Below are 57,671 nucleotides of genomic sequence, written 5' to 3' on the forward strand. Positions count from 1 at the left end.
AATAAAATATGTTATCCCGTAGAATTGGTTGATAAATTATCGAACGGAAAAGACAATGTCATTTTAGATTTTGCCATTTCAAAAGCGAGAGATACTTCCTGGGCCACGGCAGTTATTGCATCGAACACTCCCAACTTCATGAGAGAATCTGTCATTAATATTGTAGATTATGCTACTGCAAAAGTCGCTTCTCAAATTTTAAATCCGAAAATACTAACGCCTTCTTTAACTAAAGAATTAAAAAAATGTGAAAGCAGTGATGTGGTAAAAAATATAGAGATTTTAGCTTCAACGAAAAATGCTTAATCAACTATTTAGGTTAAATTTGGTAAGATGCTTCGACAAGCTCAGCATGACATTTCTAATACCAACTGGTCTATTAGACGTCATATTTGTAGCGATGTCATGCTGAGCTTGTCGAAGCATCTCAAAACTTATAAGTCAATTTTTAACGATAAAAAACTATTTCCAATGGAAAATTCTACGGTTTCCCATAAAGAAAATCAGGTTTTCTTTTTGTAATTTTGAAAAATGGAGATGACATATTTAATTATCGGACTTATTGCCGGGGGAATTCTTGGAGCGGTTATTTTGTATTTCGCATTGAAATCGTCTATGGTTTCAAGGAATTCTTATGATGAACTTAATAATTTACACATTAAAAACAATTCTAATTTAGAAAATTCAAATCTTAAAATTCAGGAGCTCAACCAGAATATCAATAAAGAAAAAGAACTGAATATTCAACAGACCGATCTTTTAAATGATCTGAAAAATGAGTTTGCAAAAATTTCTGCCGAACACGCATCTTTACATTCTCAATTTTTAGAATTAAAGCAAGTTAATTCTAAGCAAACAATTCAAATAGAAAATCTTTTAACAGAAAAACAGAATATTTTCGCGAAAAATTCTGAGCTTTCTGCCATTAACGAAAGTTTGCAAAAATCTCTTTCAACGCAAAAAGAAGAAATTACTAAAATTCAAGATGAATCAAAGCTTCAGTTTGAAAATTTAGCCAATAAAATTTTAGAGGAAAAAAGCGTAAAATTTACTACTTTAAATCAAAGTAACTTAAAAACCATCCTGGAACCGTTTCAGGAAAAAATCAATGATTTAAAAAACCGGGTGAATGAAGCTTACGAAAAAGAAAATAAAGAACGTTTCTCTTTGGCGGAAAAAGTAAAGGAGCTGGCAGAATTAAACCAGCAAATTTCCGAAGACGCCAAAAAATTAACCCGGGCTTTAAAAGGGGAAAGCAAAACGCAGGGAAATTGGGGTGAAATGATCCTGGAAAGCATTCTTGAAAAATCCGGTCTGGTAAAAGGAAGAGAATATTTTCTTGAACACGAGCTTCGTGATGAAGATAATAAAGCTTTATTTTCAGAATTTTCAGGTAAAAAAATGCGTCCCGATGCTGTTATAAAATATCCGGACGAAAGAAATGTCATCATCGATTCTAAAGTTTCGTTGACCGCGTTCACGGAATTGGTTGATGAAACCGATCAGGACGTTTATTTAATTAAGCTGAATCAGCATTTATCTTCCATTAAAAACCACATTACTCAATTAAGTCAGAAAGCTTATGATGATTACGGGAAATCTCTGGATTTTGTAATGATGTTTATTCCGAGCGAGCCGGCTTATATAGCGGCAATGCAAGCCGATCAAAACCTTTGGAATTATGCTTATGAAAGACGTGTTTTATTGTTAAATCCAAGCAATCTGATTACCTCTTTAAAACTAATTGCTGACCTTTGGAAGAGAGAATATCAAAACCGGAATTCTATGGAAATTGCGGAAAGAGGCGCAAAATTGTACGATAAATTTGTAGGATTTGTAGATAATTTAGATAAAGTCGGAAAGAATTTAGATCAGGCAAAAAACGTTTACAATGAAGCATACAAGCAGCTTTCTACAGGAAATGACAACTTAGTTATTCAAACTCAGAAATTAAAATCTTTAGGAATTAAGAATAAAAAAGACCTTCCGCCAAGCTTGATCGATAATTCCCAAATCACTCTGGAAACCACAGAAGAATAAAATTTACAGCCTCAGATCATTTCTGAGGTTTTTTATTTAAAGATAAATTTTCCATAATTTTGCGGAATGCTAATAGAAAGTTTTCAAAACGATAAAATAAAAAACATTACCAAACTTATTACAGACAACCGGTTCAGAAAAAAATCAGGTGTTTTTGTCGTTGAAGGTCAACAGGAAAATGAGCGGGCCCAGAAATATGATTTTGAACCTGTAGAGTTTTTTATTTGCGAAAAAATCTTTAAGGGTGAAATACCAGGAATAAAAACTCATTATGTAAATGATAAAGTTTATGAAAAAATAGCGTACAGAGGAAGTTCTGAAGGGATTATCGGCATTTATAAAACCAAAGAAGCGGAACTTACTTCTTTTAAGCCAAAAGAAAATTCCACCATAATTATTGTTGAAGGGGTAGAAAAACCGGGAAATTTAGGTGCCATTTTGAGAAGTTGTGAAGCTTTCGGAGTTGATTCTCTGATCATTACCGACACTAAAGCCGATTTTTACAACCCTAATGTTATTCGCTCAAGTGTTGGCTGTCTTTTCGGAATGGATGTTTTTCAGGCTGAAAATGAAGAAGTCTTAAATTTTTTAAAGGAAAACAATTTCAATATCTACACAACCATCATGGATGAAAGCGCCGAAGATCTTTATAAAAGAGATTTCACAAAAAGATCTGCAGTTCTCTTTGGAACCGAACATTCGGGATTAAGTGATTTTTGGTCAGGTAAAGGAAAAAATACACTGATTCCTATGACAGGAAGCATTGATTCTTTAAATCTCAGCAATGCAGTAGCCATTACATGTTACGAAGCGTTAAGACAAAAGAAAAATTAAATTAGTTTGATTAAAAGGCATAAAAAAACCGCTTCACAAGGTAAAACGGTTCTTTTATTTTTTAGCTTACGCTAAGATTATTTCTTAGCAGCGTCTTTAGTTGCATCTTTAGCAGCATCAGCAGCACCTTTAGCAGCATCAGCAGCACCTTTAGCAGCGTCAGCAGCACCAGCAGCAGCTCCTTTAGCAGCATCAGCACCAGCAGCAGTAGTTGCAGCAGCAGCATCTTTAGTAGCGTCTACAGTAGCAGAAGCAGCAGAATCAACAACAGTAGCAGCAGAATCAGCTACAACAGCAGCAGAATCAGTAGCAGCAACAGCAGCAGAATCAGCACCTCCTTCAGTAGAAGTAGCTTCAGTTTTTTTACAAGCAACTAGAGAGATTGCAGCGATAGCAGCTACGAATAATGACTTTTTCATAATAAATTAAATTTAATTTTGTTAATATTGTTTTCTAAAATTATTTCTTTGTTCTGTTATTTGAACAAGACAAAGGTATATCAGATTGAAAACTTGTTTATGAAAAATAATTGTAATACCTTTGTAAAATAGTTTTACAAATAAATACTATTGAATATCAATAAATTAACCAATTTTTGAAAAATTGACAGATTTAGACTTATTACACTTTGAGCAACTAAAAAAGGATGTGCAGGCTCAATATTTAAAAGAATACACTCCTTCCTATGATGATATTTCAAAATGGAAAGGGATAGATATTATTTATTTCCAGGAAGACCTTCGTAAAAAGGCTAAAGGAAACATCAGCGAAAAATCTTTTTATACTTATTTTAAAAATTCGCCTGTAACAAAGTTACCACGTATTGACATGCTCAATTTGTTGAGTATTTATGCGGGATACGACTCATGGTACGAATTCAAAAAACAGCATCTTTTTGCGGGAGAATTATTGCAGGATGAGGAAGATGTAAGCCAAGAAGAAATCCAACAGCTTGAAAAAAATATTGAAAATTCTCCTGAAATCCCAAAAACTGAAATTCAGGCTAAAAATAGCATCCGAAATGAGCCTCAAAACTTTGATTTACAAAAATCAAATACTGAAAATCAATCAGTTAATAAAAATAGTGAGATTCAAAAAAATTCTGAAACTGAAGTCATTAAACCTAAGAAAAATTTCCTTAAAAAGAATGCCTGGGCAGTAGTGACTTCCATATTAATTGTTATTACCGGATTTTTAGGTTTTAAAGATGAAATTTTCTTAAAAGAATATACATATTGCTTCACCGATGCCGACAGAGGAACTGCTGTTATCAATACACTGGAAATACAAGTTATTAAAGAAAACGAATCTCCGATCGTATATAGAATAAAACCGGGTGAATGTTTTAAATATTCAACAAAGGATAAGATCTTGAAAATGCAGATCAGAGCACCTTTTTATGAATATATTGAAGTCAACAGAAGCCTGGAGAACGCTCCTGAAGAAGAGACCATAGAGCTGAAGCCCGACGATTACAAAATGGCGGTGAATTATTTCTCAGTAAAAGACGTTAAAGGCGGAAATCAGGAAGAACAGATCGCATTGATTAAGCAAAAAAGGAAGCAATTAGAAAATTTAATCAGCAATAATGCAATTATTTATCAGGTATATGACAATGCCACCTATGGTATAGAAACGCTTGATAAACAGAAATATATCACTTTAGTAACGACTCCTACCACATCTTTGAAAAACCTGAGTGTTATCGAGATGAAAAAAGACAATAAGGGGAAAATAATATCCATCAAATTTAAAATTGCTAGTACTGATGAAAAGAATAAATAACTTTTTGATTTTTACCCTCCTGATGCTGGCTTTTGTTGCCTGCAACAATAAAAAAACCGAGCCCAGTGACCTGGATAAGCTGAGAAACAGCAACAACACAAATAAAACCTATCCTGCGGTACAAATGGATAGCGCCCAGGCAATTAACTTCATTACAAAGCAAAAAGTTCAGGAGCTTCTGGACCTGTCAACATTATATTTATCGGGTAACAGAAATACGGAAATTGATACGGTAATCTATTCTCAAATGAAAGGGTATTTCCATAAGCCGGACAGCACAACGTTTAAAAACCTCTTTAAGGAATTGGATAGCCTGAAAGTAAAAGCCGTAAAAGTGAATAATCTTGAAGTTTATAAGGATTATTACCAGAAAGACACCTTAGATTTCGCGAAATTTAATGTTGAATATTTTGATGGGAAGAATAAATCTTTGGGAGTTTTTGAAAAAAATGCGCAATATATTCTAGTTTCGGCACCGATAAAGTTTAAAAAAGAGTTTAAATTTTACTTCCTTAATTTTTATTCCCCGCCTTTAAAGAAAGACAGCACATCAGTTGGCGTTACCAAATAGTCGAGCGGAATATCATTTTCCCAGACATCATCGATATTTTCATCGGGGTTAAAATAATTAATTCCGATTTTTTTTGCTTCAGAAGAAAGATTTTCAAAAAAACCATCATAAAAACCTTTGCCATAGCCTACTCTATTGCCTTTATCATCACAATATAAAAGTGGAGTAATCACATAATTAAAATCACTCTCCCCGGAATCTTTATTAGAAACAGGTTCTGAGATATTCCAATTATTAATTTCAAATTTTGTATCCTTAAAAATTTCTACAGAAATCAGCTTAGCATCAACGATTTTAGGAACAAAAACATGAATATTCCGGCTTAAAAAATAATTAATGAAGGTTTGAGTATCAATTTCTTTAAATTTTTCAATTGAAATAAAAATATGCACTTTATCTCCCGAAACAGGTTGAAAATAATTGATAAAATTTTCAAAAATCTTTTCTGATATCAAGAAAGCCTCATCAGTTGACAAGGCTTTTCTTTTTTGCATATATTTTTTCCTAAGCTCGGCTTTTAACATCGTTATTATGCGTTTTCAGCTTGTAAAATTTTATATAATTTATCAGACAAACGAACCCTGAACGGAAGTTCAAAAGTAATTTGATCGCCAATTTTTGCGGTTTCACAAGGACCTCCATTGGCGAAAATGTCGGTAATAGTAACTTCCTGTTCACCCGTTGTCGGACCAGAAATTAAGACTTTATCTCCAACTGAAAGTTCTTTATTTTCAATTAAAAACTGTGCAATTTTTGATTTTGTATAATAATGTTCTGCCCTTCCGATCAACACTTTTTTGATTTTTATTTTCTTACGGATATCTTTGGTTTCAACTGCTGCAGCTTTTGCCAAAGCTTGAGTTGACAGCTCGCCGGAATTTTTAAATTTCAGAGCATCAGATTTGCCTTTTCTGAAAACCTTATTTCCAACCTGCAGGCCTTTTCTTAATGCAACCTGCTGTTCCCAAGGCAAATGAATGGTTTCAAGACATTCCGTAGAACAAGTGTTTTCCATAGCTTCCTTACACTCATCACATTGAATAAACAATAAATGACAGGCATCATTGGCACAATTGGTATGGTTATCGCAAGGTTTTCCGCACTGGTGGCATTGCGCAATAATATCGTCTGTAATTCTTTCCCCCAAACGGTGGTCAAAAACAAAGTTTTTACCGATAAATTTACTTTCTATCCCTTCTTCTTTTATCTGGCGGGTGTATTCAATAATTCCACCTTCTAGCTGAAAAACATTTTTAAAACCCTGATGCTTGAAGTAAGCGCTGGCTTTTTCACAACGGATTCCTCCCGTACAATACATCAGCAGGTTTTTATCTTCTTTAAAATCCTGTAATTGCTCATTGATGATGGGCAAACTTTCTCTGAAATTTTCTACATCAGGAGTAATAGCGCCTTCAAAATGACCGACTTCACTTTCATAATGATTTCTAAAATCGACTACAATTGTATTCGGATCTTCCAGTAAATCATTAAATTCGCGAGCTTTTAAGTGAATTCCTTTGTTGGTAACATCAAAAGTTTCATCATTCAAGCCATCGGCAACAATTTTATGTCTGACTTTTATGGTTAACTTTAAAAATGAATGATCATCGTGCTCAACTGCTACATTTAGACGGATTCCTTTCAGAAAATCGTAAGCTTCCAATGTCTCACGAAATGCTTCAAACTGATCCGCAGGAACACTCATCTGAGCATTAATTCCTTCATGAGCAACATAAATACGGCCAAGCGCATCGAGTGCATTCCAGGCTATAAATAATTCATCGCGAAATTTTTTGGGATCTTCAATTTTGGCATACGCATAGAAAGACAACGTAAGGCGTTCCTTACCGGCTTCATCAATAAGTTGAGCTCTTTCTTCTGCGCTTAAGGTGTTATACAGTTGCATGCTATAAACGTTTTAAGTGAGAAAAATATTTTTGCAAAGATAAGAATTTTTCAATTAAATATATTCTGTGGCACGAGTCACACTAATGGGTGGTAATTTTGACAAATTATCGTAAATTATGAGTTTAAATTGATAGATTTATGGTACAGTTTGTCATATTGTCTTTAATATATTTTTAATTTTTGTTAATTGGCATTTTAACAATTATGACATAATGTATAAATTATTGCTATTCCTGTTAAATTTTAGTTAAAATTGAAACATTACATACTAAACACATACCTATTTAGCATTAAATTTGTTTACACTAAAACGAAAAATTATAACATAATTAAATAAAGAAGATATACAATGAAGAGTACTTTAAAAAAACTATTACCATTTGCAGTAGTAGGCATTATGTCGGGAGCTACTACCGTTGGAGCATTACAATATTTTAATCATGACTCTAATAATGGAGATCAGTCTTTTTTCACCAAATCATCAAACGTTTCTTTTGCAGGAATGAATTCCGGGGCAGTGGGCGATGATTTCGTAAAAGCAGCAAAAACTACGGTTCCGGCAGTAGTTACTATTAAAAATTATCAGAACAGAACATCAAGTAACAGAGCTTCTGAGCAGGATTTATTTGATTTCTTTTTCGGTGATCCGTTTGGTGGTGGTGGCAATCAAAGAGGCCAGCAAAGACAAAAGCAGCAACAGGCTCCGGATAATATGCCTTCAGGAATGGGCTCCGGGGTAATTATCTCGCCGGACGGATATATTATTTCAAATAACCACGTTGTGGCGGGTGCCAGCAAGCTTGAAGTGGTTTTAAGCAATAAAAAATCTTATATCGCAACCTTAATAGGAACAGATCCAAATACAGATATTTCATTATTAAAAATCGAAGAAAAAGGATTGCCTTATTTAAATTTTGCCAACTCGGATAATATTGATGTAGGACAATGGGTACTTGCAGTAGGAAACCCGCTTGGATTAAATTCTACGGTTACAGCAGGTATTGTTTCTGCTAAAGGAAGAGGGATCGGAATTCTGGGAGGACAAGGTAAAGCGGCTAACCCGATTGAAAGCTTTATCCAGACCGATGCGGCGATTAACCCTGGAAACTCAGGAGGCGCTCTGGTTAATACAAACGGAGATCTTATTGGTATTAACTCTGCAATTCAATCTACGACAGGTTATTATCAGGGTTACGGATTTGCAGTTCCTGCTAATTTAGCAAGAAAAATCGTTGAAGACATCAAGAAATTTGGTATCGTACAGAGAGGTTTCCTTGGCGTACAGTCTTTAGATTTATCTGATGATCAACAGGTTGCATTGTACAACAGAGATAAAAAAGCAAACATCAAGGCCGGCTCGGGAGTTTACGTTACAACGGTAACTGACGATAGCGGAGCGCAGGATGCAGGAATAAAAATAGGCGATATCATCACAAAAATAGATGGAATGGCTATTACAGATTTTGCTGATCTTTCAGTGGCTGTAGGCAGCAAACGTCCTGGTGATAAAGTTCAGGTAACTTACATAAGAAACGGCAAAGAAAACACAGCCAACGTTACTTTAAAAGATCAAAAAGGCGGAACTTCCACAAGAACCAAAGCCGATTTAAGCGTAACCGAAAAAATAGGAGCTGAATTTGAACCGTTAAGCGATAGATTTAAAACAGATTATGGCTTAAACAGCGGTGTCGTTGCTAAAAACGTGACAGAAGGAAGCGAAGTTGCCAAAATTGGGATTGTGGACAATTATATCGTGATCGAGATCAATGGTAAGCCTGTAAATTCACAGAAAGATGTTGAGAAAATCCTTGATAAATATTCAGGAAATGTATCCGTGAAATTTGTGGATGCTTACGGCCAGATTTACACGAGAGGCTTTAAAATGCCTTAATAGATTTAGATTAAACTAAATTTCATATCAACAAAAAAACCGCTGCAAAAAGTACAGCGGTTTTTTTTATTATTGTTACAAGCGATAAGATTTACTTATTTGTTACATATATTAGAATAATATGTAGATTTATTTCTTCTGCAAAATAATTGTCCAGCATATTAAATTTTCTAAAAAATATACCCAACGGAAATACCTAAATTGGAATTATAGATTTTAGGAGCTTCCTGCATTATGATTGAGTTTTGCAGATAAACCTCAGTATTTTTATAGACTTTTGTCATTCCAAAATAATACCCAACTGAAGCCAGATAATGTTTTGAGAATATATATTGTGCTTTTATCTTTAATCCAGCATCAAATTGCTGTACATTTTTAGGATTACTTGTGGTTGATCCATTAATAACCTTATCATACTCTAATTTATTTTTTAATAAAATTCCAATTTCAGGACCTAATGCAATGGAAAATTCTTCTGTCGCGTGATAATCAAAAAGGACAGGAAACCTTATATAATCATTCTTTACTTTTCCAGTAAGGGCAAATGTAGTATTATCTATAGTTGGGGCAGAGATTTCAAACTTAGCACCCATTTGAGCATAGTACAGCTCTGCATCTATGGAGATTTTATCAGACAGATAATTCCATAAAAATCCTCCAGCATGGATTCCTGTTTTAGAAGAAAATCCGTCTGGTTTATCTGAACCTGAAAAGCTACTCATGTTCAATCCAGCAGAAAGTCCATATTTAGGCTTAATCTGAGCCGAGATTGAGGTTGTTAATGCTAAAAAGCTTATTAAAATTGTTTTTTTCATAGTTTAATTTTAAAATTATTTGTTTACATATTTATCCAGAATGTTTATTCCTATTGAGAAACGAAATCCTTTTGTCTGAAAATGAGAATGTTCTTTAAAATTAAAATTATATCCAGCCTCTATTGAAAGAAAGTGATAACATACTATTCCTAATTTTAGTGAAACAAAGTTTGGAGATATTCCTCCTGAAGCATAAATCCCTGTAACTATAGTTCTATGGGCTTCCATTGGATAAGAGGTAATTTTTCTAATATATTCCAACTCAGGAATAATAAAAAACTTTCTGCTACTTTCATCCCACCAATTAAAATGACCACGGACACCTACATAATTCCACTCATCAATAGGGATTTTTGTTCCTAGTGAAAGGAATGCCTTATCTCTCAAGCCAGTTAACTCAATTCTTGTTAATAAAGCAGTTTGTGCCAGTTTGTTTGGCTGGGAATTATTAAAAACATTCTGCATAATCTGCCCTTTTGAAAGACAAACAATAAAAAGAACGCCATAAATGATTTTCTTTATGATAATGGAAAAGGATTTATATTTCATCTCCAAAATTTTTCAGTATTCTCTCTCATATAACTAGATACTGTCTTTACATACTCAACCTTTTGGATCATATCTCCCAACTCAGGAGACCAGATAAGGTTGGCTTTGTCCTTTGTAGGATTGGGATAAATTTTAACCTGATAAATTTGAGGAGGAAATTCCTCTTTAGTAGTCAAACCGTCTTTTAAGGCCGTCTTATTGTATGACAAACAGATTGCGCAATATTGCCTAATTACTTGATTTCCGCCATCCTCATATTCAAAAGTCAATGTCTGTGATTTAAATCCTCTTATTGATATCAATAAGAAGAAAATAAATAATAATTTTTTTTCCATATATGCTTTTTAATCTGCTACAAAAGTGAACAAAATGGGTAATTTATAAAAGGACAATACATCTTAAGCAACAATAAAAAACAGACAAGTTATCTAAAAATACCTGGGTATTTATTTTTTTTAGATATTTTTGCAGTGAAACACAACTCATGAAAAATTATCAGAAAAAATTATTTGATATACTACTAAAAGAATCTGAAGGGAGGAAAAAGCTAGTAGATATTATGATTGATAAACTAGCTTTATCAAATGACACGGCATATAGAAGAATTAGTGGAAAAAGCTATATAACTTTAAATGAAGGGATTTCTCTTGCCTCACATTTTGGGATTTCTTTAGATTCAATTCATGACTCTAACATCAATAATGCCGTTGTAAGCAAAGTCCATGATATTTATAATATAGATGATTTAGAAAAATACTTTGAATCTTCTATTTATAATTTACAAAAGGTAAAAAACACCTCAGATGTTGAGTTTATATATGCAGCAAAAGACATTCCTCTTTTTTACTTTATGAAATTTGAAAACTTGCAGAAGTTCAAGATTTATACATGGTTGAAGCTAATGGATACTGAGTTCTTTTCACGAAGAATAAGTTTTGAAGAGTTTGAACTACCTGAAAAGATTAAACGAAAAGGGCAGCTACTCTCCGAAGTCTATCATGATGTGAGTTCTACAGAAATATGGAGCAATGTAACTATCCATGCATTAATTGAACAAATCATATATTTTTATCAGCTAGAAATGATAAGTATTGATAGTGTATTGAAGATTTGTGATGAAATTATGTGTATGTTAGAATTTATAGAAAAAGAAACTACTAACGAGAAAAAAAATAATAAAAACACTTATTTTAAATTATACCAAAATGATCTATTAATAATGAATAACAGTGTATTTATTAAGTTTTCAGATCAAAAAATGCTCTTTTTGCCTTATAATATTTTAAGCTATTACTATACTCTCGATGAAAGAGTTTGTAATAATTACGAAAAAAGTCTTGAACTAATTTTAAAAAACTCTGAATTACTTTCCGCAAATAACAAAGCCAGAAATATTTTTTTTAATAAAATGTATAAAAGAGTTGAAGAACTAAAAAGATTTATAGAAATAAAGCTATAATATAAAAATTAACCAGACAACCTATCAACAAAAAACCGCTGCAAAAATGTACAGCGGTTTTTTTATTTATTTGTTTTGATTCATTTTTTCTGCGATTCTCCGTTTCTTTTTTCGTTCATAAATAATTGAAACGATCTTCCCTCCGATCCAGGAAAAAGGAAAGAAAGTAAGGAAGATAGAAATTTTATAAAAGGTAGGATGATAAGGAAAAACGATAACATCCAGCATTGCTATAAAAAGCATAATGAAACCAATAAGAATAGCATAAGCCACTTTAGCGTATTTTACGATCATTGCCGTCACCACACCACCCACGGTAGTCCCAAGCCCGGAAATAAACAGTAAAAAGCCAAAGAAAGCCTTGTCGTCCTGCATAGTTTCAAGAAATTTTTGCCAATGCTCAAACGGCGCAAAAGCTTCAAAAGTGATCCATTGCGGAAATATTCTTATCCCGAGAGTGATAATAAGCCCTGCGATCACAAGACCTATAATTACCGCAAAAGTATTTCTTAGAAAATTCATTAATCCTGATGTGCGATCATAGAAATTTCGATATCAACATTTTTAGGCAGACAAGAAACCTGTACGGTTTCACGAGCCGGAAAGCTTTCAGCATCCAGATAAGATGCATAAATATCATTCATTACAGCAAAATCATCCATGCTTTTAAGGAAGATCGAAGCTTTTACCACGTTTTTAAAAGTCATTCCTGCTTCTGTAAGGATGGCCTCAAGGTTTTTCATTACCTGATGCGTTTCCTTTTCAATGCCTTCTACCAATTTACCAGTTGCCGGGTCTACAGGAATCTGACCGGAGATGTATAAAACCCCGTTGGCAAGGTTTGCCTGAGAGTAAGGCCCGATAGCTGCAGGAGCATTAACTGTGTTGATTATTTTTTTCATTAGAATTTATTTTGGGTGCAAATATAAAATTATATTCTCAAATATCAATTTGATCTTAAAAAGGTGCATTTGGCTGGGTGAAGCTTCTGTCTTTATATTTAAGAGCGTCACTCAGAATATTAGCTTTTATTCCGATAAAGAAGTCATACACTTTATACTGTCCGAAAGGGACCCAGTTAAAATTAATCGTAAAACTTCGCTGATCTCTTGAGAAACCAATTCTTGTATAAGCTAATTCTTTGGTTACCAAATCATAATGCGTACTTCCGTTAATATTCCAATAAGGCGTAAGCTTGATGCTGCCGTCTAAACCTACAGAAGCAATTTTATTGCCAGTACGGGTTGCACCTCTTGAAAAAGCATAATTTGCATTCACATTCAATGTCCAGGCCTGATCGAAATGGGCATAATTATCATCATCAAAATAATAATTTTCATTTCTGATTTCTCCTTTCTGCGAATATTTTTTAGCATAATCCGTTTTTTCACCAAAAAGCTCACTGCTTAAAGGATAAGACAGCTGAACGTTGAACCCCTGAACACTGAAATGCCCGAAATCTTCCGTTCTCACCCCGGCATCCTGCCCCGGAAGATAGACAATTCTATACGGATCAAGCGATAAACTTGTATTAACGCTTAATTTATTATTAAAAAAAGATGACTGACCATTAATTGAAATAATCGACCAAGGGTGATCTTTTGCTGCGAAATTATAGCTTCCGGAAAGGTTTAATGATTCAAAAATCTTCACTTTTTTCACGCCTGTAGAGTCGCTTTTAGACTTCACTTTCATCTCAATATTATTCCCGATATTAAACCCTAAAGCACCGACCATACCGCTTGAAGGGCTTCCTACGATTCCACCTTCAAAAATTGAATACGGCGTCAAAGCACCGTTTGCATCATAATAACTTTTATAATATCCGAATCCTGAACCTCCGAAATCCGGCGAATACGTAAATCCGATACTTGGCGTCATCATATGCCTGATCGCTTCAATGGCAGAGCCCTTTTTAAATTTAAGCATTCCGTAAAGGGTTGTCTGGATACTTGCTGTCGTTGAAAAAGTAGAATATCCTGAAATCCCTTTATCCATTTCATTAACCACCACATTTTTTACAGGATCATAAGATCTGTCAAGCGTTTTTGTCGTTAAAGCATTATCGATATTAGCTCCCAAACTGAACGTGAAATATTTAGCAACCGTAGTATTTGTTCCTAAAGCGATATTATTTTTAAGTCCGGTTTGTAATTTATCCCACATTTCCTTTTTGAAAAGCTCGCCCTCATCGGTCTGAACATAATTTGTTAAATTGAAACCGGTATTTACCGTAATATTTTCCAATAAGCCGGATCTTACCCCTGTTTTAGATTTAAACAAATAAAACTGATTGATCGCCACATTCATCTGAGGCAAACGCAAATCTGAATTTCCCGTCGCAAAGTTCTGAGAATAGGAAGCCGTTCCCGTGATGGTCATCGGCAGCTTCAAAAATCTCTTTGTAATGGTAACCGTTGAGTTTTGTTGTGTGTTTAATACGTTTTGATTTAAAATATAATTATTGTTCAGCGTATTATTATAAAATTTTGTACTTACAATATCTACCGATGCCGAAAAAGTAAGGAAAGGATTTGCCTTTGTATCCTGCGTATGTCTCCACGCAATTCTGTAGGTGCTGTTTTTGTTATAATCATCCAAGCCTTTGATTCCTCGTACCATCGTTCCGACATCCGCGGAAAAATTACCTGAGTAGCGGTATTTTTTGGCATAATTCATCTCGGGCCTTAAATTCCAGCTCCCTTTTGTGTAAATATCGGCAAGAACTTTAAGGTCAAAATGCTCCCCGATCGGCTGATAATAGCCTATTCCGTTTAAAAAGAAACCTACGTCCTGCCTCTCTCCAAAACTCGGAATCAGAATCCCGGCGGATCTTTTATCTGAAAAGGGCAAGATCGCAAAAGGCATAATTAAAGGGGTCGGAACCTGCTCAATATACAACTGAATCGGCCCTGTAATGATCTGAGACTTATTTTTACCTTTCACCAGCTTAATATTGGAAGCCAGCATATGATAATCGGCTGCAGTATCTTTTTTCTTCAGAAAATATTCATCGGTGGTATACAATGCATGTCTCATCGCAAAGACGGAATCATTGTATTTTTTTGTTTTATTGGCAACGATTACGCCCTCGCTTTCTTCCGTTCTTGCGTTGTAAGCAATGGCCTGTCTTGTTTTATAATTGTATTGAAACTGGTCTGTTTCATAATTTTTCCCTGCCTGCGAGGTTAAAACAGGTTCGATGATCTTTTTACCTAAAGAATCCTGTTTTCCACGGGCATAGATCACATTTTTAGTCTCATCAATAGAGATATAATCTGCATCGATCTGCATATCCTGATACTTTACCTGCGCTTTTTGGTTCAGATAAATCATTTTTTTCGGGAAATCTCTCCTGATATTGTCTGCTTTTGTCTGAAGAACATCATCTAATGCTTCTTTTTGAGCGACAATGGTATCCTTTTTGGGAATAGTATCATTAACCGCATTTTTAGGTAATTTTTCAGGCGTTTGTTGTGCTAAAAAATTGTTAAAAATTAGGATAATTAAAATTTGTAATATATTTTTGAAGACGGTTTTGACCAATTTTTTTTGTATATATTTATTGTATATAATTCAGGCTCAAAATTAATATAATTTTTAAAACTGTAAGATGCACAAACAAAATTTTAAAATAATTTTATCATTTCTCCTAATACTGGTCAGTAATTTTATTTTTTCACAGAAGAAATTCACCATTGTTTTAGATGCCGGACACGGCGGGAGTGACCATGGAGCCAATAGAAACTACGCCGACATCGGAAGAGTAGCGGAAAAAGATGTCACCTTGGCCGTTGTGTTAAAAATTGGTAATATGCTGGAGAAAAATAAGGACTTTAAGGTAATTTACACCCGTAAATTTGATGAATACCCTTCTTTATCGGACAGAACCAACCTAGCAAACAGGAGCAAAGCAGATCTTTTTGTGTCGGTGCACTGTAATTCTGCACAAAGATCCGGAGCTTACGGAACGGAAACTTATGTTCAGGGACCCGATCAGAATGATACGAACCTTGAAGTGGCAAAAAGAGAGAATGATGTGATCTTTCTTGATGAAAAAGATAAACAGACGTTTGGTTCCTACGATGCAAGCTCTCCCGAATCATTAATTGCCTTAAAACTTCAGCAAAGCAAATATCTTGAATCAAGTCTTCTTCTGGGAGGTCTGGTGGAAGATAATTTCGTTAATAAAGATAAAAGATTCTCAAGAGGCGTTTTCCAGAAAAACTTACACGTTCTTCGTATGAATGCGATGCCTTCGGTGCTTATAGAGACCGGATTTATCAATCATCCCGAAGAAAGTCATTATCTTGCGTCAGAAAAAGGCCAGGACGAAATTGCCATGAGCATCTACAATGCGATTATTGATTATAAAAAAGCGGTAGACAGAAAATCCGGCGGAGCTTTCACTACAACAAAAAAGCCTGAGCCCGAAAAACCGGTGGAAGTTGCCTTAAAAAATGATTTCAGAATTTTATTAATGAGCTCTCCTACCAAATACAATGATAATGATCCGGCTTTAAAAGGATTAAATTACATTCTTCCTATCAAGGAAAACGGCCAGTATAAATATTATTATGGCGTCACCAATATGGCTTCCGTGAAAGATATTAATCTTAAAACTGCTAAAGATGCAGGATTCAGGAATGCATTTGCGGTAGGATTTATGCCTAATCAGAAATTAAACAGCGGATATTATACGATAGAATTATATGTAGGTGACAAGCTGAATGGCAATTCTTTTATTCTACAAACCCTAAAAGATGTAGAAAGAAATAAAGAAAACGGAACATTCTATTATACCTACGGAAAACTTTACACTTTGGAAGATGCCGTAAAACTGCAAAAAGACCTTGAAAGCAAGGGAATTAAGAATACCATCATTCAAAAAGTTTATAAATAACGTAAAAAATAATTTTGAAGTTTAAAAGTTAATTCTTACTTTTGCAACCTCAAAATTTGGTCTATTCGTCTAGTGGTTAGGACTCAAGGTTTTCATCCTTGCAACAGGAGTTCGATTCTCCTATAGACTACCAAATTTGAATTTGAATATCATGCCGGATTTAAAAATACAAGAAGCTACATTGCTTTTTAAGAAAATCCACTCGAACCCAAAAAGTTACGATTTAAAAATCAATGAAGACGGGATTACAGGCAGGGATGATAAAATAAGTTTCAGGCTTTACAGGAACGGAGAAAGGGTAGCCTTTGAAGTAACGATTGACGGACTCACCTTCACCAATACCACTGGAGAATGGAACAACGCGATGATTATGCTTACAAGCACAATCAGAAAAATAGATAAAGAACAAGAAAATTTAAAAATAGAACAGGCGATCGATAAACTGCGGAAATATTTATCAGAAGAAAATTAATTTTTTTTTAAATATAAATTTGGTAGATAATAAAAAAGTTTATACTTTTGCACTCACATTTGAACGATATGGCAAATCATAAATCAGCATTAAAAAGAATCAGACAAAACGAGGTTAGAAAAGCTCGTAACAGATACTACCACAAGACTGCTAGAACAGCTCTAAAGGTACTAAGAAATGAAGAAGACAAAGCTGCTGCTTCTGAGCAGTTGCCAAAAGTTATCTCTTTGTTGGATAAATTAGCTAAGAAAAACATTATCCACAAAAACAAAGCGGCTAACTTAAAAAGCAAATTAACTAAGCACGTTAATAAACTAGCTTAATACGTATAGTAGGCCCGTTCGTCTATCGGTTAGGACCTCAGATTTTCATTCTGGTAAGAGGGGTTCGACTCCCCTACGGGCTACAAATTTAACTACTACTAACCGAGTAGTTTATTTTAAGAGTTGTAAACTTATAAAAACAAAAAACTAACCCGTTATTATAACGTGATGGTAGATGGCCCGTTCGTCTATCGGTTAGGACCTCAGATTTTCATTCTGGTAAGAGGGGTTCGACTCCCCTACGGGCTACTTAAAAAGAGATTCTATATTTTTTAGAATCTCTTTTTTATTTCTCCTAATGGTGATTTAATTATCGATCATCTTATATATTTTTATTTTCTTTTAATTAAAATATTACACTCAATAAGATTGAGAGCATAATAATTCTACAAAATTTACTGATTATATATTTTATAAAGTAAAAAATCATACCTTTGCAATTCATCAGATGATAAGATCATTTTAAGATGCAGATTCAAAGAAAAACATTAGCTCAGGAAGTAGCAGAAAGATTAATCGAAGGAATAACCAATGACAAGTACGCCATTGGTGAAAAGCTGCCGATTGAACCCGAACTCATGAAAATCTATGGTGTCGGGCGGTCAAGCATTCGCGAAGCTATAAAAATACTTTCCATTAAAGGAATATTGAGCGTGCAACAAGGCGTGGGAACATTCGTCGTTTCAAAAAATGTGGAAGAATCTTTAGAATCTCAAATGAACAAAGCGCAAATAGAAGAAGTACAGGAAGTGCGGTCTCTTCTGGATTCAAAAATTGCAGCAAAAGCAGCTATACATCGAAGCGAAAAAGATTTAAAAAAAATCAAGATGTATCTGGATCTAAGAGATAAATTTGCTAAAGAAAACCAAGCACCGGAATGTTATCAGGCAGATATCAATTTTCATGTTGCCATCGCCGAAGCTTGTGGTAACGCATTATTAAAAGAGATTTATAAAATAGCAAGCCAACATATTCTAAGAGCTTTTGAAAGCAGCCATAACAACACAGATTCTTTCAAAGTCTCACAAAAAATACACACCGAACTTTACAATTCTATTGAAGATAAAAAGCCGGACAGCGCGGCATTTATTGCCCAACAGATTGTTGAAAAAATTTACTAACAAAAATTTTAACAAAATTCATCAGATGACATGATGAATTAAGATAATTATTTATGGAAAATCTACAGACAAAAGCAATTGACACAACCAAAATTGTTTACCATATCCTATTTATGATCAGTTTTTCACACTTTTTGAATGATTTGATCCAATCCACAATTCCTTCGTTGTATCCGATTTTAAAGGGCGAGTTTAGATTATCATTTGCTCAAATTGGTATCATTACATTAGTATTTCAGCTGACAGCCTCCATTTTACAGCCATTTGTCGGCATTTATACCGATAAAAAACCAAATCCGAGATCTTTGGCTATAGGAATGGGACTGTCAATGGCTGGCTTACTACTTTTGGCAGCAGCGCATCAATATTATGTAATTTTAATTGCTGTTGGTTTGATCGGAATGGGTTCTTCAGTTTTTCATCCGGAAGCTTCAAGAGTGGCACAAATGGCGTCAGGCGGGCAAAAAGGATTGGCACAATCTATTTTTCAGGTAGGCGGAAACTCCGGAAGTCCGATTGGGCCTTTGTTGGTTGCTTTGATCGTTCTGCCGTTAGGTCAGGGTTATGTAGGGCTTTTTGCGATTGCTGCTTTTATCGGAATTATCTTATTATGGAGAATCGGAAACTGGTATGCCGAAAGATTATCGTTGAAAAAATCAACCAAGCATTCAGACAATATGATCAACATACAATTGTCGCGTAAAAAGGTTATATTTTCCATTACAATTCTATTGGCTTTAGTATTTTCAAAATATATTTATCTGGCATCGATGACCAATTATTTTACCTTCTTTTTGATTGATAAATTCCATATTTCGGTGAAGGATTCTCAGCTTTATTTATTCATATTTTTGGCAGCAGTGGCAGTCGGAACCATTTTAGGAGGAAAATTGGGTGATAAATATGGCAGAAAGAAAATTATTTGGATTTCGATTCTGGGAGCGGCACCATTTACCCTTTGCCTTCCTTATCTCCCTTTATTCTGGACGATTATATTTGCCGTTTTAATAGGATTAATCATTGCTTCAGCATTTTCTGCGATCCTGGTTTATGCTACAGATCTTATGCCTAATAAAATTGGTCTTGTAGCTGGATTATTCTTTGGATTTATGTTTGGAATGGGCGGTATCGGTTCTGCCGTGCTGGGTGCTGTTGCTGATGATACGAGCATCGGATTTGTCTTTAAAATCTGTGCATTTTTACCTTTAATGGGAATCATCACTGCTTTTTTACCCAATATCAAAGGACATAAAAAATAGCCTCCACAAAGTGAAGGCTAAAACAAAAAAATGAATATACTAATTCGAGATATTAGTCCTTGATTAATTTTTAATTAATTTTTGCTGATATACAGCTTTGTCAGTGCTTGCTCTCAGGATGTACATTCCTTTTGGAAGCCCACTCACATTGATTTGTCCGTTGTTGAACTGAGTATTAATCAACTTACCTGAAACATCATAAATAGAAACCTGTAAGACTTTTTCCTGAGTTTTAATATATAAAATATCTGTCACAGGATTTGGATAGATACTGAATTCAAGTTTTTTCACCTCAGCAGTCGCTAACGTAGAATTTGTAGCATTAATAACTAAAGTTTTTTCTACAATTTTACCATTTGAATTAAAACTGATAACTATACTCACCGTTCCAGTTGCCAGGGGTGTTAAAACCAATTCATCATTAGCATTAATTTCCGCAATAAGAACTGAAGGGTTGCTGTTCGATTTTATAGATTTAACAATCGCTGCTGACAAATTATCACCGTCAGAAACAACATTTTTAAGATCAATTGAAGTCATTCCGTTGGCATTGGCCTGTGACGGAAATGTTGTGCTTACGCTTGGAAGCGTGTTATCCGGAAATACCGTCATTGCAGGGAACCAGTAATAATCATTTAGTTTTTTAGTATTTATTAAAGTCCCGCTGTTATTGAAAGTATGTATCCAATTATTTTGAAAATGTGCTCCGTAACCGCTTTCTGTTGTATTTAAAATCAATTCATCGGTAACTGGATTTACTCTTAAAGCTGCTCCATAAGGAATTTGTTTATAAGTTCCTGTTTGTCCCGGAATTGCAGCAAAATTTTCATTAAATGTCTTATTTGTAACATCAAATTTCACAATCTGCGTTCCAGAGCTGAAACTGTTGATAGAATTAATCCAATATAAAGCATTTTGCTGGCTGCTTGCCGTGAAGCTTCCTGCATTCCAGGCGCCCCAGGCTCCGATGTATTTTGTAGTCGGGATTGCATATTCTGTTTTTGCAAAAGTTGTAGGATTAATATTAACTACTTTCTGATCCTGAACCGCCCAGATACTTCCATCTTTAGCCTGAACAATTGAATGGAATGCACCTGCGATAGTCGCAACAACTGTATCCGTGTTTGGATTAATTACCAAAATTCCCGTAGATTGCTTCACTGCAAAAACGTATTGAGAAGTTCTGATCATATTTCCGATCTGCCCGGAATATTGACTTCCGCCGCCCGTTGTCGGAATTAAACTTCCTACCTGCAAATTATCAATATCAAAAGTATAAATCCCGTTGGAAGCTCCGATATAACCTTTATGTTCATTAACACCTACGAAAGATCTTCCGTCTCCCCCGCCGATATTGTTAAATCCTGCAATTTTCTGCATCGTGTGAGCATTGGCAACAACTAATTTTCCTCCCGGCGTGTATTGCGTATCTCCTCCGTCTGCAGCTTGTTTTGAAATAAAATAAAACTTATCCCCATAAATCGTTCCGTACTGAGTCGTTGCTCCAAAAGCCTGATTGTTATTAACATTACTGTACACTCTGTAATTTACATTTCCGTTGCTGTCAATAAAATTTACCGAACCGTTTGTATGACCAAACCATTCTTCATTCACCAAGAAATAACCGTTTGTAAAATCTGTAGCAGAAACGTAAGGAGAAACCGGCGTCATTGTTGAAGAAATCGGGAAATCACTAAAGTTAGGATTGTAGTTCCAAACATCCCAAGAACCGTTTTGTAAAACACGGCTCGTCGCTCCAGCTCCTGAATACCCAAAATCAGGATCTGTAGGATCTTTTATCCAATACGACCAATATCCGTTGGTAGTCCAACCTGAAGACCAATGATCTGCCACATCCGCTGCCGTGAAAGCATCAAAATCGTAGGCAGAAGTGTTTACAATCCCGTCAACAGGATAATAAGGATAGGTAACATTTCCGTTTTTGTAAAGAGCATTTGTATTGACACCATTCAGATCAAAGCCAAATCCGCCAATCGCCGTTCCGAACTGCGTTCCCTGATACAATAAAGTGAAAAACCTGTGGTCCGCTTTTGCAATCGCTTTCATCATATCTTCACCGGTCGCCGTTCCGTTCCATCTGAAACCCCAAACCAAAGCATCGGGATTTTTGCTGTCATTCCATTGTACAGCGAAGGCCGCTTCATTGGTTCCTGTTCCTACCCAATACTGGATGTCAGAAAAATTAACGATCGTTGTCGTCGTTGTTTTTGCCTGACTCTGTGTAGAACTAGGTTTAATATCATTTCGGGGCACACCCTGTACTTTTATCTGAGCATTTGTAAAAAATGCAAACAGAAAAAGCATCGTTAATAGGTAAAACTTTTTCATTTCTAATTAATTTTAAAAATATTATATCGTTGAATTTTAATTAAGATGTAAATCATAAGCTCCGGCGATTTCCGTAGAAACCTCGCCTAGCCAGCCCGCCTCCTGATTGGTTCCGGTGTAAACTTTCACAAAATCTACCCCCGGAAGCTTCACATAATTCCCGTTTTTGTCTACCGCCCAGGAAATATCGATATTTGAGGCTTCATCATTATTCGGAGCATTATCTGCATATCCGAAATCATAGGATTTCCCAACCCAATAAGCGCCCGTTCCGCTTTGATCATAAAAATTGCTCTGAAGCTTTGTTCCGGTAAAACCGTAAGAAGCATCCGAAAGCCACAAAGGATAATAGCTTTGTACATGGAAGGTGTTTTTTGTTTTAAATCCTAAATTCCCCAGATTGTCTTCCCATTTCAGATACTCTACATCAGTCTGCCAAAACTCGTTTCCGGGAACGGGCGGCTTATTTTCGTTGGGTTTGAAGTATGTTATGCTGTAATTTTTTACGGTTGTATTTTTGAAATATTCGCTTCCTGCGATCTCGTACCATTCCTCTTCATCGGGTTTTCCGTTTTTGTTTTTGTCGTAGGCAACCATGATAATTCCCGGTTCGCAAGATCCGACACGTGCCTGACCCGCATCATTTCCCCAAAAAGCATTTCCAAGGATTTTAAAATCTCCTCCATTCATATTGGGGATCGTATGGTCAAAACCGAAAGACACATAGCCGCCGTAACCGCCAAGAGTAATCATGGTAGAATTTCCTCCGACTAAAGATTCTTTTGCCTTCTGAAGCATCTGGCTAAAAGTATTTCCGTTTACATATTCAGGAATTTCGTTAATAAATTGCCCTGGCGCGGGACGAAAATCGAAAACATTAGAAATATATCTGCTATAATTTCCGGCTTCGTGATTGACAATGATTTTCGAGTTGTAGGTTTTTACAATTCCGTTGCTTGTGATCTTTAAGGTCAAAGGATAGGTTTTCACGGCAGGACTGATAAAATCCAGTTCAGAATTTTCAGAAATAATAGAATCATTGATGCTCCATGTAAAAGTTCCCGGTACTTTGGGATTAATATTCAAGACTTTAAAACGGTCGATCGTATAAGATTCATCAAGACCAGTAAAGCTTACATTTTCCTCCTCATCTCTGTCGCTTTTACAACCGATCACAGTGATCAGCACAAAAGACAGAAAAGTGATTTTTAACAATTTAAACATATTTTTTTCCATTTTTCAATTCAATTTATTTGTATAAAAAGGTGAAGTGTGCGGGGATATTTCCACCTTCGGTTTTCCATTTGAAGTGTCCGTCTTTATCGAAACAATAGACAAATCCGGTGGAGACGTAATTTCTTGCATCGGTTATGTAAATATCTTCCGTGATCGGATTTACGGCGATTCCGTAAGGCGTTTTGATTGCGTCTACATATTCCTGATCGATGATTTTATTAGAAATAATTTCTTCGGTTTTCACATCAATGATTCCGAAAGATTTTTTGTACGAATGCGTGTTATAATTAAATTCATTCCCGTAATAGTAAAGCTTATCATTAACAATGGTCATTTCGCTTACAGAAATATGGAAATCTTTTTTTACCATTCCTGTTGCTGCATCAATTAAAAATAAGCTTGATGGAATTGTATAATAATCCCCTCTCGAACTCACGTACAAATCACCATAATTATCTTTTTTAATTCTGTGAAGATTAATAGCAACGTCTATTTTTTTGATTTCTGTGAAAGAATTTAAATCAACTACAGAAACGGTTCTGTCGTAATTCGGGAATTTATATCCTCCGGAATTGGCTACGAAAAGCTGGTTTCCTACCACTTCAATTTCTTCCGGCTGGTACCCGACCGTCACCTGCCTTTGAATCGACAAAGAAGTGGTATCAATTTCTACTACCTTTCCAAGCGGTGCATTGGGATCGAGAACTACGGGACCGGCATAGCTTGTCGCGTACGCTTTTCCGTTTTTAAAAGTGATATATCTACAGTTTTCAAGGTTAATGGTTTTAATTCTTTTCGCCGTTTTTGCATCCAAAACCTCAATTTTATTGGAAACATTAATAACAGCGTACAGCTTATTTCCATAAATCTGAATGTCATTTCCGACATCACCAAGCTCTTTGATCACATTCGGATTAATTTCAGCATAAATATTTCGGTGGTAAGTTCCTGTCGTATAATCAAAGAAATCGAGAGTAGCTTTATTGCTTCCCATATTTCCTTCGTTCAACAAATAAAATCCTTTGATCGCAGTATTTTCTGGCGCTGCCAATCCTGATTCTGTTTCTTCACGTGTAATATATTCGTCAGTTCTGCAAGAAACCAGAAAAGCAAATACAAAAACAAAAAGGCAAAAATTGAATTTTTTCATAAGGTAAAGCTTACAATGAGTTTAAAATTTCTTCCCGGCATCGGATAATTCAGAACCACATCATAGTATTGGTTGAAAACATTATTGACCTCAAAACTGGCTTTAATCTGATGCGAATTCCAATTAAATCTTTTCTGAACCGATAAATCATGAGTATACCAAGGCTGGATGTAGTTGTATTGGATATTATTCTGATTAACATCGTAACGCTCGCCCACATAAACATAACTGTAATTGAAACTCCAGTCTTTGTAGTCGGACATCAACGAAAAAGTTCCGCTGTGCCACGGGGTGTAAGGAATCTGATGCCCAAAATAAGATTCTTCCCTATCCGAAAAATCTCTTGCTCTTTGGAAGGTATAGCTTAATAGAGGTCTTATTTTAACGTTTCCAACTTTTACATCAGCCTGAATATTAACATCGGTTCCTATAATTTCTACATTTCCGAGATTTAACATCGTCCATCTGAACATACTTCCGTTTGGAGCGGCAATGATTTTGTCTTCAACTTTATTGAAATACCCGTCAACTTTAGCATAAATTCTCTGGAAAACTTCGCTTTTAAATCTTTTTTGATACGTAAATCCGAAATTATATTGATTGGTAAATTCAGGTTTTAAAGCAACATTTCCGATCATTGTATAATACAGATCATTGAAAGTCGGCATCCTGAAAATCCTTTTGTAGAAGGCTCTTATCGTAAAATCGTGAGCATTGAAAGGCTTATAACTAAGGAAAGCTGCGGGCGTCCATTCTGTTCTGTCAGGAGATTTTGAATTTTTTTCGACATCTTCTGAAACGAAAGTTCCTAAAACGCTTCCTAAAAAATTCACTTTATTCCATTCATAAGTTGTCGCAAAAGCAGCTAATGTCGTGTATCGCGTCGGAAAAGAAAAATTAACCAAGTCTGCATCCAGATTATTATATTGAAAATCTACACTCGCACTTACATCCCAATTCGGAGTGATGGAATACAAATTAGAGGAAGACACGTACAGTTCTCTTTGTATATATTGATTCTGTATTTTTATGGACGAGACTGTATCAACATAATGGGTATAATCATAAGCAAACTTGGCTTTAAACTGAGTTTCTAGTTTTGGGAATATTTTCTTCTTAAAAGTTCCTTGTACGAAATAATTTTCATCGACCTGTCTTTGACCTCTTCCGTCAAAACGGTTGTTCACGATTGCTGAAGGAATTCCACGATTTGATAAATATCCATATCCTCTGATGTTCCAGCTACCGTTGCTGATCGTTCCGTTTAAGCTTGTTTCAAAACGTTTTGCATGAATATCAGAATCAAATCTTTTGGCAATCGTATCATAGGCAACTTCGCCGTCAGGATATTTTTTCTTGTAGCGGTATTTGTAAACCCCATCACTTTGAATAAATTCTGAACTAAAACTTGCTGAAATATTTTCCGAAATTTTCTGCTCTAAACGAAAAGACGGATTAAATAAATCGATCGAACTGTTTTTAAATCTTACAACAAGATTGGTCTTTCTGCTTCCTTTAAAAATCGGAACTTTTGGCTGTAAATAAATAGATCCCGACGAACCAAAATCTTTTGCAGGTTGAAAAATTTCACTTTTTTGCCCATTATAGAGAGAAATTTCCTCTAAATCATCAAGAGAATATCTTCCTAAATCTACTACTCCATTCTGAGCGTTCCCGATTTGGATTCCATCATAAAAAACACCGACGTGCTGGCTTCCCATACTTCGGATATTGATCGTTTTCAACCCACCGATTCCGCCATAATCTTTAATCTGAACGCCCGAAAAATACCTCAACGCATCAGCAACCGACTGACTGTTGAGTCTTTCCAGCTCATCGCCTGACAAAACCTGAGCAGGAAGAATTTCTTTAAAATTTTTCTTCTGAATATTGACAGGAATGATCGTATGCTCCTTAAGACTGTCTTTAGATTGTGAAAATACAACCTGAGCTGCTAACACAAAAACTGTGAAAGCAACTTTCTGAAGTTGAGATGTAAAAAATTTTGTCACCATTAGCTCATTTAGAATAATGATGACGCTAATGGATATAAGAATACAACGACAAAGCACAGTCATAAACTGCACAGAATCACTGATGTCCTAAGCTTTATTCCACGAAAGCGTCAAACGTTTAAATATTCTGGCAGGTCTTCTGACTTACTCCGTTTTTGAAATCCTTCCCATTAAAAACAGTGGATATAATCTTCAAAAACTTTTTTGTGGAGCTTACAGCAGCGGGTCTGTTCCGGATTTTCACCGGATTCCCTTTTAAGCGCTTTTTATGGCTCACCAGATTTCGGCAAAGATAGAAAATAATTAATATCTATTGCATAAAAATATTATTTACTGATTTACAATCAAATAAATAAAAAAGCAATCTCATCAAAGAGATTGCCTTTACAAATATTAGTTATTTTAATAATTTTTTGATGTCTTCAATTAATATTTCCCGGTCGGGATGATACTTCCCGGTGAGTTTTGGATTCTTTCCTTCCGGATCTTCATAATTCAATCCAGAATAGTACAAAATCGGCATATTGTCTTTATTGTATCTGCAACGGATGTTTCCTTCTTTGTCTACAAGAGCGATCATTCCGCTATGGTTGAGATTTTCTCCTTCGTCTTCTTTATCTCCGACATAAATGTTGAACTGATCCGCGACTTTCCCGATATAATCTCTGTTTCCGGTCAGAAAATGCCAGTTTGGAGATTTAACACCGATTCTTTTGGCGTGCTGCTTCAAAGTTTCGGGGGTATCATTTTCAGGATCTATGCTTATGGAAATAATTCCGAAATCCGGATGATTAATTTTGTCTTCAATTGCCCTCATGTTGGTATTCATCACAGGACAGATCGTTGGACATCTGCTGAAAAAAAACTCAACCAGATAGACTTTTCCAAGCATATCTTTATTGGTGATTTTCTTGTTATTCTGATCGGTAAGTTCAAAATCGGGAACTTTCATTACCGTGTACAGGTTCTTTTTAAAATAACCCATTCCGACTCCGATTCCTAAAAAAAGCAATGCAATAACCGCAATTGGAATGATTACTTTACTCTTTGTCTTATTTGGTTTATTATTTTTGGACATATTTCTCAGGATTTTTTTTGAATTCGTCTTTACAGTAGCTGCTGCAAAAACCGTATGTTTTATTTTTATAGACGGTGGTATCTTTCATATCATCTTCCGTTTTCATGTGGCAGATCGGATCTTCCGCATTAGCAAATTTCACCTTTTTTGTATTTGATTTTGAAGATATCGAACTCTTTTTATGCTTCACTTTAGGGGTTTCCTGGGCGCAAGACATCAATGATATAGACAGAAATGCTGTCAAAATGATTTTAGATTTCATTTTTAGTTTAAATTGAAATTAATGATTGTATTGAATAAAAATTGATTGATTTTTAATCTAATTTAATATTGAAATCATTTTAAACGCAAGGTTCGCAAAGTTTTTTTGAAAACTTCATGTTTATACGTTCGCAAGGGCGTTAACACTCAGTAATTGATAGCTAAGATTATTCCAATATTAAATTCAACTAAAAATTTAGTTTAAAATAAAATTCAAGCTAAAGGAGGATGGAATATTCGGGAAGAATATTCTGAAAGATGAAAATTAAGATCGTCTGACTTTGGAGTTTTAATGATAAAACCGGATTCACTTTTATCTGAAAATGAAAGAATTTGGGTTGAAACAAAGACATCCAGACCGGAAATCTTAATCGTCTGAGAATTGTTGGATTGTTTTTCTGTTTTTGCTAATTCTTTTTCGACGTAGCATTTTCCTTTACATGTTGACTGTGGAATATTTCTGTTTTCACAAAGATTTTTTACAATGTATTCGTAATTAATTGCATAATTGATCAATGGCAACACCGGTCGTATTGCAATCGTGAAAATAATAAATATGGAAATGAAAAACTTCAATTGTAATTCTGTGGTACAAATATACTACTGAAATTTGTCTTTATGATTGATTTATGATGAAAGTCATTGATTTTTAATTTCCAATTTTTAAAGTAATATGTGCAATCATCTTTGTAAATCCGTATCATCTGAGAGAGATAAATTAAGCTTTGGCTAAAGCCAATAGATTAGTTTTAATAAAAAAACGGGCTAAAGCCCGTTCCTATTGATGATTTAAACCTTTATAATAGAATAATACTTAAACGTCGGAATGTAAATGTCCAGCATTCATCTTTCGACCTCATCAAAACTTCATTTTCTGAATTCTGACAGCATTTAAAATGGCCAATAAGGCAACTCCGACATCCGCAAAAACAGCTTCCCACATGGTTGCCAAACCTCCTGCTCCGAGAATTAAAACAACAGCTTTTACCGCAAATGCAAGAGTGATATTTTGCCAGACTATTTTCTTAGTCTGCTTTCCGATATTGATCGCCATTGGGATTTTGCTCGGCATATCATCCTGAATGACCACGTCTGCCGTTTCAATGGTTGCATCACTTCCCAATCCGCCCATTGCAATTCCGACATCGCTTAATGCAACAACCGGCGCATCATTTACTCCATCTCCTACAAAGGCAACGGTTTGATTTTTGGCTTTAATTTCTTTGACTTTATTCACTTTATCTTCAGGAAGTAAATCACCGTAAGCATTTTGAATTCCCAATTGATCGGCAACATATTTTACAACGGAAGTTTTATCACCACTCAACATTGTGGTTTGCACATGTAATGCTTTTAGTTTATTGATGGTTAATTGAGCATCAGCTTTAATTGAATCTGCAATCGTGAGATATCCGACGAATTTTTTATCATATGCAACAGCTATCAAAGTGTAAACTATATTTTCAGGTTTGATATCATACTTAATGTTGAATTTATCCATTAATTTAAAATTCCCGACCAATAATTCTTTTCCATTGATCATTGATTTTAAGCCATGCCCGGCAATTTCCTCCACATTTTTCAGCTGGATCGACTGATCGATTTCTCCTACATAATGATGGATAGCTGTTGCAACAGGATGTGTACTTTGACCTTCGAGGGCATTGACCAGCTTAAGGATTTCGTCTTTATTAAATTCATTTTTAAAAGCCACTTCCTGAACTTTGAAAACTCCTTCAGTCATGGTACCGGTTTTATCCATCACCACATTTTGAACCTTCGCCAGAACATCTAAAAAATTGCTTCCTTTAAATAAAATCCCATGTCGGCTTCCTGCACCGATTCCTCCAAAATACCCTAACGGAATTGAGATCACCAAAGCACACGGACAAGAAATTACCAGAAAGATTAACGCTCTGTACAACCAATCTCTAAAATGATAATCTTCAACGAAAAAATACGGTAAAAGAGTAATTCCAATTGCTAAAAATACAACGATTGGTGTATAAATTTTCGCAAATTTCCTGATAAAAAGCTCTGTCGGAGCCTTTTGAGCCGTCGCATTCTGAACCATTTCTAAAATTTTGCTCAGCTTACTGTCTTTATAGGCAGTCGTTACTTTTACCTGACTTACCGTATTCAAATTGATCATTCCTGCTAAAACCGTTTCGCCTTTTATTTTCGTATCCGGTTTACTTTCTCCCGTCAACGCGGCTGTATTGAATGAAGCCTTATCTGAAAGTAATTCACCATCCAAGCCCAATTTTTCTCCGGATTTTAACTGAATAATTTCACCGATGTTTACTTTTTCTGCTTTTACAGTTTGTGGCTGCCCGTCTTTTAAAATCGTCACCTCATCAGGACGCTGATCGAGTAAAGATTTAATATTTCGTTTTGCTCTCGTTACCGCCATCGCCTGAAAAACTTCGCCTACAGAATAGAAAAGCATTACGGCAACACCTTCCGGATATTCGCCGATTGCAAAAGCTCCCACCGTCGCGATTCCCATTAAGAAAAACTCCGAAAACACATCACCTTTTGTAATACTTTCATATGCTTCTTTCAAAACAGGCAATCCGACAGGAACGTAAGCAATTAAATACCAAACCAGACGAACCCAGCCTGAAAACCAAGCAGGCTTTATATAATAATCTAAAGCGATTCCCAGCAATAATACCGTAAAAGAAATGATCGCGGGAAGAAACATCCGGAATACAGATTGATCTCCCGTATCATGAGAATGGTCGTGATCATGATCTTCATGATTGTGATGATGTTCTTTTTTTGGTTTTGTACTGCAACATTCTTCCATAACTGAATAATTTTAATCAAAATTAGGTTTAAACTTAATGCAATGCTATTGCAAACTTTCCAGGCAGTTTTCACAGATTCCTTTGGCAAAAAGTCTTATTTCATCAATCCTGAAATTCGTCTGAATATTTTCCGGGATTGAAATATCTTCTTTGCAAGTCGTCTGTTTGCAAATTTTACAGTAAAAATGAAGATGCCAGTCTTTATGTGTTGTCTCGTCACACCCATCATGGCAAAGCTTATATTTTGTTGTAGTATTTTCCTGAATGCTGTGAACAATTCCCTTTTCTTCAAAGGTTTTTAATGTTCTGTAAATCGTTGTGCGGTCGGCATTTTCAAAATTATGTTCAATTTCCGACAATGACAAAGCAGTTTCCTGAGAACTTAAAAAATCATACACCAAAATCCTCATGCTTGTGGGTTTTGTGTTTTTGTCGATCAATTTATTTTCGATGTCTTTTTTCATGATTTCATTGAATTAATGTTCGTGTTCTCCTGAGTTTGTCAGTTTAGCATTAATGAAAAACGCTCCCTTTGTGGCAATTTTTGCATTTTCAGGAATAGATTTCACAGGTGTAATTGCTGTGTATCCCATTTCTGAAGTTCCTTTTATGACTTCCACTTTCTCAAAGTTAATGGTTTTTTCGTTGTGCTTTTCCTGAGTTTTTTCATCTTTATGTTCTTCCGCTTTTTTAGCATTAGCAAGAAAAATATAATCTTTTCCATCCGAACTTGTGATAGCCGTATTGGGAACAGCGGGCATTAATTGATTATTTAAACTTACAACAGCGGTGGCATTCATCCCGTCAATGAGACCATCTTTGTTTCCTTTTACTTTACAGTGAATCGGAATGGTTTTACTTTGATTTTCAAAAGCTGTTCCGATGCTGTACACCTCAGCGTCATATTCAGTAACCGGACTATTCGTCAATGTAAAATGAATTTTCTGACCGACTTTTATTAATGGTAAATCTTTTTCAAAAACCTGTAAATCTAGATGTAAAGAACTATTATCAACAATTTCAGCAACGGGCGATGAAACGTCAATATAACTTCCGATCTGTAATAAAATATTACTGATCGTTCCGCTGATCGGCGCAGTAACGGCAAGTCCGGATCTTAAATTTTTATTGGAAACATTTCCCGGACTGATTCCCATCATCTGAATCTGTCTTTGCAAAGAAGCTCTTTTTGTTCTTAACGTTTTTAATTCTGCATCGGCATTTTGTAGATTTTTTTTTGCGCCGGCATCGTTATCGAAAAGTTCTTTCTGTCTTCTGTATTCCTGCTCCGCAAAAGTAATTCTACTTCCTGTTGTTAAATAATCTTCCTGCAATTGAATAAACTCCGGATTGGCAATCGTCGCGATCACCTGACCTTTTTTCACATAATCTCCAACCTGAACATTCAATGTTTTAATCACGCCACCATATAGAGAAGTCGCGCTTGCCTTATTGTTATTGGGAACACTAAGCGCTCCGTTGGCTTTGACGATTGATGTAAGCTCTTTCATTTCGATTTGTCCTACCGTAATTCCAACAGTATTCATCTGTTCCTGCGTCAACTCTGCAAAGTCTGAATTCTCATGTTCAGAATGTTCTTCAGTTTTCTCTTTTGATTCTTCTATTTTTTCGGGTTTTCCGCAACTTAAAAGAATTAATGATAAAAGGATTATTATATTAAATTTTAGTTTCATTTTATTTGTTGATTAAAAAATTAATGTTGACCACGGTTTGATTCACTTGTTGAATGGATTGCAGATATTTCAGTTCAATATCTGTGGCGGTTCGAAGGGCAAAAAGATATTCCACGTAAGAAATCTCCCCTGTTTTATAGCCTAACTGAGCGGCCTTCACAATACTTTTCGCATTAGGAACTGCCTGGTTTACATAATATTGATATTGATCAACATCCTGCTGATACTGATTCAACGAGTTTTTTAGTTGAACATCCAGTTGCTGCTGTTGGAACTTGGCATTATTTTCTTCCATCTGCTTTTGATATTCCAAAGATTTGATTCTTGCTTTTGTAGCCCCAAAAGTCAACGGAATTGCAACACCGACACTCACAGAATTGAATCTGTTTCCCGCTCCATAATATTTTTCCTGTCCGTTTAAGGTATGAAAACCGATCAACGACTGATTGGTATATCCAATGCTGAAATCAGGCAATCGCTGTGCTTTTTCAACATTTTTATTTTTTTCCAGCACTTCCATATTCTGCTTAAAAATTTGGATTGACGGATGATTGGCAACTGTTGCGCTGTCTAAAAGATATTCGACTTTTAATGGTTCGTATTTTTGAGAAAAAGGAATGGAAAATTCTTCATCTGTATTCAATAAAACCTTTAAATTTTTATAGGCATTATTTAAATACACCTTATTCTGCTGAAACAAAAGATTGATCTCTCCTTTTTGCGTTTCGGCGGTATTAATTTCAATTTTTTTAATATCTCCAGCCTTGAATCTTACCGTTGCAATTCTGATAAAATCACCATACAAGCTGTCGAGATATTGCAATTTTGATTGATTATACTGTAGATATTCAATCTGATAAAAATAAGATCTAACCTGCTTGATCAGTTCATTTTCGGTAGCCTGTTTTTCAATCTCTTTGGTTTTAATTTCTTCCTGAATTAATTCTTTTCTGGCTTTAAACAACGTCGGAAACGGAATCGTTTGTGAGATGGCAAAAGACTGATCAAATTTCGGGCTGTTGTATTGACCGAGCTGGGCACTGAAATCCATTTTCGGGAGCTCATTTGCCGTTGGTTTTAAGGCTTCAGATGATTGAATATTGAGATCTTTCGCTTTGATGGAAGGATTATTTTCCTGTAGTAATCCGATCGCCTGATCCAAAGAAATTTCTCTGGAATTCTGAGCCTTTAAATTTTGACTTAAACTTAAAAATCCAATTAAAATAATAATCGTTAAAGGCTTTCCGAGTAATTTATTTTTAATAGTATTTTTAGAGTTAAAAATGATATACAACATCGGCAATACGAATAAAGTAAGGAAAGTTGCCGATAACAATCCGCCGATAACAACGGTTGCCAAAGGTTTCTGAACTTCGGCACCAGCGCTTGTACTTATTGCCATCGGTAAAAATCCGAAAGAAGCGACTGTTGCGGTCATCAAAACGGGCCTTAATCTGGTTTTTGTTCCTTCAATGACTCTTTTTAACACATCGGAAACACCGTCTTTTTCCAATTGGTTGAATGTTCCGATCAAAACAATTCCGTTGAGAACTGCCACACCGAATAATGCAATAAAACCAACTCCTGCACTGATACTGAACGGCATTCCTCGCAATAAAAGCGCAAAAATACCCCCAATCGCACTCATGGGAATCGCCGTAAATATCAACGTTGCCTGCTTAAACGAATGAAATGTAAAATACAGCAGCATAAAGATCAAAAGAAGTGACACCGGAACGGCAATCATCAATCGTTGGCTGGCTTCTTTTAAATTTTCAAACTGTCCGCCGTACGTGAAATAATATCCGGATGGAAGTTTTACATCTTTTTCTAGTTTTTGCTGAATATCTTTCACGACACTTTCTACATCTCGCCCTTTAACGTTAAAGCCAATGACAATTCTCCGTTTTCCTGCTTCACGGCTGATTTGAGCGGGTCCTAATTTATATTCAATATTCGCGACTTGTGATAACGGAACCTGAGTTCCTGTATTCGTCGGAACCATCAAATTGCTTACATCCTCAATATCGGTGCGGTACAGACTGTCTAATCTTACGACAAGATCAAAACGTCTTTCATTTTCAAAGATCTGACCGGCAGTTTTTCCTGCAAACGCTGTACTCAAAACATTGTTGACATCTTCAACATTTAATCCGTAATTCGCAATTCTTGTTCTGTCATAGGTAACGTTGATTTGCGGAAGACCGCCTACTCTTTCCACTTGTGGGGACGTTGCTCCATCAACATTTTGAATAACTTTATTTACTTTATCGGCATAAACGGAAAGTGTATCCATATTTTCACCGAAAATTTTAACGGCAACATCTTGTCGGATTCCTGTCATTAATTCATTAAAACGCATTTGGATCGGTTGATTGGCTTCAAAGAAAACTCCGGGAATGACTTCCAGCTTTTCTGTGATTTCATCTGCCAATTCTGTATATGATTTTTTGGATTTCCATTCTTTTTGAGGCTTTAAAACAATAATTAAATCGGTCGCTTCAGGCGGCATCGGATCTGTAGGAACTTCGGCAGAACCCGTTTTTCCGACCACCATTTTCACCTCATCAAATTGTTTAATCACTCTGGAAGCCTGCATCGAAGTTTCGATACTCTGGCTTAATGAACTTCCCTGTGGTAAAATACAGTGAAATGCAAAGTCACCTTCTTCTAATTGCGGGATAAATTCACCGCCCATTCTGCTGAAAATCAATAATGAAATACTGAATAAAACAACCGTAATTCCAACAATTATATATTTAATCCTGATCGCTTTCTGTAATAAGGGCTGATATATTTTTTGAAGCCAATTCATCATTTTATCTGAAAAATTTTCTTTGTGAGAAATTTTCTTTGAAAGGAAAAGTGCACACATCATTGGAATATACGTTAATGAAAGAATTAATGCTCCTAAAATTGCAAAACCTACTGTTTTAGCCATTGGTGAGAACATTTTACCTTCAATTCCTGCTAAAGTAAGAATCGGGATGTACACGATTAAAATAATAATTTCCCCAAAAGCGGCACTTCCACGGATTTTTGAAGCGGATAGAAAAACTTCTTCATCCATTTCGATTTGTGTTAATCTTTGAACCGATTTTCTTAGCCCTAAATGATGTAAAGTAGCTTCAACAATGATTACAGCTCCGTCCACAATTAATCCGAAATCAATCGCTCCCAAACTCATCAAATTAGCACTCACTCCAAAAACATTCATCATTCCTAAAGCGAATAATAATGATAAAGGAATTGCCGATGCCACGATCAATCCGGCCCTGAAATTTCCTAGAAATAAAACTAAAACAAAGATCACGATCAATGCTCCTTCGATCAAATTCTTTTCAACAGTACTTATCGCTCGATCAACCAAATCTGTACGGTCTAAAAATGGTTCAATAATAATATCTTCAAGCAAAGATTTCTGAATGGTCGGAATTTTTTCCTTAATTCTGTTGACAACATCGTTGCTGTTGGCTCCTTTCAGCATCATGACCACTCCACCCACGGCATCTGTTTGTCCGTTGTACGTCATTGCGCCGTAACGGGTTGCGTGCCCAAAACGGACATCTGCAACATCTTTAATGAAAACAGGAATATTCCCTGTATTTTTTACTGCGATATTTTTAACATCATTGATCGAGGTTGCGAGACCAATTCCTCGTATAAAATAGGCGTTTGGTTTTTTATCAATATAAGCTCCGCCCGTATTTTGGTTATTTTTTTCTAAGGCTGTAAAAATATCGGCAACACTTACTCCCATTGCTTTTAGGCGATTGGGATTGACGGCCACTTCATATTGTTTCAACTCCCCGCCGAAGCTATTCACCTCAGCAACACCTTCTGTTCCGTACAATTGCCGGGAAACGATCCAGTCCTGCATGGTACGGAGATCTTTTGCATTGTACTTTTTTTCACTCCCTTTTTTAGGATGCAAAATATATTGGTAGACTTCACCCAATCCTGTACTGACGGGCGCTAACTCGGGAGTTCCGATTCCTTTAGGAATATTTTCTTCGGCTTGTTTTAATCTTTCATTGATTAATTGGCGGGCAAAATAAACATCCACTTTATCTTTAAAAACAACCGTAATTACTGATAATCCGAAACGAGAAATACTTCGGGCTTCTTCAATATCAGGAACATTCGCAATGCTTTGTTCGATGGGAAAAGTGACTAACTGCTCGACTTCCTGCCCTGCCAAAGTGGGACAAACCGTAATAATCTGCACCTGATTATTAGTGATATCAGGAACGGCATCAATGGGCAATCTGGTAGCGCTCCAAATTCCCCAAATGATCAAAAGCAAGGTCATTACACCAATAACGATCTTGTTTTTGATGCTGAATTTTATGATTTTATCTAACACAAATTGAGATTTAATTTGTGATTGTCTGTTTTATTTTTTTAACGCAAAGAGCGCAAAGTTTTTTTTGACTACTAACTGTTTTTAGGATCGCAAGGGCGTTTCACTCAGCAAAGTTATCAAACAGACAATCTGTTAATTTTAATTGAGAATATTTCACATTTCATCAAAAAAATGAGATGCAAAAATATCATGAATACCTCTGCAACGGTATTGCAAAGTTTCATGGAAAATTTAAAATCAATAATTAAATCTTTGGAGGTTGCCAGATATGATCGTACACCTGATAGGCAAAATTGTTTTTCCGAAGTAGAATTTTCCTGGAAAAATAGGTTTGAATCTGCTTAGGAATATCCATCGAAACATCCATTTTAAAGGCTGTAACAGCTATCTGACAGCAATTGCAAACGCATAACGGCGAACAGATGTCACCTTTGTCTTTTGAATGAGATTCGTCGATATTGAAAGATAATTCTGTCTTGTTTGAACCAGATTGTTGACGCGCATCTTCGCAAGGCATTACGGATAACACCATGAAATACATTGCTAAAATCAATCTGAATAGGTTCATGATGACAAAGGTAGATAATTTAATGAAAAAGATGCTCGTATTATTATTTTTAAATTAACTAAAAATGAAATATTTAATTAAAATTTATTTTTAATTCTATGAATTGTGAATTTTAATTACATTTGTCACTTATATTTTTTAAAAAACTTTTAACTTATGAAAACAACATTGTTATCACTTGCCCTATTGGCAGGGTCATTCTCATTTGCTCAATCATGGAGTCTTACCGGAAATTCCGGAACAACCCCTGCAACCAATTTTATGGGTACTACCGATGATCAGGACGTTGTATTTAAGACAAATAATACTGAAAGAATGAGGATTTTGGGAGGTCCTTATGTCAATGGAGTTGTGATAGGAAATCAAAGTGCTGCAGGAACACCTGCAGGGACAAGATTGGAACTTGTAAGTGTTCAGTGTTCAGGTTGTGCCGCTAGCTGGGCTCAGCAACGTGATTTCGTTGTAAAGACGAGAGAAATGAGAGACCTGAACTTTTTAATGGGGAACAATAATTCTGAAGATCCAAATACGGACACAAGCACTCCAAATTCTTCGGGAGTTACAAGAATAAGATTTGCTGATGCCGTTCACAAAAACAGTTTAGTTATATTCAATACCGGAAAAGTAACAGTAGGGACAGATCAATATGACAATGATCCTAACTTTATTTTTTACGTAAGAAAAGGTATTAAGGCTGAACAAATTAAAGTTGAAAACCCCGCAGTAAACGGTTGGGCAGATTATGTATTCAAAAAAGATTACAAACTTAGAACTTTAGAAGAAGTAGAAAAGCACATTCAGGAAAAGGGGCATTTACCTAATATTCCATCAACTGCAGAAGTTGAAAAAGATGGAATTAATCTTGGAGAAATGGACGCAAAACTTCTTGAAAAAATCGAAGAGCTGACTCTTTATTCTATTGAGCAAAATAAAAAATTACAGAATCAATCGGATAAAATTGAAAAACTGGAAAAGCAGCTGCAACAGTTACTTTCTGAAAAAAAATAATCCCAATAACTTAAAAACTACATTTCAACTATGAAAAAACTACTATTTTTAAGTTGCTTATCCGCGCTCTCATTTCTAAAATCTCAAACTCAGACTTGGGATAAAGTGGAATGTGTGATGGATGACAAAATGGAGGCGTCGGTAAATAAAAGCGTTACTCCTTCAACGAACTGCGGGAATAATTCTCCTTATTTTTATAATAGCAATCTATATACTCCGAATTCTTCAGATGAAATCATTTATATAAAACTTAATTTTATTTTCCTTACAAAACCCGATGGAACAGGAAATTTTGAACAAAATAATCCTGAACATAACCAAGTAATAGATGACGTTGTCGCCAGAATGAATTACAGGCTAGGAAATATGGGACAGCCGGTAGCGGGATGCGACGGCTATGGCGCGAATAATTTTACAGATACAAGAATAAGAGTTATTGTCAATAAAATATGGAAGGTAGATCCTGCATGGGATTTTTTATATACAGGATACGACCCTTCTCAAGGCCCATTGGGAGGAACAGCGCCATTATATCCGCCATCAGATAATTATTATTATAGCTATTATGATAATGATCCGACTATTCCTCAAGGAATCAACTGTGTTTTTTCTAATAACGGACAAATATACAATGAGTTGATGAGCGGCAATTATAGTGTTCCTCTAATTGATGGATGGGCGGCTTCAGAATTCCCTTATTACTATACTTTAAATAGAAAATTGAGACAGTTTTGGCCTAATTTATTCAACAAGTATATTCAGATGAAGAACTTTGTTGTAGGCAATCCAACTTGGGGATCGCCGACTTGGCCGACAGTTAGAGAATGGTACACCGGAATGGGCTACACCAGTTTTCCTCACGAATTGGGACACAATCTAAGCTTATCTCATACAGATTGTGGGTCAAATATTATGAGTTATGATGCCGGAAATCATGATTATTTTAGTATTCAGAATATTTCGGATATGTATAGATCTGCTTCTGTATCAAGTGTGAGGCAATATTTCACTCAGGATTCATTCAAAAATGCTGATATTAATATAACTAACAGTCAGACCTGGGATGTGAATATGAGAACTTATTCTAATGTTGATATTGATAATAATTCCAGTTTATTGGCTACATGTAACTTAATCATGGCGCCTGAAGGCAGAATTATTGTAAGAGATGGAAGCAGCTTTGTAATGACAGGTGCAGATGTAAGCGCCGTCAACCATGCCGCATGGAATGGTATAAAAGTCGAAGGCAACGGATATTTACTTATTTAATAATTAAATCCGGAGAAGCATTTTTCTCCGGATTTTTCATACATATAATCCACTGTTTTAATCAAAATTAAAACTAAAAAAACCACTGCAAAAGCAATGGTTCTTAAAAATCAAATCAAACTATTAAAGATTCGGATTATTCTCAATCTCCTTCTGCGGAATTGAAAACAAATAATATCTGCTGTTCGCGACAAACGGCGTCTGATCAGGAAAAGCAAAGACCGCGTGACCTCTTCCGTTGACGGTCTTCACTACTCCATCCGGTGTTGTAATTTGCACCTGAACGGCTTGTCCGTTTGCATTGGTAAATGGCTTTCTTATAACAGTTCCCTGCGTTCTGATAATGTCAGATAATGAGAACCCTTCACCGAACAATTCTTTTCTTCTTTCGATTAAAACTTCTTTAATCACATCATTTTGTGCTAAAGAACCGGAATATTGATTGGCATTTCTTGCAGATTTCAATTGATTTAAAACCGTGACTGCGTTCGTGATATTTCCGTTTCTGGCTTCGGCTTCAGCTTCAATTAAATACATTTCAGCAGCTCTCATGAAAACAATATCGGCAATTAAATTAGCTTTAAATTTAAACTTCGCATATCTTAAAAGACCTTCCCTGCCCGGATTTCCATCCCATGAAAATAGAGAATAACGGATATCATTCGTATCAAACAAATCTTTGAAATAAGGATCTGCCATGAAGCTGTAATAATAACTTCCCGAAGATGAAACATCCAAAAAGTGGAAAGCATAACTTTCACCGGACTGTTCCTGCGTTTGCGCGTGCCCCCAAATCCATTCTCCGTTGCTGATGTCGTTGAAACCGTCTTTATATTTTTCGGCAGTCATTAAAGCGTAACCGTTTCTGGCAATTTTTGCGGAAGCCACAGCTTTTGTCCAATCTCCAGTATTTAAATAAACTCTTGCCAACAAACCGTTTACAACCGATCTGTCAATCTTATCCTTATTATTTCTTGTATAATTTTGAAGTAAGTTGTCTGCATCTGTCAAATCACTTTTGATTAGCGTATAAATTTCTTCCAGGCTTGCTTTTTTCTTTCCAACTGAGCTTGTCGTTGTCGGTTCGGTATAAATCGGTGCCGTCAACGCATTTTTATCTTTTAAATAACTGAATTGGTAAAAACTCGCCAGGTTAAAATAACAGAATGCCCTCAACGCTTTTGCCTGACCTTTCACCTGATTTTTCTTTTCCTGCGTTCCTTCTGCAGCATCAATTCTGGCGATCACATTATTCATATTATTGATCACAGAATACAAAGAATTCCAGATATAAAGAGGTCGGCTGCCGGTATTATTCACCAAATCTGTGAAAGCGTACGCTCCGGGAAAACCATATTTATTGGTCAAAACCGCTACGTCACTTCCCATTGCATCGCTTGTTCTCAACACTGTTGAATAACCGATGTTGGCGTATGTTGTTCCGTCATCATTGAATTTTGCCCAGGTTCCGTTAATTACTGTTTCTGCACTTTCTGCCGTTTTGAAAACTTCTGCTTCATCAGCCTGATTGGTGGGAGCCGTTTCCAGATCACTTTCACAGCTTATGAATAAAAATGCGGCGATTAAAGCAATAGATAGATATTTTAATTTTTTCATTTTTTTAATTTTAAATATTTAAAGAGTTGCCTGTAAACCGAAAGTTATCGTTCTCATCGCAGGATATCGGTAATAGGTTGTTCCGTCTAGCGTCTGTTCGGGATCCATTCCTTTATGTTTGTAGAAGGTCAAAAGGTTTTCTGCCTGAACATACACTCTGAATTTTTTCAATCCTAATTTTCCAAAATAATCCGATGGAAGCGTATATCCTAAGCTCACATTTTTTACTCTGGCATATGTTCCGGAATACAAAAATCTCGATGACGTTGAAGTCCAGTTATTGGTTGTTGTACTTAAAGCCGGAACGTCTGTGTTTGTATTTTCAGGCGTCCATCTGTTCAGCATTTCTGCGCTCCAGGCTCGTCCTGCCGAACTTCCGTTGTGCATTAGCATTGTATAATCGGTATCTAAAATTTTTCCTCCGATAGCGAATGATACCAATGTTGAGAAATCGAAGTTTTTATACGCCAAACTGGTCGTCAAACCTCCCATAACTTTTGGAAGTGATGATCCCTGAAGCGTTTTTGTAGCCTTAGCATATTCCGAAGTTGTTCCTTCTGTTGTATTTCCGTTGGCATCGGTGGTAATCGTTTTCCAAAGCGGATTTCCGTTATTTGGATCTACCCCAACCCATTCCGGAATAAAGAAATCATAGACTGAGCCGCCAACCTGTAATAGTTTTGTTCCGCTTACAATCGAGCCTTTCGGAAGTTTTGTGATTTTATTATTTAAAGTACTTACATTCACATCAACATTCCATTCAAAATCTTTTGTTTTGATAGGTGTTGTAAATAATGAAAACTCAAATCCTGTATTCTTTAATTCTCCGATATTCGCCTGATAGTCGCTGAAACCCAATGACGGCGCCAATGGCATTCCAAATAAAAGATCTTTACTCTGACGTTGGAAATATTCTACATTCCCTTTAATTCTGTTTTTTAAAATCGCGAATTCCAGACCAACATTTAGGTTAAGGTTGGTTTCCCATTTCAAGTCGGGAGTTGGTAATTTATTAGCAACCGTTCCGCCTTCACCCAAATTATTGTAAAAGTCATACAAACTTTGGTAGGCATAATACGTGCTCAATTTATCATTTCCCTGCCCTCCGTAGCTCGCACGAAGTGTCAATTGATTGAAGAAATTTAAATTTTTAATAAAATCCTCGTTCGAAGCTTTCCAGGAACCACCGACTGACCAGAATGTTCCCCACCTGTTTTCAGGAGAAAATCTCGAAGAACCGTCTGCTCTTACCGATCCCGAAACAAAATATTTGTTCTGATAATCGTATTCTGCTTTCCCTAAGAAACTTAACAGTCCCAATTTATCACTGTTGCCCGTGAAACCACCTAGCAAAGCCGCAGCATCCGGCTCGTAATAGTACGGAAGAGAAAACTGACTTCTGCTTCCTGAAATCGCCTGATATTCATAATGATAAAACTCCTGACCGCCCAAAATATTGATATGGTGCTGACCAAATTTTTTATCATAAGTCAGAATATTACTGGTCGTGTAAGAAAGCGTTCTGGAATTGGTTTTCGTTACCGAACCTCCAATTTCTGCACCTTCACCCAGCAGTGGATTGGTATAATAATGACCGTTGTAATTCACTAAATCAACAGAAAAATTGGTTCTGAATTTCAGTTCCGGCAGGAAAGTAAATTCTGCAAAACCTTTTCCTGAAAAGTTATCTTCTCTGTTTTCATTTTTATCTAAAGGCAATGTTGCGGCAGCATTTTCATTCTGCAAAGCACTTGTTGGTCTATATTTTCCGAAATCGTAAATATAGTTTCCGTTGGAATCCAGCTTGTAACTTCCGTCTGCATTTCTTTCATAATACGGATAAAAAGAAGGAATCACTCTCGCTGCATTGATCACATTATCCGTTCTCGAATCGGATGAAGGCGGCGCTTCCTGAAGGCTGTTTGTATAGGCTAAATTAGCTCCGACATTTAACCATTTTTTGACTTCCGAATTGATTTTTAATCTCGTACTGTATTTTTTGAAACCGGATTCAATTGCAATTCCTTTATCATCCAGATATCCCAGCGAGAAAAAATAATTGCTTTTTTCACTACCCCCGCTGAAATCCAGATCCACCTGATTTCTTGACGCAGTTCTTTGCAAAATGTCTTTCCAGTTGTCATTCCATAAAGCGGTTGCTCCGGCTGCTAATTTTCCATCCGTACCCACAGGTTTTGCGTAATTTATCCCATAAGGATTGATTCCCAATGCGTTTACTAAATTATCAGTCGCCATTTGTGCAGCCTGCTGAGAAGAAATCTGACTGGATTTGTACCCATTTCTCAACGCTTCCCAGTACAATTCATAATATTGATCTGTTGTTACCTGCTCATAATCCTTCACCGCTCTGCTCGAGAAACCCTGGCTTATATTTAAGTTTACTCTCGCTTCGCCTTTTTTTCCGGATTTTGTGGTCACGATGATCACTCCATTTGCACCGCGGGAACCATATAACGAACTCGCCGTTGCGTCTTTCAGCACACTGATTGATTCGATATCATTAGGACTGATCGAGTTGATATTTCCGTCGAAAGGAATTCCGTCCACCACGAATAATGGATTGCTCGATGCGCTGATAGAACCAATTCCACGGATTCTGATTGAAGCTGTTGAACCTGGCTGCCCGGAAGAACTTACCGCCTGAAGACCGGGAACCTGACCTTCCAATGCTTTTGTTATGTTGGTAACAGGTCTGCTGTTGATTTTTTCACTTGAAATCGTTGCTACTGAACCTGTATAACTTGTTTTCTTAGCTTTTCCGTAAGCTACTACAACTACTTCATCGATCTCTTTTTCACGAAGTGTGTCTTTTTTTACTTCCTGCCCTTTTATATTCGCAATACCCAGGAAAAATACTGCAACCGGTGGAATCCAAACTTTGGAATTAATTAAATTTTTGTTAATCATAATCAATTTTATTTACTACTAATTAAATATTAGCCTTTTATAAAAAAGACAGCAAACAGTATCAAAAATCATGATTAACAATTTACTTATCTTTCCTTTTTCAAGGCTGAATGTAACACCTTGCGCTGTGCAGGTTGTTAAGATTTCACTGGGTCAGTTCCCTCCATCTTTCTTTATAAGCCGTTGCAAATCTAAAAACAAAAAGTCTACAAAACAAGTAGACTTTAAGATTTCAAATATATTTTTTATAAAAATTAACGTAATTTTATTTTAAAACCAACAAAAATAGGCAGTTATAAAAAAATGTTAAATTTTCAAATATGAGAAATATCATTAAAAATAATGCAATGGGTAAATTTAAGTTTAAATTAAATTTTTAGCCTCAATCCAAAAAACTTGTTAATTTTATAGAATGAAAGTTTTAATAGTCAATGGTCCTAATCTCAACTTATTAGGTACAAGAGAGCCGGAAATTTACGGAACAACCTCAATGGAAGATTATTTGGAGAATCTACAATCTGAATTTCCTTCTTATGAACTACAATATTACCAGTCGAATATTGAAGGTGAAATTATTAACAGACTTCAGGAAGATGATTTTGATGCGCTGGTAATCAATCCGGGAGCTTTTACGCATTATTCTTACGCGATTGCTGATTGTTTAAAGAATATTCAGAAGCAGAAAGTGGAAGTTCACATCAGTAATATTTATAAAAGAGAAGAATTTCGTCAGAAATCTGTGACAGCAGTAAATACTGATGCAGTTTTGTCCGGTTTCGGAATGGATGGATATCGATTGGCGATTTTGAGCTTGAAATAATTTATTAGAATTCAAAATAAGAGATGCTTCGACTCCGCTCAGCATGACATCGCTAATAAAGTGCGTTATAATAAAACGATTAGTATTAGAAATGTCATGCTGAGCGGAGTCGAAGCATCTAAATATTTATACAAAAAAAATCCTCATCGTTTGATGAGGATTTTTATTTTTAATTTGTTGTCTGTTGTTGCAATTGAGGTCCGCAATCGACAAGCTTTTTACCTTCTTCTGTATTACAATACTGATCAAAGTTTTTAATGTATTTTGCAGCAAGATCTTTTGCTTTTTCTTCCCATTCGGAAGCATTGTTATAAGTATTTCTAGGATCTAAAATACCTTCAGAAACATTTGGCAATTCTGTAGGAACCTCCAGATTCATGATAGGGATTCTTGTTTTTGGAGCATCCTCGATAGAACCGTCAATGATTGCATCAATAATTGCTCTTGTATCCTTTAAAGAAATTCTTTTTCCGGTACCGTTCCAACCTGTATTTACCAGATATGCTTTTGCTCCATGTTCTTTCATTTTTCCGATCAATGTTTTTGAGTACATTGTTGGGTGCAATGTTAAAAATGCTTCGCCAAATGCAGGTGAGAAAGATGGTTCAGGTTCAGTAATTCCTCTTTCAGTTCCGGCCAATTTTGAAGTATAACCGCAAAGGAAGTGATACTGAGCCTGGTTTTCATCCAAAACAGAAACCGGAGGCAATACTCCGAACGCATCAGCAGAAAGATAAACAATTTTGCTGGCGTGCCCTGCTTTTGAAGGCAAAACAATTTTATTGATATGATAAATAGGGTAAGAAACTCTCGTGTTTTCGGTGATGGATCCGTCAGTATAATCAGAAATTCCGTTGTTTACGACAACGTTTTCAAGAAGCGCATCTCTTTTAATCGCTCTGAAAATATCCGGCTCTTTTTCTGCGGAAAGGTCGATTACTTTCGCATAACAGCCACCTTCATAGTTGAATACACCGTTGTTATCCCAACCATGCTCATCATCACCGATCAGATATCTTTTCGGATCAGCTGATAAAGTCGTTTTTCCTGTTCCGGAAAGTCCGAAGAAAAGAGCAACATCTCCTTCCTCACCTACGTTTGCAGAACAGTGCATGGATGCCATTCCTTTCAATGGAAGGTAATAATTCATCATTGCGAACATTCCCTTTTTCATTTCTCCACCGTACCAGGTTCCTCCGATGATCTGAAGCTTTTCAGTAAGGTTGAACATGACGAAGTTTTCAGAATTTAATCCCTGAGCTTCCCAGTTCGGGTTGGTCGTTTTAGAACCGTTGATTACCGTGAAATCCGGCTCGCCGAAGTTTTCCAGCTCGTAATGAGAAGGACGGATAAACATATTAGTAACGAAATGCGCCTGCCATGCTACTTCAACGATAAATCTTACTTTTAGTCTTGTGTCTGTGTTTGTTCCACAAAAAGCATCTACAACATAAATTTTCTTAGAAGTTGAAAGTTGGTTCAACACTAATTCCTTACAAGACTGGAAAATTTCCGGTGTCGTCGGCAAATTCACTTTACCGTCCCAGAAAATCGTATCTTTTGTAACATCATCCTGAACAATATACCTGTCTTTAGGTGAACGACCTGTGAAAATCCCTGTTTTTACTGATACTGCACCAGATTCCGTAAGCTCAGCTTTCTCAAAGCCTTGATTTTCAGGAGAAACTTCAGCCTGATACAATTCTTCATAAGAAGGATTATAGACGACTTCGTAATTTCCTTTAATCCCTAATTTTTCTAAATCTTGGATGATTTTAGCGTGTTTCATTTTACTTATATTTTCTATTTCTTTTTGGATTCAACAAAATTAAATATTAATTAATTGTTAAAGGTGGTTAAATATAATGATATAAGTCAGAATGGCAAATAAAAAATAAGCCCTGTAATAATTTGAAAATCAACGAATTATTCCAGGCCATTCAAAAATAGTGGTAAAACCTTTTCCCCAAAAATAGTCCTTAAAGCCATTAAATTTTGTACTCATTACAAAATCTCCGCCCCAGGCTCCCAAACTTTTTACGAAAACAGGACAGTCGGCAAAAAACCTATCTCTAACTGTAGAAATTTCAAGAAAATCTGATATTTTTTGTTCATGAACTAACATTAGTTCGGAAAAATTTTCCAATTCATTACATAGTAAAATATTTCTTGTAAGATCCGAAAATTCATCGACCAACTTTTGAGACTTCTTTTTTGACTTGTAAAAATTGATCCCTTCGCGACTGTCTTGCTTTTGATTTAAATGAATAAAAATCAACTCATTTTTAAAAGAAGGATCGAAATTTACCCTTTCATATTTGATTTCAGGTTTGCTTTGAAAAAGAACGGCGGATTTTTCTTTTGCCACTGCAATATCGTAACCACTTCCTCCCAAGCTGATAGAATTTAAGTAAAAAGGATCAATTTCAGCCCATTCAGCAAGATTATTCATCAACGTAGAGCTGCTTCCCAACCCATAATCGGCAGGAAACTGAAGATTTGTCTTTAAATGATAAGAAATTGTGCTTTTGAATTTGGTTTCAGAAAGACTCTGAACATTTTTTAAGGTTGTAAGGATAAATTCAGCACTTAAAGGAATATTGGTTTCTAAAATCTGCCAGTTTTTGTAATCGATGACAGCTTTTAACCATAATTTATTCTGATGATAAGCTTCCCAGAAGACCAAAGACTTCTGATCCGGCTTTTCATCAAAGAAAAACTCTTGTCCCAGCCTGGTTGGTACCGCTAAGACAAGAGCTCCGTCCATTGCGAAATATTCTGAAGTAAGCATCAGCTTTCCCGGTGAAAATATCTCGCCCATGATTTTTTTATTAGATTAAATTGCAGAAGCAGCGTCTACAGAATTATCAATTTTCTTGATCAATCCCTGAAGCGTTTTTCCGGGTCCGACTTCAATGAAGTTCGTCGCACCATCTTTAATCATATTTTGAACTGACTGTGTCCATTTTACAGGACCTGTCAATTGTGCAATCAAATTTTGTTTGATCTCGTCAGGGTTTGTAACCGCTGTCGTTGTGATGTTCTGATAAACAGGAATTGTTGCATTTCTGAATTTTGTCTGCTCGATCGCTGCTGCCAGTCTCTCTTGTGCCGGCTGCATCAGTGGCGAGTGAAATGCCCCGTTTACAGGCAATAATAAAGCTCTTTTTGCTCCTGCCTCTTTTAATTTTACACAAGCTTCTTCAACAGCTGCCGTTTCTCCGGAAATTACCAATTGCCCGGGACAGTTGTAATTTGCAGGAACTACAATTCCGCTGATTTGTGCGCAGATTTCTTCAACCTTAGCATCTTCCAATCCTAAAATTGCTGCCATTGAGCTTGGATTGGCGTTGCAGGCATCCTGCATTGCTTTTGCTCTTTCAGAAACTAATTTCAGACCGTCGTCAAAAGATAAAACCCCGTTGGCAACCAGTGCCGAAAATTCCCCTAAAGAATGTCCTGCCACCATCTCGGCTCCAAGACCGTTTACTGCTTTCAACGCAGCTACTGAATGTATAAAAATAGAAGGTTGGGTAACCTCCGTTTTCTTAAGATCTTCATCTGTTCCATTAAACATAATAGAAAGGATGTCAAACCCTAAAATTTCGTTGGCAGATTCCATCAGATCTTTTATGTCTTTTCTAGAATCGTACAATTCTTTTCCCATTCCTACGAACTGAGAACCCTGCCCAGGAAATACAAGTGCTTTCATGTATAATTTAAAATATTATGCAAATATAAATATAATGTTAACAATTTTCTTTAAACTGATCCAAATCATTTATGGAACCAGTCTAATTACACGATAACCGGCATTTACATAAGCTCCGTTTGCTTTAGATTTTACAAACTCAAATTTTGTTGCCAACTGAGTCTGAACTTTATTCATTTGCTTGAAAATTTCTCCTTTTTTATTTTCTCTCGTCAACATATCATTCACGACATCAAAACCTACGATGGCATATCTAGGCGGAGTTTTACAATATTTGCTTTTATAGGCTGCCAGAATTTCTTTTTCAAAGCTTCCATCAGTATTGATTTTTCTATCCATCAGATAAACCAGGTTTGCCTGACTTAAATCGTCCACTTTTTTCTCAAAAACCGGCGAATAATACATGCTGAAAGCTTTAACTCCCTGAACTTCTTTAGACAAAGCAATTACTTTATTAGCAAAAGCATCGCCCAAAGCATCATTATCATTCGCCAAAACAGCAATCACTGGAGCAGATTGTCCCGTCATCATGTTTTGATCAAGCTGAATATCTGCGGGAGAATTTACAATCATTACATTCGGATTTTTAACCGCTTTTTCTAAACCGGCTTTGATGTAATTGGCATTGTCTTTTTTAGCATCTGCAACTATATAAATTTTTTGGTCCGAATAAACTGCTTTTACTTCCTCAACGATTTTATCAGCATAAGTCTGATCATTGGTTTCGACAATAATCAGGTTGCTGTAATTATATAACTCCGGAGAGTTGGCAAATGGAGCAACAATCGGAATTTTTTGATTTTTAGTAAAATCTAAAACGTCGATCACGTTGGATTTAAAGAATGGCCCGATAATCAAATCTGTATTATCAGGATTTATTTGTGTCAGTGAATTTCGGAATGAAGCTTCATTTCCTGAATCCACGATTTTTATATCTAATTTTTGCCCGTTTCTGGCGTTTCTTTCAATGGCTAATTTTGCTCCGGTTAAGAAATCCATTGCCATTGTTCTGTACTGTGTTTCGTTGGTGCTGTATCCGAAAGGAAGCATTAATACAACGCTCAATGCATCACCGCTTTTCTTGATGTAAGCAGGATCGAGCTTTCTGATCTTTAAAACCATTCCGGATTTTAATCCGTGGGATAATTCCGGGTTAAGAGCAATCAATTCATCAATTGAAACACCAAATTTATTCACAATAGAGAAAACCGTATCGCCTTGCTGAACGGTATAAGTTACATAATCATCAGCCGCAGCCGTATTTGCATTAGATGATGATCTTTCGTTTCCGGAATCTACTTTTGCTTTTGTATTATTTGTTTCTTCAGGAACTACAGGAGAAGATTGTGCACTGTCGGCTTTTTTTATTTTAATCGATTCACCAGGTTTTAAGCCTTTATCTTCCAATCCTGGGTTTAAAGCAAAAAGCTCTTCTTTGGTGATGTTAAATTGTTTCGAAATTCTATAATAATTATCCTTCGCCTGAACAACATATAATATATTACTGTTGGCCGGAACATTTGAGGTATCAACAACAGAAACCGTTTCAGAAGGTTTTACAGATGTAGAAGTTGCAGCTGCCTCACCACCATATTTCTTAATGCTGTCAAGAGGCAATATAATCTCGTCACCTATTTTCATATGGGCATCCAGATCAGGATTTAATTTTCTCAGATCAGTTTCAGAAATGCGGTATTGTTTTGTAATCCCGTAAATGGTCTGTTTTGGCTGTAAAATAATTTTACCTAATTGAGAGCTGTTTGTTTTTGAAGCAACAGCTTTTGAAGCTGAAGCAGTGACAGTTTTTTCATTTTTAACTGTTACAACGTCTCCGATTGCCAATTTGCCGTCTTTAAACTTTGGATTCAGTTTAATTAATTCATCTACAGTTATCCCGTACTTTTTAGCAATATTGTAAGGAGTATCTCCTTTTACAACAGTGTGCGATTTCTGGGCAGATACACCCAAAACCATACATAAACCGGATAGAATAAAAAACCTCTTTATCATAGTAGATACTTATAATTTACAAAAATACTCCTTTAAAATTAAATGGCAACAATTATTAATTTTGACGCTCTAATTTCCATTTCTTCTAAACAAGTTTCGAGCCATGTATATCCATAATCTGCGAAAAATACACTGAAATTATAAACCCTTTCCTGCCAATTCTTAGAAGGATGTACATCCAAAAACAGATTTTCTAGTCTTTCTAACATTTCGGCCTGTTTTATCTTTTCTGCATGAAGAAGACGCTTTTTCATTCTTTTAAAAGATTTCAGCTGGCGTACTTCTTCGGCTTTCACCATATTCCCGAAAGACTTTTCAGTGGTTTCGGCGAATGATTTTAATTCAGAAAAGTTATTTATTAAAAGATTTTCTTTTTCTTCGAGCAATTTTAGAATTTCATTATTATCTAAAATTTTAGCATTTGAAATTGTTGTGAAATTTTTAAAAAAATCTTCAATTCTTACATCCAGCTTTTCAATTTTACCTAAAGTCTTTTCCTTTAAAAATAGCATTGAATTTCTTGGAATCAAAATCGGAAAAGGAATATTGATTTTGTTGAAATAATCTTTCAGTTCCAGCCAGTACATGATTTCGGCATTTCCTCCGATGTATGCCAGATTCGGCAACACTTTTTCCTGAAAAACAGGTCTCATTAAAGCATTCGGGCTGAATTTTTCGGGGTAATTTTCCAGCTCGTTTAAAATTTCCTCTTCTGTGAACCGGATATTTTTATCTACAATGATATATTTTTTCCCGTCAAACTCAATTCTGTCTCTTGTTTCAGTCAGATAAAACAGATTAATTTCGCGCGGATTTACCTGAACTTTCCCATATTTTTCCGTTAAAAAATCTACTTTTTCTTTTGAAGTTTTTTCTAGGCTGAAATGTAAAAGCTCATCTTTAAATATATCTTTGATCTGATTTTTCAGCTCTTTTGAATCTCCGTCGAGAATTAGCAATCCAAATTCCGAGAAAAGTCGATTGACTAAAGTTTTAATGGCTTCCGTTAATGTATTTCCGACTTTGTAGGCTTCTTTTATCATTAAAATCAATTCTGTTCCGAAAATAGAATCTTTAAATTCCTTTTCAAATTCAGAAATGAAAAATGTATCGCTGATTTTTATTCTCCCAACCGGTCCGCCGGATTTTTCGTTGATCTCGTAATAATTATTCTCTGTTTTAAAATGGTTGATTTCGGCAAAATCGTGATCTTCCGAAGCCATCCAATACACAGGAACAAAATTAAAATCCGGGAAATTCTGCTTTAAATCTGTACACGTTTTGACCGTCTGCAGAATTTTATAGACAAAAAAAGCAGGTCCCGAAAACAGATTCAACTGATGGCCTGTCGTAATCGTGAAAGTGTTGGGTTGTTTTAAGTTTTCTATATTTTCCTTTTGCTTTGAAGAAAGCGTTAATGCAGAAAGCTGTTGCTCAAAAACATGAGACAAAATTTCTCTTTGCTCTTGTGTGAAAGAGTTTTGCTTTACATGGATTTGTTTTTTAAAATTGTCAAAAGAAAACGTATTTTCTTCAAAACCCTCAATTTTCTGATGTAAAAAATCTTTTACAAGCTGAGGAATGCTTTCTATATCTTGAAATGATATTTTGTTAATTGTTTTCAACTTTAATTAAGTTTTAGTTGAGTAAATACCACACAATTCCAATGTTTAATCTGAAATCATACACCGGATAATGTGGCGCTGCGTACGCTTTATTGCTTGAAAGAACAGTCGCAATTTGTTGGCCTTCAATAAAAAAGAACATTTTTTTAACTTTCATATTAAAATAAACATCCACGATCGGCTGCCCACCGATGGAAAATGAGTTTGCATTAGGCAAAATATATTCGTTAAGAATCGGGAAATAATCTCTCGACGCAAATTTTGAGAAATAATATACTTTTATACCCGCCTGAATTTCTGCTGCTTTTTTAAATGCTTTCGACTGATAGAAAATATTTGCCCTACCGATTAAACTCGGCATTGGATACAATTCTTTGTTCGTCAAAGCATTCTGAAACTGTAATCTTGTATTTAAATGAAAATTTCCGTAATTGAAAGTGGCGTCACCTCCGATTTGAGAAATATTTAATGAGCCGGCGCTTTGTTTTGGCATTCCGTTCATATCAAAATAAGTATAATTATCAATCCTGAAATAGTTGGCAAATAACTCTGTCTGGAACCATTTTAGGTTGATATTTCCTCCAATTTCAGTTATTGACTGATTTTTTGCATCCTGAAGGTAATAATTGTAATTATTATAAACAGAAGTATTTAAAAGATAATTAAATGAAGGATAAGCACTTTGGAAATTGACTTTAGCATTGACAAAATAATCCTTAATCGGTTCAAACTTAATATTATTCGTTGTTCTTAAATAACTTCCGAATTGGCTTCCGTTTGAAAATTCTAAAAATGAATTTAACTGAATTTTATCCAGAAGCTTTACCTGCAGATTTCCTACCGCGCCGATTCTGTTTTCTTTTATCTCACCGGGAACGGTAAGATTTGGCAGTACAATTTCATCGGCCGTTAATTTTAACATCTGGTAACGGACTCCCGCATCAAGCTTGAATTTTTCATTATCCCAGACCAAGCTTACCGTATTACTGAAATTATCTGAATATTTTTTTGTGTTTAACGGAAAATTAGCCACAATTTCGGCTTGTGTATTGTACCAATAAGGTTCTAAAGTATTTTGCTGATAAAAATATTTATTTCCCTGATGAGAAATCGTATGCCTTATTTTAAATGGAAACTTATCTGAATTAAAGGGCGCAAACTGATGGGTCAAATAATATCTTCTGTAGGAAAACTGAGAGCTTGTTCCCGCCAGATTTACCTGGGCGTTGGTTCTGTTTCTGAACTCACTGTCTCCGTTTTGGAAAAGATCATCTTCTACGATTCCCCCGTTTTCCTGATTATTGACATTTTGATGTAAATAGTGGGCAAACAATTCATAGTTGCCACTTTTGGAAATATAATGACCGGAAAATAAGGTATTATTATTTGCTGCTAATGAATTCCTGTAAAGCCCCTGAGAACGAAGCCCCATATATTCCAGCGCAAAATTGAATCTCTTCCCGATATTTTGGGTATAGGTAGATTTTAAAGCGGCTCCATTCTTCATGGAGTTATGATAAACGAATGTCGCAGTGGGCGTTTTAACATCATAATAAACGATGTCATTAATTCCAAGTATTCCGTACGATTTATTGGCCGGTAACAAAGACAGATTTTCTTCAGGATTGACTTCATAAGACAAAGGATTAAATCCGGCTCCGACATTGGCAAACTGTATCCTCCCAAAATTATCTTTGTTGTTGTACTGAGAGAAAATATACGTTTTGTCGTGCGTTAAAACGGTATCAAACGGTTTTTTTTCAGCATACTGTTTCTGAAATTGATAATCTTTGATGGTAGGCTTAAATATTTTTAAAGAATCTTTTTTCCCGGAATCGATGACCAATGTATCTTCCAGCTTTTTAGGAAGCTTATTAGAATCTGTTTTATTAACGACTTGCGCCTTAGCAATAAACCCGAAAAAGATTATTATTGAAAGTATATACTTCATGCGTTCATTTATATTATCCAAAAACTCATCCGGAACCTTAATAATTCCCTCATCAAATTTTGTACAGCAAAAATAAGAAATAAAAGGAAATAAAAAACCCTGCTTTGAGGCAGGGTTTTATTATTGTAAGTTATTGTTTGATTAATAACCGGTGTTTTGCTGAATAGTAGGGTTAGCTGCAATTTCAGACAATGGGATTGGGAATGTGTATCTGTAATCACCATTCGCCAGGTTAGTCGTTGGTACGATATCATCCGTATTATTTCTATCCATAGTTACCCCTGCTTTTACAGCAAGACGCTTAAGATCGATATAACGGTGTCCTTCAATAGCCAATTCAATACGTCTTTCTTGCAATACATCAGCCCAAGCAGCTTGCGCATTTGCATAAACAGGTAATGCAACAGGTCCTAAATAGTTTCTTGCATCTCTTACGTTTTTGATATAACCTGCAGCCGTAGCCAATTGATTGCTATTGATTGCACATTCAGCTAAGATAAAATACATCTCAGATAGTCTGAACAATTTAAGGTCATTTCTTGTATTCGTTCCTGTTTTGCCAGGATATTTATCAATAACCAAACGGTCAGTAGTTCTTGTTTGTGGCAGGTTGTTAGGGTACAATGTTGCATAATTTGCATTAGCAGCAGTTGTAGGGTCTCTATCTACCAAAAATCTAACATCTCCTCCAGTTCCACCATTATAACCAGCTAATAAAAGGTTATAAAGGTTACGTCCCCAGAACCACATTGGAGATCCTGAAATATTAGAAGCATTAGTATTCCAATATGTTCCAACAGCAACTCCGTTTCCAGCAGTTGCAATACGTCCTAATGAGAAAATTGTTTCACCTCTTCTCTCATCCACCCACATACTTCTATATGGATTAAATGATGTACCAACAGCATAGAATTGCGCTCTCCAAGTACTATTATCAACTGTAGATCCACTGGCCGCATTAGTAATAGGAGTAGCAGGCGTTAACGGGAAACCACCCGCCGAAGACGCACTGATTACTAGCTCAGCATTAGTTTTTGCCTGTGCATAATCGCCTTTATATAAAAAATATCTGGCTGCAATAGCATTTATAGCACTTTTACCAATAAAATACTGAGTACTTGCTTCTGTTGTTAAGACGCTTTTCGCATAATTGATATCGGCTTCGATAAAGCTATAAATATCAGAATTTTTCACTCTTGGAAGCTGTGAAGTAAGATCTGGAACATCTTTCAATAAAATTACTCCCAAAGCATTAGGATCAGTCATATTCTCAGAATATAAAGATTCTAATTGTATATAAGCAAATGCTCTTATTGCCCTAGCCTGAGCTAGAATATTGCTTAATCTTGCTGCATCAGCAGTACTTGTTGGAGTAATTGCTTCAGCTCCTCTTACTAAACGATTAACATGGTTAATAACTGCATAGTTATTTTGCCAAACTGCTGCTGCTTGCGCAGTCTGCGAGTTAAAAAAGAAACGGTGTACGTCAAATTCCTGCCCACCACTACCAGAACCTGGTTTTACTTCGTCAGAAAGAACAGCAGTTGTATAAATTGCGGTTGATGGCTCTAAGCTACCGTATACATTCCCCATTAGATAACCATATAAGGCATCTGTATCAGCAAATGGCGTTCCATCATCTTGAACCGTCCCCGGTTGCGGGTTGGTATCAAGCGCATCATTACAGCTCTGTAGTGCTCCTAAAGAAAACATTACAGAACCTATTAAAGATATATTTAAAATTAATTTTTTCATTTAAACTTATTATTAAAATTGTACATTAAGACCTACAGAAACAACTTTAGGGTTAGGATAAACACTTAATGAATATGAGAACAATGGTTCTGGATCATATCCTCTCCAGTTTGTCCATGTCACTAAATTTTCTGCTTGAACAAATACTTTGATAGAACTGATAGGTAACCCTCTCAACATATCTTTCTTGAAGTTGTAACCAAAAGTTACATTTTTCAAACGAATAAAGTCAGTTTTGTAAAGGAATCTATCAGAAGATCCATCTGTTCCAAGATTGGTAGCATTCAAAGAAGGAACGTTTGTGTTTGTATTTTCCGGAGTCCAAGAGTTTAAAATATCTCCTGAGAAGTTAAATCCTGATTGTACACCAATTGAACTTGGGTCCATCAACCATGAATAAACATTGTCATACATCCATCCTCCAGCTTGATAGCTGAACAATACATCTGCAAACCATCCTTTATAATCAGCATTTAAACCAAAACCTCCTGTGAATTTAGGAATATAAGATTTACCTGTTAATACTTTATCATTAGCTGTTGGTGCTTCAGTAATATTACCGTCAGCTCCAATGAATTGCATTTCTCCAGTTTGAGCATTTACTCCAGCATAGTGGTATAAATTCCATTGTCCGATTGGCCCTCCTGCAGCATTCACGTTATCCCCTGAAAGGTCAGCTCCTTCGAACTCAACAATTTCGTTTTTGTTATATGCTCCGTTAGCAAAAAGAGATAAGCTATAGTCTTTATTCTTAAGAACATTGAAACGTAATGATCCTTCAATACCTTTATTCTCAAGTTTTCCATTATTTCCGTTGATAGAGTACTGCCCGGTAACAGCAGATAATGAAATACCGTTAAATAATCTATCTGTCGTTTTCTTATAGATATCAAAAGTACCTTCTACGAAATTATTAAATAATGCAAAGTCAACCCCAATGTTAGCTTGTGTTACTTTTTCCCATTTAATATTTGGATTACCGATGGTTGCACCGTATCCAGGAAGGTTCATATATCCAGCCCCACTTCCTACTAAGTCAGAATATAAGTTCGTTCCTGAGAATAATGGGTTACCATTGTTAGCCGGTTGAACTAAGTTTTGGTTACCTGTAGTACCATAAGAACCTCTAATTTTCAACATTTTCACTGTATTCGATCCTGAAAGGAAATCTTCTTTATCAAGATTCCAACGACCTCCTACAGACCAGAATGTCTCCCATCTGTTGTCAGGAGAGAATCTATACGATCCATCTCTTCTTACCGTAGCACTCACACCATATTTTCCAGCGTAGTCATAATCTAGTGTTCCTACATATGCCAATGTACCAGCGTTAATTTTAGCAGCTGAAACACTTGGAAGATAAAGTGACGGAGTAGCAGGGTTGAATGGAATATAACCTGTTCCTGAACCAAATGCCCAGATAAATGGATCTAAACCATTTTGCTGACGAGCTGAAGCCAAGTAGTGAGCTTTTACATAATCTAAATAAGCAGCAACAGTAAGTGAGTGATCACCA

At 35.8% G+C, this 57,671-nt stretch carries 47 protein-coding genes, 3 tRNA genes and 2 riboswitches (2 of these 52 only partly in view); of the genes, 19 read left to right on the plus strand and 31 right to left on the minus strand.

Features of this window, described 5'->3' with window-relative positions:
* From BLT04_RS05860 to BLT04_RS05870, 4 genes are all read left to right on the plus strand, one after another.
* Positions 1-306, plus strand: the 3' portion of a protein-coding gene (locus tag BLT04_RS05860; RefSeq protein ID WP_089754663.1) for a DUF5995 family protein. It extends 450 nt beyond the left edge of the window; only the last 306 of its 756 coding nucleotides appear in the window; its start codon lies beyond the left edge, outside the window; it ends in the stop codon at positions 304-306.
* A gap of 27 nt (positions 307-333) precedes the next feature.
* Positions 334-522: a hypothetical protein gene (locus BLT04_RS18730; protein ID WP_139166214.1), complete on the plus strand. Its 189-nt coding sequence runs from the start codon at positions 334-336 to the stop codon at positions 520-522.
* A gap of 9 nt (positions 523-531) precedes the next feature.
* Positions 532-2,040, plus strand: a complete 1,509-nt coding sequence (gene rmuC, locus BLT04_RS05865; RefSeq protein ID WP_394331110.1) for a DNA recombination protein RmuC — start codon at positions 532-534, stop codon at positions 2,038-2,040.
* Positions 2,041-2,106: 66 nt separating this feature from the next.
* Positions 2,107-2,874, plus strand: coding sequence for a TrmH family RNA methyltransferase (locus BLT04_RS05870; RefSeq protein WP_089754665.1), 768 nt, complete (start codon positions 2,107-2,109; stop codon positions 2,872-2,874).
* Between the two features lie 77 nt (positions 2,875-2,951).
* Here the strand turns inward: BLT04_RS05870 and BLT04_RS05875 are convergent, their stop codons facing one another.
* On the minus strand, positions 2,952-3,293 hold the full coding sequence (locus tag BLT04_RS05875) for a hypothetical protein (RefSeq protein WP_089754666.1): 342 nt from the start codon (positions 3,291-3,293) through the stop codon (positions 2,952-2,954).
* A gap of 184 nt (positions 3,294-3,477) precedes the next feature.
* On the opposite strand from BLT04_RS05875, the gene BLT04_RS05880 reads away from it, so the two are divergent.
* On the plus strand, positions 3,478-4,659 hold the full coding sequence (locus BLT04_RS05880; protein WP_089754668.1) for a hypothetical protein: 1,182 nt from the start codon (positions 3,478-3,480) through the stop codon (positions 4,657-4,659).
* A complete protein-coding gene (locus tag BLT04_RS05885; protein ID WP_089754670.1) occupies positions 4,643-5,230 on the plus strand; it encodes a hypothetical protein in 588 nt (195 codons plus the stop codon). Before BLT04_RS05880 ends, BLT04_RS05885 begins: the two co-directional genes overlap by 17 nt.
* Here BLT04_RS05885 and BLT04_RS05890 read toward each other — a convergent pair.
* Together BLT04_RS05890 and trhO are read right to left on the minus strand one after the other, a co-directional pair.
* Positions 5,179-5,724: a 5-formyltetrahydrofolate cyclo-ligase gene (locus BLT04_RS05890; RefSeq protein ID WP_317040687.1), complete on the minus strand. Its 546-nt coding sequence runs from the start codon at positions 5,722-5,724 to the stop codon at positions 5,179-5,181. The genes BLT04_RS05885 and BLT04_RS05890 overlap by 52 nt on opposite strands.
* A 35-nt stretch (positions 5,725-5,759) precedes the next feature.
* The gene (gene trhO, locus BLT04_RS05895) at positions 5,760-7,136 is read right to left on the minus strand and encodes an oxygen-dependent tRNA uridine(34) hydroxylase TrhO (RefSeq protein ID WP_089754674.1); all 1,377 of its coding nucleotides are present in this window, start codon (positions 7,134-7,136) and stop codon (positions 5,760-5,762) included.
* Positions 7,137-7,487: 351 nt separating this feature from the next.
* On the opposite strand from trhO, the gene BLT04_RS05900 reads away from it, so the two are divergent.
* Positions 7,488-9,029: a trypsin-like peptidase domain-containing protein gene (locus tag BLT04_RS05900; protein ID WP_089754676.1), complete on the plus strand. Its 1,542-nt coding sequence runs from the start codon at positions 7,488-7,490 to the stop codon at positions 9,027-9,029.
* 170 nt (positions 9,030-9,199) lie between these two features.
* On the opposite strand, the gene BLT04_RS05905 is transcribed toward BLT04_RS05900, so the two are convergent.
* From BLT04_RS05905 to BLT04_RS05915, 3 genes are read right to left on the minus strand one after another with little or no spacing between them, the layout of a single operon-like run.
* Positions 9,200-9,844, minus strand: a complete 645-nt coding sequence (locus BLT04_RS05905; protein ID WP_089754678.1) for a porin family protein — start codon at positions 9,842-9,844, stop codon at positions 9,200-9,202.
* A gap of 15 nt (positions 9,845-9,859) precedes the next feature.
* A complete protein-coding gene (locus tag BLT04_RS05910) occupies positions 9,860-10,393 on the minus strand; it encodes a hypothetical protein (RefSeq protein ID WP_089754679.1) in 534 nt (177 codons plus the stop codon).
* A complete protein-coding gene (locus BLT04_RS05915) occupies positions 10,390-10,728 on the minus strand; it encodes a hypothetical protein (protein ID WP_089754682.1) in 339 nt (112 codons plus the stop codon). The genes BLT04_RS05910 and BLT04_RS05915 overlap by 4 nt, the downstream gene beginning before the upstream one ends.
* Positions 10,729-10,877: 149 nt before the next feature.
* Between BLT04_RS05915 and BLT04_RS05920 the strand changes: the two genes are divergently transcribed.
* Positions 10,878-11,852: a hypothetical protein gene (locus BLT04_RS05920; RefSeq protein ID WP_089754683.1), complete on the plus strand. Its 975-nt coding sequence runs from the start codon at positions 10,878-10,880 to the stop codon at positions 11,850-11,852.
* 66 nt (positions 11,853-11,918) lie between these two features.
* Here the strand turns inward: BLT04_RS05920 and BLT04_RS05925 are convergent, their stop codons facing one another.
* From BLT04_RS05925 to BLT04_RS05935, 3 genes are read right to left on the minus strand one after another with little or no spacing between them, the layout of a single operon-like run.
* On the minus strand, positions 11,919-12,374 hold the full coding sequence (locus tag BLT04_RS05925) for a hypothetical protein (protein ID WP_089754685.1): 456 nt from the start codon (positions 12,372-12,374) through the stop codon (positions 11,919-11,921).
* Entirely contained in the window at positions 12,374-12,754 is a 381-nt protein-coding gene (locus tag BLT04_RS05930) for a RidA family protein (protein ID WP_089754687.1), read from the minus strand. The genes BLT04_RS05925 and BLT04_RS05930 overlap by 1 nt, the downstream gene beginning before the upstream one ends.
* A gap of 55 nt (positions 12,755-12,809) precedes the next feature.
* Positions 12,810-15,398, minus strand: coding sequence for a putative LPS assembly protein LptD (locus BLT04_RS05935; RefSeq protein WP_089754689.1), 2,589 nt, complete (start codon positions 15,396-15,398; stop codon positions 12,810-12,812).
* A gap of 67 nt (positions 15,399-15,465) precedes the next feature.
* Here BLT04_RS05935 and BLT04_RS05940 point away from each other — a divergent pair, with 67 nt between their 5' ends.
* From BLT04_RS05940 to BLT04_RS05975, 8 genes are all read left to right on the plus strand, one after another.
* Positions 15,466-16,755, plus strand: coding sequence for an N-acetylmuramoyl-L-alanine amidase family protein (locus BLT04_RS05940; RefSeq protein WP_170828437.1), 1,290 nt, complete (start codon positions 15,466-15,468; stop codon positions 16,753-16,755).
* A 58-nt stretch (positions 16,756-16,813) separates the two neighbouring features.
* Positions 16,814-16,888, plus strand: a tRNA-Glu gene (locus tag BLT04_RS05945).
* An 18-nt stretch (positions 16,889-16,906) separates the two neighbouring features.
* Positions 16,907-17,227: a hypothetical protein gene (locus tag BLT04_RS05950; protein ID WP_089754692.1), complete on the plus strand. Its 321-nt coding sequence runs from the start codon at positions 16,907-16,909 to the stop codon at positions 17,225-17,227.
* Positions 17,228-17,295: 68 nt separating this feature from the next.
* The gene (rpsT, locus tag BLT04_RS05955; RefSeq protein WP_089754694.1) at positions 17,296-17,550 is read left to right on the plus strand and encodes a 30S ribosomal protein S20; all 255 of its coding nucleotides are present in this window, start codon (positions 17,296-17,298) and stop codon (positions 17,548-17,550) included.
* A gap of 11 nt (positions 17,551-17,561) precedes the next feature.
* A tRNA-Glu gene (locus BLT04_RS05960) sits at positions 17,562-17,633 on the plus strand.
* A gap of 94 nt (positions 17,634-17,727) precedes the next feature.
* A tRNA-Glu gene (locus tag BLT04_RS05965) sits at positions 17,728-17,799 on the plus strand.
* 218 nt (positions 17,800-18,017) lie between these two features.
* Positions 18,018-18,671, plus strand: a complete 654-nt coding sequence (locus BLT04_RS05970; protein WP_089754696.1) for a FadR/GntR family transcriptional regulator — start codon at positions 18,018-18,020, stop codon at positions 18,669-18,671.
* Positions 18,672-18,724: 53 nt separating this feature from the next.
* Positions 18,725-19,930: an MFS transporter gene (locus BLT04_RS05975; RefSeq protein WP_089754698.1), complete on the plus strand. Its 1,206-nt coding sequence runs from the start codon at positions 18,725-18,727 to the stop codon at positions 19,928-19,930.
* Between the two features lie 63 nt (positions 19,931-19,993).
* On the opposite strand, the gene BLT04_RS05980 is transcribed toward BLT04_RS05975, so the two are convergent.
* From BLT04_RS05980 to BLT04_RS06035, 12 genes are all read right to left on the minus strand, one after another.
* Positions 19,994-22,279 (minus strand): T9SS type A sorting domain-containing protein, encoded by a 2,286-nt coding sequence (locus tag BLT04_RS05980; protein WP_089754699.1) that lies wholly within the window; start codon positions 22,277-22,279, stop codon positions 19,994-19,996.
* 36 nt (positions 22,280-22,315) lie between these two features.
* Complete coding sequence (locus BLT04_RS05985; protein ID WP_089754702.1) at positions 22,316-23,515, minus strand: cell surface protein; 1,200 nt, start codon at positions 23,513-23,515, stop codon at positions 22,316-22,318.
* A 13-nt stretch (positions 23,516-23,528) separates the two neighbouring features.
* Entirely contained in the window at positions 23,529-24,665 is a 1,137-nt protein-coding gene (locus tag BLT04_RS05990; RefSeq protein ID WP_089754705.1) for a YncE family protein, read from the minus strand.
* On the minus strand, positions 24,662-26,680 hold the full coding sequence (locus BLT04_RS05995; RefSeq protein WP_089754707.1) for a TonB-dependent receptor plug domain-containing protein: 2,019 nt from the start codon (positions 26,678-26,680) through the stop codon (positions 24,662-24,664). The genes BLT04_RS05990 and BLT04_RS05995 overlap by 4 nt, the downstream gene beginning before the upstream one ends.
* Positions 26,681-26,792: 112 nt before the next feature.
* A riboswitch (cobalamin riboswitch) is annotated at positions 26,793-26,976 on the minus strand.
* 101 nt (positions 26,977-27,077) lie between these two features.
* Positions 27,078-27,758: an SCO family protein gene (locus tag BLT04_RS06000; protein ID WP_089754709.1), complete on the minus strand. Its 681-nt coding sequence runs from the start codon at positions 27,756-27,758 to the stop codon at positions 27,078-27,080.
* Complete coding sequence (locus BLT04_RS06005) at positions 27,745-28,020, minus strand: YHS domain-containing protein (protein WP_089754711.1); 276 nt, start codon at positions 28,018-28,020, stop codon at positions 27,745-27,747. Before BLT04_RS06005 ends, BLT04_RS06000 begins: the two co-directional genes overlap by 14 nt.
* A 212-nt stretch (positions 28,021-28,232) precedes the next feature.
* The gene (locus BLT04_RS06010) at positions 28,233-28,595 is read right to left on the minus strand and encodes a hypothetical protein (RefSeq protein WP_089754713.1); all 363 of its coding nucleotides are present in this window, start codon (positions 28,593-28,595) and stop codon (positions 28,233-28,235) included.
* Between the two features lie 283 nt (positions 28,596-28,878).
* Entirely contained in the window at positions 28,879-30,831 is a 1,953-nt protein-coding gene (locus BLT04_RS06015) for a heavy metal translocating P-type ATPase (protein WP_089754715.1), read from the minus strand.
* Positions 30,832-30,876: 45 nt separating this feature from the next.
* Entirely contained in the window at positions 30,877-31,296 is a 420-nt protein-coding gene (locus BLT04_RS06020) for a Fur family transcriptional regulator (protein ID WP_089754717.1), read from the minus strand.
* Positions 31,297-31,308: 12 nt separating this feature from the next.
* Positions 31,309-32,526: an efflux RND transporter periplasmic adaptor subunit gene (locus BLT04_RS06025; protein ID WP_089754719.1), complete on the minus strand. Its 1,218-nt coding sequence runs from the start codon at positions 32,524-32,526 to the stop codon at positions 31,309-31,311.
* Between the two features lies 1 nt (position 32,527).
* Positions 32,528-36,892, minus strand: coding sequence for a CusA/CzcA family heavy metal efflux RND transporter (locus BLT04_RS06030; protein WP_089754721.1), 4,365 nt, complete (start codon positions 36,890-36,892; stop codon positions 32,528-32,530).
* A gap of 244 nt (positions 36,893-37,136) precedes the next feature.
* A complete protein-coding gene (locus tag BLT04_RS06035) occupies positions 37,137-37,460 on the minus strand; it encodes a DUF6660 family protein (protein WP_089754723.1) in 324 nt (107 codons plus the stop codon).
* Positions 37,461-37,616: 156 nt separating this feature from the next.
* Between BLT04_RS06035 and BLT04_RS06040 the strand changes: the two genes are divergently transcribed.
* Together BLT04_RS06040 and BLT04_RS06045 are read left to right on the plus strand one after the other, a co-directional pair.
* Entirely contained in the window at positions 37,617-38,468 is an 852-nt protein-coding gene (locus tag BLT04_RS06040) for a hypothetical protein (RefSeq protein WP_089754725.1), read from the plus strand.
* A gap of 30 nt (positions 38,469-38,498) precedes the next feature.
* Complete coding sequence (locus BLT04_RS06045) at positions 38,499-39,737, plus strand: hypothetical protein (protein ID WP_139166215.1); 1,239 nt, start codon at positions 38,499-38,501, stop codon at positions 39,735-39,737.
* 123 nt (positions 39,738-39,860) lie between these two features.
* Here BLT04_RS06045 and BLT04_RS06050 read toward each other — a convergent pair whose 3' ends face one another.
* Both BLT04_RS06050 and BLT04_RS06055 read right to left on the minus strand, forming a co-directional pair.
* Positions 39,861-41,354, minus strand: a complete 1,494-nt coding sequence (locus tag BLT04_RS06050; RefSeq protein ID WP_089754728.1) for a RagB/SusD family nutrient uptake outer membrane protein — start codon at positions 41,352-41,354, stop codon at positions 39,861-39,863.
* Between the two features lie 18 nt (positions 41,355-41,372).
* Positions 41,373-44,282 carry a SusC/RagA family TonB-linked outer membrane protein gene (locus tag BLT04_RS06055; protein WP_089754730.1) on the minus strand — a complete coding sequence of 970 codons (2,910 nt, stop codon included), beginning with the start codon at positions 44,280-44,282 and terminating at the stop codon, positions 41,373-41,375.
* An 83-nt stretch (positions 44,283-44,365) separates the two neighbouring features.
* Positions 44,366-44,464, minus strand: a riboswitch (SAM riboswitch).
* A 230-nt stretch (positions 44,465-44,694) separates the two neighbouring features.
* Here BLT04_RS06055 and BLT04_RS06060 point away from each other — a divergent pair.
* Positions 44,695-45,102 carry a type II 3-dehydroquinate dehydratase gene (locus BLT04_RS06060; protein ID WP_089754732.1) on the plus strand — a complete coding sequence of 136 codons (408 nt, stop codon included), beginning with the start codon at positions 44,695-44,697 and terminating at the stop codon, positions 45,100-45,102.
* Between the two features lie 169 nt (positions 45,103-45,271).
* On the opposite strand, the gene pckA is transcribed toward BLT04_RS06060, so the two are convergent.
* From pckA to BLT04_RS06100, 8 genes are all read right to left on the minus strand, one after another.
* A complete protein-coding gene (pckA, locus tag BLT04_RS06065; protein WP_089754734.1) occupies positions 45,272-46,891 on the minus strand; it encodes a phosphoenolpyruvate carboxykinase (ATP) in 1,620 nt (539 codons plus the stop codon).
* 129 nt (positions 46,892-47,020) lie between these two features.
* A complete protein-coding gene (locus BLT04_RS06070; protein ID WP_089754736.1) occupies positions 47,021-47,923 on the minus strand; it encodes a GYDIA family GHMP kinase in 903 nt (300 codons plus the stop codon).
* A gap of 15 nt (positions 47,924-47,938) precedes the next feature.
* A complete protein-coding gene (fabD, locus tag BLT04_RS06075; protein ID WP_089754738.1) occupies positions 47,939-48,814 on the minus strand; it encodes an ACP S-malonyltransferase in 876 nt (291 codons plus the stop codon).
* Positions 48,815-48,883: 69 nt separating this feature from the next.
* The gene (locus tag BLT04_RS06080) at positions 48,884-50,824 is read right to left on the minus strand and encodes a LysM peptidoglycan-binding domain-containing protein (protein ID WP_089754740.1); all 1,941 of its coding nucleotides are present in this window, start codon (positions 50,822-50,824) and stop codon (positions 48,884-48,886) included.
* A 38-nt stretch (positions 50,825-50,862) separates the two neighbouring features.
* Entirely contained in the window at positions 50,863-52,449 is a 1,587-nt protein-coding gene (bshC, locus tag BLT04_RS06085) for a bacillithiol biosynthesis cysteine-adding enzyme BshC (RefSeq protein ID WP_089754742.1), read from the minus strand.
* Between the two features lie 13 nt (positions 52,450-52,462).
* The gene (locus BLT04_RS06090) at positions 52,463-54,400 is read right to left on the minus strand and encodes a putative porin (protein ID WP_089754745.1); all 1,938 of its coding nucleotides are present in this window, start codon (positions 54,398-54,400) and stop codon (positions 52,463-52,465) included.
* Positions 54,401-54,541: 141 nt separating this feature from the next.
* The gene (locus tag BLT04_RS06095; RefSeq protein WP_089754747.1) at positions 54,542-56,155 is read right to left on the minus strand and encodes a RagB/SusD family nutrient uptake outer membrane protein; all 1,614 of its coding nucleotides are present in this window, start codon (positions 56,153-56,155) and stop codon (positions 54,542-54,544) included.
* A 12-nt stretch (positions 56,156-56,167) separates the two neighbouring features.
* On the minus strand, positions 56,168-57,671 hold the 3' portion of the coding sequence (locus tag BLT04_RS06100; RefSeq protein WP_089754749.1) for a SusC/RagA family TonB-linked outer membrane protein. The gene runs 1,349 nt beyond the window's last position; only the last 1,504 of its 2,853 coding nucleotides appear in the window; the start codon falls outside the window, past its right edge; the stop codon is at positions 56,168-56,170.

Origin of the sequence: Chryseobacterium soldanellicola (assembly GCF_900100115.1) — a bacterium.
GTDB lineage: Bacteria > Bacteroidota > Bacteroidia > Flavobacteriales > Weeksellaceae > Chryseobacterium > Chryseobacterium soldanellicola.

What these genes read in the sequence shown, in the direction of transcription:
- BLT04_RS18730 (WP_139166214.1), top strand. Translation starts at nt 334, where the DNA reads ATGCTTCGACAAGCTCAGCATGACATTTCTAATACCAACTGGTCTATT.
- rmuC (WP_394331110.1), top strand. Translation starts at nt 532, where the DNA reads ATGGAGATGACATATTTAATTATCGGACTTATTGCCGGGGGAATTCTT.
- BLT04_RS05870 (WP_089754665.1), top strand. Translation starts at nt 2,107, where the DNA reads ATGCTAATAGAAAGTTTTCAAAACGATAAAATAAAAAACATTACCAAA.
- BLT04_RS05875 (WP_089754666.1), bottom strand. Translation starts at nt 3,293, where the DNA reads ATGAAAAAGTCATTATTCGTAGCTGCTATCGCTGCAATCTCTCTAGTT.
- BLT04_RS05885 (WP_089754670.1), top strand. Translation starts at nt 4,643, where the DNA reads ATGAAAAGAATAAATAACTTTTTGATTTTTACCCTCCTGATGCTGGCT.
- BLT04_RS05890 (WP_317040687.1), bottom strand. Translation starts at nt 5,724, where the DNA reads ATGCAAAAAAGAAAAGCCTTGTCAACTGATGAGGCTTTCTTGATATCA.
- trhO (WP_089754674.1), bottom strand. Translation starts at nt 7,136, where the DNA reads ATGCAACTGTATAACACCTTAAGCGCAGAAGAAAGAGCTCAACTTATT.
- BLT04_RS05900 (WP_089754676.1), top strand. Translation starts at nt 7,488, where the DNA reads ATGAAGAGTACTTTAAAAAAACTATTACCATTTGCAGTAGTAGGCATT.
- BLT04_RS05905 (WP_089754678.1), bottom strand. Translation starts at nt 9,844, where the DNA reads ATGAAAAAAACAATTTTAATAAGCTTTTTAGCATTAACAACCTCAATC.
- BLT04_RS05910 (WP_089754679.1), bottom strand. Translation starts at nt 10,393, where the DNA reads ATGAAATATAAATCCTTTTCCATTATCATAAAGAAAATCATTTATGGC.
- BLT04_RS05915 (WP_089754682.1), bottom strand. Translation starts at nt 10,728, where the DNA reads ATGGAAAAAAAATTATTATTTATTTTCTTCTTATTGATATCAATAAGA.
- BLT04_RS05920 (WP_089754683.1), top strand. Translation starts at nt 10,878, where the DNA reads ATGAAAAATTATCAGAAAAAATTATTTGATATACTACTAAAAGAATCT.
- BLT04_RS05925 (WP_089754685.1), bottom strand. Translation starts at nt 12,374, where the DNA reads ATGAATTTTCTAAGAAATACTTTTGCGGTAATTATAGGTCTTGTGATC.
- BLT04_RS05930 (WP_089754687.1), bottom strand. Translation starts at nt 12,754, where the DNA reads ATGAAAAAAATAATCAACACAGTTAATGCTCCTGCAGCTATCGGGCCT.
- BLT04_RS05940 (WP_170828437.1), top strand. Translation starts at nt 15,466, where the DNA reads ATGCACAAACAAAATTTTAAAATAATTTTATCATTTCTCCTAATACTG.
- BLT04_RS05950 (WP_089754692.1), top strand. Translation starts at nt 16,907, where the DNA reads ATGCCGGATTTAAAAATACAAGAAGCTACATTGCTTTTTAAGAAAATC.
- rpsT (WP_089754694.1), top strand. Translation starts at nt 17,296, where the DNA reads ATGGCAAATCATAAATCAGCATTAAAAAGAATCAGACAAAACGAGGTT.
- BLT04_RS05970 (WP_089754696.1), top strand. Translation starts at nt 18,018, where the DNA reads ATGCAGATTCAAAGAAAAACATTAGCTCAGGAAGTAGCAGAAAGATTA.
- BLT04_RS05975 (WP_089754698.1), top strand. Translation starts at nt 18,725, where the DNA reads ATGGAAAATCTACAGACAAAAGCAATTGACACAACCAAAATTGTTTAC.
- BLT04_RS05980 (WP_089754699.1), bottom strand. Translation starts at nt 22,279, where the DNA reads ATGAAAAAGTTTTACCTATTAACGATGCTTTTTCTGTTTGCATTTTTT.
- BLT04_RS05985 (WP_089754702.1), bottom strand. Translation starts at nt 23,515, where the DNA reads ATGGAAAAAAATATGTTTAAATTGTTAAAAATCACTTTTCTGTCTTTT.
- BLT04_RS05990 (WP_089754705.1), bottom strand. Translation starts at nt 24,665, where the DNA reads ATGAAAAAATTCAATTTTTGCCTTTTTGTTTTTGTATTTGCTTTTCTG.
- BLT04_RS05995 (WP_089754707.1), bottom strand. Translation starts at nt 26,680, where the DNA reads ATGGTGACAAAATTTTTTACATCTCAACTTCAGAAAGTTGCTTTCACA.
- BLT04_RS06000 (WP_089754709.1), bottom strand. Translation starts at nt 27,758, where the DNA reads ATGTCCAAAAATAATAAACCAAATAAGACAAAGAGTAAAGTAATCATT.
- BLT04_RS06005 (WP_089754711.1), bottom strand. Translation starts at nt 28,020, where the DNA reads ATGAAATCTAAAATCATTTTGACAGCATTTCTGTCTATATCATTGATG.
- BLT04_RS06015 (WP_089754715.1), bottom strand. Translation starts at nt 30,831, where the DNA reads ATGGAAGAATGTTGCAGTACAAAACCAAAAAAAGAACATCATCACAAT.
- BLT04_RS06020 (WP_089754717.1), bottom strand. Translation starts at nt 31,296, where the DNA reads ATGAAAAAAGACATCGAAAATAAATTGATCGACAAAAACACAAAACCC.
- BLT04_RS06025 (WP_089754719.1), bottom strand. Translation starts at nt 32,526, where the DNA reads ATGAAACTAAAATTTAATATAATAATCCTTTTATCATTAATTCTTTTA.
- BLT04_RS06035 (WP_089754723.1), bottom strand. Translation starts at nt 37,460, where the DNA reads ATGAACCTATTCAGATTGATTTTAGCAATGTATTTCATGGTGTTATCC.
- BLT04_RS06040 (WP_089754725.1), top strand. Translation starts at nt 37,617, where the DNA reads ATGAAAACAACATTGTTATCACTTGCCCTATTGGCAGGGTCATTCTCA.
- BLT04_RS06045 (WP_139166215.1), top strand. Translation starts at nt 38,499, where the DNA reads ATGAAAAAACTACTATTTTTAAGTTGCTTATCCGCGCTCTCATTTCTA.
- BLT04_RS06050 (WP_089754728.1), bottom strand. Translation starts at nt 41,354, where the DNA reads ATGAAAAAATTAAAATATCTATCTATTGCTTTAATCGCCGCATTTTTA.
- BLT04_RS06055 (WP_089754730.1), bottom strand. Translation starts at nt 44,282, where the DNA reads ATGATTAACAAAAATTTAATTAATTCCAAAGTTTGGATTCCACCGGTT.
- BLT04_RS06060 (WP_089754732.1), top strand. Translation starts at nt 44,695, where the DNA reads ATGAAAGTTTTAATAGTCAATGGTCCTAATCTCAACTTATTAGGTACA.
- pckA (WP_089754734.1), bottom strand. Translation starts at nt 46,891, where the DNA reads ATGAAACACGCTAAAATCATCCAAGATTTAGAAAAATTAGGGATTAAA.
- BLT04_RS06070 (WP_089754736.1), bottom strand. Translation starts at nt 47,923, where the DNA reads ATGGGCGAGATATTTTCACCGGGAAAGCTGATGCTTACTTCAGAATAT.
- fabD (WP_089754738.1), bottom strand. Translation starts at nt 48,814, where the DNA reads ATGAAAGCACTTGTATTTCCTGGGCAGGGTTCTCAGTTCGTAGGAATG.
- BLT04_RS06080 (WP_089754740.1), bottom strand. Translation starts at nt 50,824, where the DNA reads ATGATAAAGAGGTTTTTTATTCTATCCGGTTTATGTATGGTTTTGGGT.
- BLT04_RS06090 (WP_089754745.1), bottom strand. Translation starts at nt 54,400, where the DNA reads ATGAAGTATATACTTTCAATAATAATCTTTTTCGGGTTTATTGCTAAG.
- BLT04_RS06095 (WP_089754747.1), bottom strand. Translation starts at nt 56,155, where the DNA reads ATGAAAAAATTAATTTTAAATATATCTTTAATAGGTTCTGTAATGTTT.